The 57034-nt window shown below is 70.0% G+C and carries 53 protein-coding genes (2 of these 53 cut by a window edge); 41 read left to right on the plus strand and 12 right to left on the minus strand.

Annotated features, from left to right (window positions below; translation table 11 throughout):
* Positions 1-903: the 5' portion of a glutamate--cysteine ligase gene (locus ACEXQC_RS13470; RefSeq protein ID WP_374823118.1), read on the minus strand. It extends 234 nt beyond the left edge of the window; the window shows 903 of its 1137 coding nt (coding positions 1-903); the start codon lies at positions 901-903; its stop codon lies beyond the left edge, outside the window.
* Between the two features lie 174 nt (positions 904-1077).
* Between ACEXQC_RS13470 and rpsP the strand changes: the two genes are divergently transcribed.
* The 5 genes from rpsP to trmD all read left to right on the plus strand — a co-directional run bounded on the left by rpsP (position 1078) and on the right by trmD (position 4057).
* Positions 1078-1524: a 30S ribosomal protein S16 gene (rpsP, locus tag ACEXQC_RS13475; protein ID WP_374823121.1), complete on the plus strand. Its 447-nt coding sequence runs from the start codon at positions 1078-1080 to the stop codon at positions 1522-1524.
* Positions 1525-1526: 2 nt separating this feature from the next.
* Positions 1527-1763 (plus strand): RNA-binding protein, encoded by a 237-nt coding sequence (locus ACEXQC_RS13480; RefSeq protein WP_374823124.1) that lies wholly within the window; start codon positions 1527-1529, stop codon positions 1761-1763.
* On the plus strand, positions 1756-2352 hold the full coding sequence (gene rimM, locus ACEXQC_RS13485) for a ribosome maturation factor RimM (RefSeq protein WP_374823661.1): 597 nt from the start codon (positions 1756-1758) through the stop codon (positions 2350-2352). Before ACEXQC_RS13480 ends, rimM begins: the two co-directional genes overlap by 8 nt.
* Before the next feature lie 83 nt (positions 2353-2435).
* The gene (locus ACEXQC_RS13490; protein WP_374823126.1) at positions 2436-3353 is read left to right on the plus strand and encodes an endonuclease domain-containing protein; all 918 of its coding nucleotides are present in this window, start codon (positions 2436-2438) and stop codon (positions 3351-3353) included.
* A 2-nt stretch (positions 3354-3355) separates the two neighbouring features.
* Positions 3356-4057 (plus strand): tRNA (guanosine(37)-N1)-methyltransferase TrmD, encoded by a 702-nt coding sequence (trmD, locus tag ACEXQC_RS13495; protein ID WP_374823129.1) that lies wholly within the window; start codon positions 3356-3358, stop codon positions 4055-4057.
* A gap of 29 nt (positions 4058-4086) precedes the next feature.
* Here trmD and map read toward each other — a convergent pair whose 3' ends face one another.
* On the minus strand, positions 4087-4857 hold the full coding sequence (gene map, locus ACEXQC_RS13500) for a type I methionyl aminopeptidase (protein WP_374823132.1): 771 nt from the start codon (positions 4855-4857) through the stop codon (positions 4087-4089).
* Between the two features lie 105 nt (positions 4858-4962).
* Between map and ACEXQC_RS13505 the strand changes: the two genes are divergently transcribed.
* The 10 genes from ACEXQC_RS13505 (at position 4963) to ACEXQC_RS13550 (ending at position 13782) form a co-directional block, all read left to right on the plus strand.
* Positions 4963-5463, plus strand: coding sequence for an MFS transporter (locus ACEXQC_RS13505; protein WP_374823136.1), 501 nt, complete (start codon positions 4963-4965; stop codon positions 5461-5463).
* A 169-nt stretch (positions 5464-5632) separates the two neighbouring features.
* Complete coding sequence (gene rplS, locus ACEXQC_RS13510) at positions 5633-5980, plus strand: 50S ribosomal protein L19 (RefSeq protein ID WP_374823138.1); 348 nt, start codon at positions 5633-5635, stop codon at positions 5978-5980.
* An 87-nt stretch (positions 5981-6067) separates the two neighbouring features.
* Positions 6068-6889: a signal peptidase I gene (gene lepB / locus ACEXQC_RS13515; protein WP_374823141.1), complete on the plus strand. Its 822-nt coding sequence runs from the start codon at positions 6068-6070 to the stop codon at positions 6887-6889.
* Entirely contained in the window at positions 6889-7626 is a 738-nt protein-coding gene (rnhB, locus tag ACEXQC_RS13520; protein ID WP_374823144.1) for a ribonuclease HII, read from the plus strand. The genes lepB and rnhB overlap by 1 nt, the downstream gene beginning before the upstream one ends.
* 12 nt (positions 7627-7638) lie before the next feature.
* Entirely contained in the window at positions 7639-7962 is a 324-nt protein-coding gene (locus ACEXQC_RS13525) for a DUF2469 domain-containing protein (protein ID WP_291043932.1), read from the plus strand.
* 132 nt (positions 7963-8094) lie between these two features.
* On the plus strand, positions 8095-8460 hold the full coding sequence (locus ACEXQC_RS13530) for a YraN family protein (RefSeq protein ID WP_374823148.1): 366 nt from the start codon (positions 8095-8097) through the stop codon (positions 8458-8460).
* Complete coding sequence (locus ACEXQC_RS13535) at positions 8457-9989, plus strand: YifB family Mg chelatase-like AAA ATPase (RefSeq protein WP_374823151.1); 1533 nt, start codon at positions 8457-8459, stop codon at positions 9987-9989. The genes ACEXQC_RS13530 and ACEXQC_RS13535 overlap by 4 nt, the downstream gene beginning before the upstream one ends.
* Complete coding sequence (gene dprA / locus ACEXQC_RS13540; protein ID WP_374823154.1) at positions 9986-11719, plus strand: DNA-processing protein DprA; 1734 nt, start codon at positions 9986-9988, stop codon at positions 11717-11719. The genes ACEXQC_RS13535 and dprA overlap by 4 nt, the downstream gene beginning before the upstream one ends.
* A 102-nt stretch (positions 11720-11821) precedes the next feature.
* Positions 11822-12733: a phosphodiesterase gene (locus ACEXQC_RS13545; RefSeq protein ID WP_374823157.1), complete on the plus strand. Its 912-nt coding sequence runs from the start codon at positions 11822-11824 to the stop codon at positions 12731-12733.
* A 107-nt stretch (positions 12734-12840) separates the two neighbouring features.
* Positions 12841-13782: a tyrosine recombinase XerC gene (locus ACEXQC_RS13550; protein ID WP_374823160.1), complete on the plus strand. Its 942-nt coding sequence runs from the start codon at positions 12841-12843 to the stop codon at positions 13780-13782.
* Here the strand turns inward: ACEXQC_RS13550 and ACEXQC_RS13555 are convergent.
* The 3 genes from ACEXQC_RS13555 to ACEXQC_RS13565 all read right to left on the minus strand — a co-directional run bounded on the left by ACEXQC_RS13555 (position 13730) and on the right by ACEXQC_RS13565 (position 17305).
* Positions 13730-14440 carry a murein hydrolase activator EnvC family protein gene (locus tag ACEXQC_RS13555; RefSeq protein ID WP_374823163.1) on the minus strand — a complete coding sequence of 237 codons (711 nt, stop codon included), beginning with the start codon at positions 14438-14440 and terminating at the stop codon, positions 13730-13732. The genes ACEXQC_RS13550 and ACEXQC_RS13555 overlap by 53 nt on opposite strands.
* Before the next feature lie 148 nt (positions 14441-14588).
* Positions 14589-15590 (minus strand): SIS domain-containing protein, encoded by a 1002-nt coding sequence (locus tag ACEXQC_RS13560; protein ID WP_374823165.1) that lies wholly within the window; start codon positions 15588-15590, stop codon positions 14589-14591.
* Positions 15560-17305 carry a hypothetical protein gene (locus ACEXQC_RS13565; protein WP_374823168.1) on the minus strand — a complete coding sequence of 582 codons (1746 nt, stop codon included), beginning with the start codon at positions 17303-17305 and terminating at the stop codon, positions 15560-15562. The genes ACEXQC_RS13560 and ACEXQC_RS13565 overlap by 31 nt, the downstream gene beginning before the upstream one ends.
* 167 nt (positions 17306-17472) lie before the next feature.
* On the opposite strand from ACEXQC_RS13565, the gene ACEXQC_RS13570 reads away from it, so the two are divergent.
* Genes ACEXQC_RS13570 through ACEXQC_RS13585 form a run of 4 tightly spaced genes read left to right on the plus strand, consistent with a single transcriptional unit; the run spans position 17473 to position 21486 of the window.
* Positions 17473-18564 (plus strand): polyamine ABC transporter substrate-binding protein, encoded by a 1092-nt coding sequence (locus tag ACEXQC_RS13570; RefSeq protein WP_374823176.1) that lies wholly within the window; start codon positions 17473-17475, stop codon positions 18562-18564.
* A gap of 33 nt (positions 18565-18597) precedes the next feature.
* Positions 18598-19551: an ABC transporter permease gene (locus ACEXQC_RS13575; RefSeq protein ID WP_374823179.1), complete on the plus strand. Its 954-nt coding sequence runs from the start codon at positions 18598-18600 to the stop codon at positions 19549-19551.
* On the plus strand, positions 19544-20314 hold the full coding sequence (locus ACEXQC_RS13580; RefSeq protein WP_374823182.1) for an ABC transporter permease: 771 nt from the start codon (positions 19544-19546) through the stop codon (positions 20312-20314). The genes ACEXQC_RS13575 and ACEXQC_RS13580 overlap by 8 nt, the downstream gene beginning before the upstream one ends.
* On the plus strand, positions 20311-21486 hold the full coding sequence (locus ACEXQC_RS13585) for an ABC transporter ATP-binding protein (RefSeq protein WP_374823185.1): 1176 nt from the start codon (positions 20311-20313) through the stop codon (positions 21484-21486). The genes ACEXQC_RS13580 and ACEXQC_RS13585 overlap by 4 nt, the downstream gene beginning before the upstream one ends.
* On the opposite strand, the gene ACEXQC_RS13590 is transcribed toward ACEXQC_RS13585, so the two are convergent.
* Positions 21471-22076: a TetR/AcrR family transcriptional regulator gene (locus tag ACEXQC_RS13590; protein ID WP_374823188.1), complete on the minus strand. Its 606-nt coding sequence runs from the start codon at positions 22074-22076 to the stop codon at positions 21471-21473. The two genes, ACEXQC_RS13585 and ACEXQC_RS13590, sit on opposite strands and share 16 nt — an antisense overlap.
* Positions 22077-22225: 149 nt before the next feature.
* On the opposite strand from ACEXQC_RS13590, the gene ACEXQC_RS13595 reads away from it, so the two are divergent.
* The 15 genes from ACEXQC_RS13595 to ACEXQC_RS13665 all read left to right on the plus strand — a co-directional run bounded on the left by ACEXQC_RS13595 (position 22226) and on the right by ACEXQC_RS13665 (position 37322).
* The gene (locus tag ACEXQC_RS13595; RefSeq protein WP_374823191.1) at positions 22226-23539 is read left to right on the plus strand and encodes a glycosyltransferase; all 1314 of its coding nucleotides are present in this window, start codon (positions 22226-22228) and stop codon (positions 23537-23539) included.
* Entirely contained in the window at positions 23536-24960 is a 1425-nt protein-coding gene (locus ACEXQC_RS13600; protein WP_374823194.1) for an NAD(P)/FAD-dependent oxidoreductase, read from the plus strand. The genes ACEXQC_RS13595 and ACEXQC_RS13600 overlap by 4 nt, the downstream gene beginning before the upstream one ends.
* Positions 24961-25000: 40 nt before the next feature.
* The gene (locus ACEXQC_RS13605) at positions 25001-26458 is read left to right on the plus strand and encodes an aminobutyraldehyde dehydrogenase (RefSeq protein WP_374823197.1); all 1458 of its coding nucleotides are present in this window, start codon (positions 25001-25003) and stop codon (positions 26456-26458) included.
* A gap of 73 nt (positions 26459-26531) precedes the next feature.
* On the plus strand, positions 26532-28046 hold the full coding sequence (locus ACEXQC_RS13610) for a sugar porter family MFS transporter (protein ID WP_374823200.1): 1515 nt from the start codon (positions 26532-26534) through the stop codon (positions 28044-28046).
* 188 nt (positions 28047-28234) lie between these two features.
* Positions 28235-29260 carry a 30S ribosomal protein S2 gene (rpsB, locus tag ACEXQC_RS13615; RefSeq protein WP_374823203.1) on the plus strand — a complete coding sequence of 342 codons (1026 nt, stop codon included), beginning with the start codon at positions 28235-28237 and terminating at the stop codon, positions 29258-29260.
* Between the two features lie 96 nt (positions 29261-29356).
* The gene (gene tsf / locus ACEXQC_RS13620; protein WP_374823207.1) at positions 29357-30184 is read left to right on the plus strand and encodes a translation elongation factor Ts; all 828 of its coding nucleotides are present in this window, start codon (positions 29357-29359) and stop codon (positions 30182-30184) included.
* A gap of 93 nt (positions 30185-30277) precedes the next feature.
* On the plus strand, positions 30278-31000 hold the full coding sequence (pyrH, locus tag ACEXQC_RS13625; RefSeq protein ID WP_374823210.1) for a UMP kinase: 723 nt from the start codon (positions 30278-30280) through the stop codon (positions 30998-31000).
* 51 nt (positions 31001-31051) lie between these two features.
* Positions 31052-31606, plus strand: coding sequence for a ribosome recycling factor (frr, locus tag ACEXQC_RS13630; RefSeq protein ID WP_374823213.1), 555 nt, complete (start codon positions 31052-31054; stop codon positions 31604-31606).
* Between the two features lie 16 nt (positions 31607-31622).
* Complete coding sequence (locus tag ACEXQC_RS13635) at positions 31623-32573, plus strand: phosphatidate cytidylyltransferase (RefSeq protein WP_374823216.1); 951 nt, start codon at positions 31623-31625, stop codon at positions 32571-32573.
* A 4-nt stretch (positions 32574-32577) separates the two neighbouring features.
* On the plus strand, positions 32578-33135 hold the full coding sequence (locus ACEXQC_RS13640; RefSeq protein ID WP_374823219.1) for a DivIVA domain-containing protein: 558 nt from the start codon (positions 32578-32580) through the stop codon (positions 33133-33135).
* Between the two features lie 73 nt (positions 33136-33208).
* Positions 33209-33844 (plus strand): aggregation-promoting factor C-terminal-like domain-containing protein, encoded by a 636-nt coding sequence (locus ACEXQC_RS13645; protein ID WP_374823222.1) that lies wholly within the window; start codon positions 33209-33211, stop codon positions 33842-33844.
* Between the two features lie 4 nt (positions 33845-33848).
* Positions 33849-34508, plus strand: a complete 660-nt coding sequence (locus ACEXQC_RS13650) for an aggregation-promoting factor C-terminal-like domain-containing protein (protein ID WP_374823225.1) — start codon at positions 33849-33851, stop codon at positions 34506-34508.
* 49 nt (positions 34509-34557) lie between these two features.
* Positions 34558-36219 carry a cation:proton antiporter gene (locus tag ACEXQC_RS13655; protein ID WP_374823227.1) on the plus strand — a complete coding sequence of 554 codons (1662 nt, stop codon included), beginning with the start codon at positions 34558-34560 and terminating at the stop codon, positions 36217-36219.
* Between the two features lie 75 nt (positions 36220-36294).
* Positions 36295-36597 (plus strand): Rv1322 family protein, encoded by a 303-nt coding sequence (locus ACEXQC_RS13660; protein ID WP_374823230.1) that lies wholly within the window; start codon positions 36295-36297, stop codon positions 36595-36597.
* Positions 36598-36602: 5 nt separating this feature from the next.
* Positions 36603-37322, plus strand: a complete 720-nt coding sequence (locus ACEXQC_RS13665) for an alpha/beta hydrolase (RefSeq protein ID WP_374823234.1) — start codon at positions 36603-36605, stop codon at positions 37320-37322.
* Positions 37323-37356: 34 nt separating this feature from the next.
* Here ACEXQC_RS13665 and ACEXQC_RS13670 read toward each other — a convergent pair whose 3' ends face one another.
* Positions 37357-38412, minus strand: coding sequence for an AI-2E family transporter (locus ACEXQC_RS13670; RefSeq protein WP_374823237.1), 1056 nt, complete (start codon positions 38410-38412; stop codon positions 37357-37359).
* 129 nt (positions 38413-38541) lie between these two features.
* On the opposite strand from ACEXQC_RS13670, the gene ACEXQC_RS13675 reads away from it, so the two are divergent.
* Positions 38542-40356, plus strand: a complete 1815-nt coding sequence (locus tag ACEXQC_RS13675; RefSeq protein WP_374823240.1) for a DUF8094 domain-containing protein — start codon at positions 38542-38544, stop codon at positions 40354-40356.
* Positions 40353-41363, plus strand: coding sequence for a tetratricopeptide repeat protein (locus tag ACEXQC_RS13680; protein WP_374823243.1), 1011 nt, complete (start codon positions 40353-40355; stop codon positions 41361-41363). Before ACEXQC_RS13675 ends, ACEXQC_RS13680 begins: the two co-directional genes overlap by 4 nt.
* Before the next feature lie 228 nt (positions 41364-41591).
* On the opposite strand, the gene glgB is transcribed toward ACEXQC_RS13680, so the two are convergent.
* Together glgB and ACEXQC_RS13690 are read right to left on the minus strand one after the other, a co-directional pair.
* Entirely contained in the window at positions 41592-43820 is a 2229-nt protein-coding gene (gene glgB / locus ACEXQC_RS13685) for a 1,4-alpha-glucan branching protein GlgB (RefSeq protein ID WP_374823246.1), read from the minus strand.
* Complete coding sequence (locus ACEXQC_RS13690; RefSeq protein WP_374823249.1) at positions 43820-45928, minus strand: alpha-1,4-glucan--maltose-1-phosphate maltosyltransferase; 2109 nt, start codon at positions 45926-45928, stop codon at positions 43820-43822. Before ACEXQC_RS13690 ends, glgB begins: the two co-directional genes overlap by 1 nt.
* Positions 45929-46129: 201 nt before the next feature.
* Here ACEXQC_RS13690 and glgP point away from each other — a divergent pair, with 201 nt between their 5' ends.
* A complete protein-coding gene (gene glgP, locus ACEXQC_RS13695; protein ID WP_374823252.1) occupies positions 46130-48691 on the plus strand; it encodes an alpha-glucan family phosphorylase in 2562 nt (853 codons plus the stop codon).
* On the opposite strand, the gene ACEXQC_RS13700 is transcribed toward glgP, so the two are convergent.
* On the minus strand, positions 48672-49334 hold the full coding sequence (locus tag ACEXQC_RS13700; protein WP_374823254.1) for a TetR/AcrR family transcriptional regulator: 663 nt from the start codon (positions 49332-49334) through the stop codon (positions 48672-48674). The two genes, glgP and ACEXQC_RS13700, sit on opposite strands and share 20 nt — an antisense overlap.
* A gap of 74 nt (positions 49335-49408) precedes the next feature.
* On the opposite strand from ACEXQC_RS13700, the gene ACEXQC_RS13705 reads away from it, so the two are divergent.
* Positions 49409-50833 (plus strand): DHA2 family efflux MFS transporter permease subunit, encoded by a 1425-nt coding sequence (locus tag ACEXQC_RS13705; protein WP_374823257.1) that lies wholly within the window; start codon positions 49409-49411, stop codon positions 50831-50833.
* On the opposite strand, the gene glgX is transcribed toward ACEXQC_RS13705, so the two are convergent.
* Positions 50818-52878 carry a glycogen debranching protein GlgX gene (glgX, locus tag ACEXQC_RS13710; RefSeq protein WP_374823260.1) on the minus strand — a complete coding sequence of 687 codons (2061 nt, stop codon included), beginning with the start codon at positions 52876-52878 and terminating at the stop codon, positions 50818-50820. The two genes, ACEXQC_RS13705 and glgX, sit on opposite strands and share 16 nt — an antisense overlap.
* Positions 52879-52939: 61 nt before the next feature.
* Here glgX and ACEXQC_RS13715 point away from each other — a divergent pair, with 61 nt between their 5' ends.
* Complete coding sequence (locus tag ACEXQC_RS13715; protein WP_374823263.1) at positions 52940-54211, plus strand: cysteine desulfurase family protein; 1272 nt, start codon at positions 52940-52942, stop codon at positions 54209-54211.
* A 40-nt stretch (positions 54212-54251) separates the two neighbouring features.
* Here the strand turns inward: ACEXQC_RS13715 and ACEXQC_RS13720 are convergent, their stop codons facing one another.
* Positions 54252-55229, minus strand: coding sequence for an endonuclease/exonuclease/phosphatase family protein (locus tag ACEXQC_RS13720; RefSeq protein ID WP_374823266.1), 978 nt, complete (start codon positions 55227-55229; stop codon positions 54252-54254).
* A 98-nt stretch (positions 55230-55327) separates the two neighbouring features.
* Between ACEXQC_RS13720 and mnmA the strand changes: the two genes are divergently transcribed.
* Positions 55328-56449 carry a tRNA 2-thiouridine(34) synthase MnmA gene (gene mnmA, locus ACEXQC_RS13725; RefSeq protein WP_374823269.1) on the plus strand — a complete coding sequence of 374 codons (1122 nt, stop codon included), beginning with the start codon at positions 55328-55330 and terminating at the stop codon, positions 56447-56449.
* Positions 56449-57034, plus strand: the 5' end (the start) of a protein-coding gene (ligA, locus tag ACEXQC_RS13730) for an NAD-dependent DNA ligase LigA (protein WP_374823272.1). Its footprint extends 1838 nt past the window's final position; 586 of the gene's 2424 nt are visible here — the first part of the coding sequence; it begins with the start codon at positions 56449-56451; its stop codon lies off the right edge, out of view. The genes mnmA and ligA overlap by 1 nt, the downstream gene beginning before the upstream one ends.

The raw sequence follows: 57034 nt of genomic DNA on the forward strand, positions 1-57034 counted from the left end.
GAGGATGATCTCGGCCTCCATGCCGTACCTCGCCGCCCGCCACTTGTTCTCGCGCACGAACCACGGCTGCATCGTGGGCAGCTCCTCGCCGGCGTCGAGCCGCTCGGACATGTCGTCGACGAGGCACTGGATGAGCGCAGCGACCGCGCCGATCTCCTCGGGGCTCGACAGGCCGTCGCACGCGCGCATCTCCACGGTGCCCCACTGGGGGCTCGGGCGGATGTCCCACCGCACCTCCGTGTGATCGCTGATCACGCCGGTCTTGAGGAGGTCGTCGACGTACTCCTCGTAGTTCGCCCAGCTGCCGAACTGGTAGGGCAGGCCGGCGGTGGGCAGCTGCTGGAACATGAGCGCCCTGTTGCTCGCGTATCCCGTGTTCACGCCGCCCCAGAACGGGCTCGACGCACTCAGCGCCTGCAGGTGCGGGTAGTAGTTGAGCAGCGAGTTCACGATGGGCAGTGCCTTCTCGCGGTCGTCGATGCCGACGTGCACGTGGATGCCCCAGATCATCATGTTGCGACCCCACCACTGGGTGCGGTCGATGAGCTTGTGGTAGCGCTCCTTGTCGGTGACGGTCTGCTCGAACCACTGGCCGAAGGGGTGGGATCCGGCGCACATGAGCTCCACGTCGAGCGGATCGGTGATGGCCCGCACCTCGGCGAGCTGCCCCTGGAGGTCGGCCACGGCGTCGGCCACGCGGTGGTGCACACGGGTCACGAGCTCGACGGTGTTGAGCAGCAGCTCGCCCGTGATCTGCGCGTGAGGCGAGCCGTCGGACCCCGAGAGAGCCTCGAGCACCTCGGCCGCCACCGACACCAGATCACCCGAGCTCTGCTCCACCAGAGCGACCTCCCACTCGATCCCGAGGGTGGAGCGCTCCGAGTCGGTGAACCTGATCTCCATGCACTGCCTTCCAGAATTACCGCTTCGAGCGTGTTGTCTGTCAGAATAGCCAGTCGAGTCTGTTCTCGCCCGACCCTCTAATCTGGCGGGCAGATTCCCCTAGAGCTTTTGCCGAGTGTGCCCCCACGCTCACGGCTGTCAGTTCGCCCACCGAATACATCACACAGGAGAATTGTGGCTGTCAAAATCCGTCTGAAGCGCCTCGGCAAGATCCGTGCGCCCTACTACCGCATCGTCGTCGCCGACTCGCGCACCAAGCGCGACGGTCGCGTGATCGAGGAGATCGGTCAGTACCACCCCACCGAGGAGCCCTCGGTCATCAAGGTCGACTCCGACCGCGCCCAGTACTGGCTCTCCGTCGGCGCGCAGCCGACCGAGCAGGTCGCCGCGCTGCTCAAGCTCACGGGCGACTGGGGCAAGTTCAAGGGCGACAAGGACGCCGTGTCGACCGTGCGCGTCAAGGCCGAGAAGGAAGCCTTCGTGGCCGACGAGAAGAAGAAGCCGGTGCTCAAGCCCAAGGCAGAGCCGAAGGCCGCTCCCGTCGAGGCACCCGCGGAGGCTTCGGCCGACGCTGAGGCCACCGACGCTCCGGCTGCCGACGACGCCGCGGACAAGGCCTGACCTTGCTCGCTCCGGCTCTCGAGCACCTCGTCAAGGGCATCGTCGACAATCCTGACGACGTCCACGTCGTGACGAAGAGCTCCCCGCGCGGCGAGGTCCTCGAGGTTCGTGTGAACCCCGACGATCTCGGTCGCGTGATCGGTCGTTCGGGTCGCACCGCCAAGGCGCTGCGCACCCTCGTGGCCGCGCTGGCCGATGGCAAGCGCGTGCGTGTAGACGTGGTGGACACCGATTACTGAGAACAAGAAGACCCAGTTGCGAGTGGGTCGCCTCACGAAGGCCCACGGCCTCAAGGGTGCGATCAAGCTGGAGCTGTTCACCGACGACCCGGAACGACGCTTCGTTCCGGGCGCGGTGTTCAGCCTCCAGGTCCCGACCAGCTCGCCGTGGCACGGCAAGACGCTGGAGCTCTCCGAACTGCGGTGGTACAACAGCCACCCGGTCGGCTTCTTCGCGGGTGTCTCCGACCGCTCGGCGGCCGAGGCGCTCGTGAAGGCGATCCTCTGGATCGACCTCGAGGCCGGTGACGACACCTCCGATGAGGAGGACGCCTGGTACGACCACCAGCTCGTGGGGCTCCGTGTGGAGCGCGACGGGGTGCAGGTCGGAACGGTCAAGCTCGTCGAGCACTTCCCCGCGCAGGACCTGCTGATCGTCAAGACCGACGCGGGCGAGGTGATGGTGCCCTTCGTGAAGGAGATCGTGCCGTCGGTCGACCTCGCGGCGGGCATCGTGACGGTCACGCCCCCGGCGGGCCTCTTCGAGGAGCTCCCCGACGACCCGGACGAGCCGACCGCGCCCGCGGAGCCCGAAACTCCCGGTAAGTAACAGAATGCGAGGGACCGACGTCATATACGGCGTCGGTCCCTCGCATTTCTGTACTTATCGGGACGCATGCCACAATACCGAGCATGTCTCACGTCCGTGACCACCTGAGCACCCACGGTGGAGTCGCCTCGACGGCCAGCCTCGCCCTAGCGGGCTTCCCCGCGGCGATCATCGACGAAGAGGTCCGCCGCGGCTCGATCCTCCGCCTGCGTCGGGGGTGGGTCGCCCTTCCCGACGCCCCGACCGACGTGGTCCAGGCGGTCCGAGTCGGCGGCCGCCTCAGCTGTCTGTCCGTGCTGAAGCGCGAGAACGTGTGGTGCCAGCGGGATTCGCGCCTGCACATCCGCGTCCCGTCGAACGCCCAGAAACTCTCGTCGCCGCACGACCGCCGCATCCCCCTCGGCCGACCCGAGCGCTTCGGCATCGCCCTCCACCGTTCGCACCGCGCCACCCTCGCCGAGCCCGACGGTCCCGTCGACACCTTCACCTGGGCGCTCCTGCACTCCATCACGTGCCAGCCCCGCGACGACGCGATCGTCACCCTCGACTCCGCGCTCCACTCCGGCCGCATCACCCGCGTCGAGCTCGAGTTCCTCGCCGAGTACCTGCCCGCCAAGTTCCGCGCCTACCTCGAGCTCACCGACCCGAATGCCGCCTCCGGTCTCGAGACGAAGGCGCGGCTCGGCCTGCACAGCTGCAACATCCCGTACCGCTCCCAGGTGCAGATCCCCGGCGCTGGCCGCGTCGACATCCTCATCGGCGACCGCCTCGTGCTCGAGGTCGACGGCCGCGAGTGGCACTCGGGCGCCACCGCCTACGCGCGTGATCGCGGCCGCGACCTCGCGCTCGTCGAGACCGGTTACCTCGTGCTGCGCCTCAGCTTCGACCAGGTGATGGGGGAGTGGCCGCGGGTGATCGCGGTCATCCGGGCGCTCGTCGGCCGGCAGGAGCACCGCTGGTCGGCCCGCCACGTGAAGGAGGGGCTCGCCGTTAGGCTCTGAGGATGCGCATCGATGTCGTCACGATCTTCCCCGAGTTCTTCGACGTGCTCGACATCTCCCTCCTCGGCAGGGCCCGCCAGACGGGCATCCTCGAGGTGGCGGCGCACAACCTCCGGGAGTTCACGCACGACCGTCACCGCACGGTCGACGACACCCCCTACGGAGGCGGCGCCGGCATGGTGATGAAGCCGGAGCCCTGGGGTGAGGCGCTCGACAGCATCCTCGAGGCGCCAGGGACGAGCTCCGAGGCGCCGGTCGTCATCTTCCCCTCGCCCGCGGGCACGGTCTTCACGCAGAAGATGGCGCGCGAGCTCGCCCAGCGCGAGCACCTCGTGTTCGGCTGCGGCCGCTACGAGGGCATCGATCAGCGGGTGTTCGACCATACCGCCGCCCGCGCCGAGGTGCGTCTCGTGAGCATCGGCGACTACGTGCTCAACGGCGGCGAGGTCGCCGTGATGGCCATGATCGAGGCGATCGGACGGCTCATCCCCGGGGTCGTCGGCAACCCCGAGAGCCTCGTGGAGGAGTCGCACGAGGACGGCCTGCTCGAGTACCCGAGCTACACCAAGCCCGCGGTCTGGCGCGAGCTCGAGGTGCCGCCGATCCTCCTGAGCGGCAACCACAAGGCCATCGACACCTGGCGCCGCGACCAGCAGCTCGAGCGCACGCGCCGGGTGCGGCCCGACCTGCTGCCGCCGGAGTAGCTCAGCCCCGAGCGGTCAGCCCCGGGCGGTCAGCCCCGGGCGGTGAGGATCAGCGGCCCGTCCTCCGTGATCGCCACGGTGTGCTCCATGTGCGCGCCCACCGATCCGTCGGCCGATCGCAGCGTCCAGCCGTCCTTGTCGGTGTAGATCTTGTCGGTGGTCTCGAGGAACCACGGCTCGATCGCGATCACGAGCCCCGCCCGCAGCGGCAGTCCGCGCCCGGCGCGACCCTGGTTCGGCACGTGCGGGTCGCCGTGCATCGTGCGGCCCACGCCGTGACCGCCGAAGTCGGTGTTGATGCCGTAGCCGGCCGCGCTGGCGACCTCCCCGATGGCTGCGGAGATGTCGCCGAGGCGTCCCCCCGGCTGAGCGGCCGCGATGCCGGCGGCGAGAGCGGCGGTCGTGACCTCGATGATGCGGGTGTCCTCCGCCGAGCGCGGCGTGCCCACGATCACGGTGAGCGCCGAGTCCGCGACCCAGCCGTCGACGGAGGCGGCGAAGTCGAGGCTCAGCACGTCGCCGTCACGCAGCGCGTAGTCGTGGGGGAGACCGTGCAGCACGGCGTCGTTGACGCTCGTGCACAGCACCTTGCCGAAGGGCGAGGCACCGAACGAGGGGTGGTAGTCGATGTAGCACGACTCAGCGCCGCGGGCCTTGATCATGTCGTGCGCGATCTTGTCGAGCTTCAGCAGGTTGACCCCCACGGCGGCGCGTGAGGCCAGTTCGGTCAGCACCGACGCCACGAAGGCGCCCGCCGGCCGCATCTGCTCGATCTCGGCCGGGGTCTTGAGCTCGATCATCCTGAATCCCTTTCACGCACGGCGGGCGCACGGTGACGGCACCCATGAAGACCCTATACACCCGAGTCACAGGCAACATGCGGAGAGCCTCAATACTCTGGAGGGGTGCTGATCCGTCGTGCGTTCTTCTACTGGCAGTTTCCTGCCGCGGTCATCCTGCCCGCGTGGATCCTCGTCGGCTGGGGCGTCTTCGCGGCGACCGGGTGGCAGATCATCGGCCTGATCGTGGGCGTCATGATGCTCACGGTCGGCATGCTCGCCACCGCCGGCCTCATCTTCGCGCGCAAAGACGTGCGGGCCGCGAAAGCCGTCTCGTGGCTCGACGTCGCACTGCTCGTGGTGCTGCAGGGCCTCGTGATCGCGGTCGGCTTCTTCACCCCCGCCACGGCCATCCTCGGCACGCTCTCGATCGTGGCGCTCATCGCGCTGTTCTGGTCGAGCGTGCTGCAGCTGGTCGTCGAGACCCGCAAGCGGGTGCGCTCGGCGATCGCGGGATTCGAGGAGCAGGCGACCCGCATCCAGAACCCTCAGCGGCCGGCGCGGATCGACGGCGAGTACATCGTGATCGAGACCACGGGCGACGCCCGCACCCCTCCGCGCATCTAGCGGACCGTCGCACGCGAGGCTCCTTTGCGGGGTAGGACGCATCTGTGACATAATTACCCCTTGTGCCACGGCCCGGCTCTGCCACAGGGGAGCCAGCGTTCATCGGGCACATCATCTTTTGACAACGAAGCCGTGCTCGACCTGTGGCGGGTACAGATTGCGAACAACCATGCATATCCTCGACTCAGTCGATGCGGCGTCGCTCCGCAGCGACATCCCCGACTTCCGTGCCGGCGACACCGTCAAGGTGCACGTGAACATCATCGAAGGTACGCGCTCGCGTATCCAGATCTTCCAGGGCGTCGTCATCGCTCGCAAGAACGAGGGCGTGCGCGAGACCTTCACGGTCCGCAAGGTCAGCTTCCAGGTCGGCGTCGAGCGCACGTTCCCCGTGCACTCCCCGGTCATCGACCACATCGAGATCGTGACCCGCGGCGACGTGCGCCGCGCCAAGCTGTACTACCTCCGCGCCCTCCGCGGCAAGAAGGCCAAGATCAAGGAGAAGCGCGACGCGTAGCCTCCGAATTCACCGCGTGCAGCGCAGGCGGTGAGGGCATTCCTGAGCTCCCGGCCACTACAGTGGTTCGGGAGCTCAGGCGGTTAAATGACAGACATCACAGCCCCCCATGACGGGGTGCCCTCATACGATCACGCCGAGGGCGAAGAGACCGCCGAACAGCGGCGTTCGAAGCGGCAGCGCAGCGCGTGGCTCTTCGCACGCGACCTGCTCATCATCTTCGTGGTGGCCCTGCTCGCCTCGGTGCTCATCAAGACGTTCCTCGTGCGGTCGTTCTACATCCCCTCCGGGTCGATGGAGAACACGCTGCAGGTCAACGACCGCATCCTCGTGAACCAGCTCGAGCCCGGCATCATCCCACTCGAGCGCGGCGACGTCGTGGTGTTCAAGGATCCGGGTGGCTGGCTCCCCGCCGTCGCCGAGCCGCAGAAGGCTCCGCTCGCAGCCGCCCTCGACTGGTTCCTCGAGGGAGTGGGTCTGGCCGCCGACGACGCCAACGACCACCTCATCAAGCGTGTCATCGGCCTGCCGGGCGACCACGTCGTGTGCTGCAACGCGCTCGGCCAGATGACCGTGAACGATGTGCCCCTCGACGAGGCCGCGTACCTGAAGCTCCCCGATGGCGTCTCCGCGGTCTCGCAGGACCCGTTCGACGTCGTCGTGCCCGAGGGTTCGCTCTGGGTGATGGGAGACAACCGCTACAACTCCGCCGACTCGCGCTTCAACCAGGATCAGCCGGGCCGCGGCTTCGTGCCCATCGACAACGTGGTGGGGCGTGCCGTGCTCGTGACCTGGCCTGTCGATCACTGGACCTGGCTCGACAACTTCGGCTCGGTCTTCACGTCGGTGCCGGATGCGACCGACGCGGTCGAGCCCGCCCCCGCGCCCACCACGTCGGGCGGCGAGTAGTGGCGGTCGCCGACCCCACTCTGCGGCTCGAGCGTGCGATCGTGCGGAAGGGTGCGCCCGGTGGCTCGGATGCCGCGGCTGGTGGTCTTGACGGCGCCGTGCCCGCCCACAGCGGGCTCGTGATCGGCTGCGACGAGGTGGGCCGCGGGGCGCTCGCCGGCCCGGTGGCCGTGGGGCTCTGCGTCATCGACGTCCGCCGCACCCGATCGGTGCCCGCCGGACTGCGCGACTCGAAGATGCTCTCCGAGCCCCGCCGCGAGGAACTCGCCCCGATCGCCGCCTCCTGGAGCCTCGCGAGCGCCGTGGGCTACGCCTCGGCCGAGGAGATCGACAGGCTCGGCATCAGTGCGTGCCTCGGGCTGGCGGGCAAGCGCGCGCTCACCGACCTGCACGCCGCGGGTGTGGATGTGATGGCCGCCACGATCATCCTCGATGGGCACTGGGACTGGCTGAGCCCTGCGCTCACGACGCCGCTCAGCATCCGCACCCAGGTCAAGGCCGACCGCGACTGCGCGTCGGTGGCGGCGGCATCCGTGATCTCGAAGGTGGCTAGGGACCGTCTGATGATCGGGCACGACCCGGCGCATCCGCACTACGGCTGGGTGCGCAACAAGGGCTATGCGAGCGAGCAGCACCGCGATGCGCTGCTCGAGCGCGGGGCGTCGGAGCTGCACCGGCACACCTGGCTCACCAAGCTCTTCGCCGACCCGTCCCGAGCCGACGAGTCTGCGGCTTAGACTGGAGCCACGATGGACGAGGACGAATTCGAAGACTACGACCGCGAGGTCGAGCTGGCGCTGTACCGCGAATACCGCGACGTCGTCTCGCAGTTCAAGTACGTGATCGAGACCGAGCGCCGCTTCTACCTCGCCAATGAGGTCGAGCTGGCCCGTCGCGACACCGAGCACGACTTCTACTTCGAGCTGACCATGACCGATGTGTGGGTGTGGGATGTCTACCGCTCCGACCGGTTCGTGAAGTCGGTGCGGGTGCTGACCTTCAAAGACGTGAACGTCGAGGAGCTCTCGAGCAAGGACTTCGAGCTGCCCAAGGAGCTCGCGCTCGACGAGTAGTCGTCGCTTCTGGCGCTAGGGCGCCTCTTTGCGGCTCCTCCACAGGCGGAGCGCTCTTCTCCTCTCTCCACAGATCTCCGCCCTGCGGCCCTTTGCGCTTCTCGCGCGCGCATCCTGGTCGCGGAGGCAGCTATGAAGGAGAAAGACGCCCTGGGGCGGCGCGGTGAGGGCATCGCGGCGGAGCATCTGGCGAACGCGGGGTTCCACATCGTGGAGCGCAACTGGCGGTGCCCGGTCGGTGAGATCGACATCGTGGCGCGCGACGGGCCCGAGCTCGTGGTGGTCGAGGTCAAGACGCGGTCGTCGGTGGCCTACGGGCATCCGTTCGAGGCCATCACGCCCGCCAAGCTCAAACGGCTGCACCTGCTCGCTGCGGCCTATCTCGCGGCGCATCCCGAGCTGCGGTCGGTGCGCACGCGCATCGACGTGCTCGGGGTCATCGCCCCCAGCCGCGGTGGTGCGGCGCCGAGCGTCGAGCATCTGCGGGAGGTGCAGTGATGGTGGCGCGCACGCTCTCGGTGGCGCTGCTCGGCATGTCGGGCGCTGTCGTGGAGGTCGAGGCGCACATCGCGGATGCGATCCCGGGCTTCCAGCTCATCGGGCTCCCGGATGCGGCGCTCTCCGACGCGAAGGACAGGGTGCGTGCCGCCGCGGCCAACGGCGGGAGCCCGCTGCCGGCGAAGAAGATCGTGGTCAACCTGTCGCCCGCGGCGCTGCCCAAGCACGGCTCCACCTACGACCTGGCGATCGCCGTCGCGGTGCTCGCGGCCGACGGGTGCATCGACCATGCGGCCATCGCCGACGTCGTGCACCTCGGTGAGCTGAGTCTCGATGGGCGGGTGCGACCCATGCAGGGAGTGCTGCCCGCCATCGTGGCCGCGCGTGCCGCCGGGCACCGGCGCTTCGTGGTGCCTCGGGGCAACGAGGTCGAAGCGCAGCTCGTGCCCGACGTCGAGGTCACCACCGTGGCGTCGCTGCGGGATGCGCTCATCCTGCACGGTGCCGCGCTCGAACCGCAGGAGCTCGAGCCGCTCGTACTCAAGGCCGCTCCCGCTCCCGAGCCGGTCGCCGGCGATCTCGCCGACGTCGTGGGCAATCCGGATGCGGTGGAGGCGCTCGTGGTGGCCGCGGCCGGTGCGCATCACCTGTTCCTCCTGGGGCCGCCCGGCGCGGGCAAGACCATGCTCGCGCATCGCCTGCCGGCGCTCCTGCCCGATCTCTCGCCGGAGGAGTCTCTCGTGGTGACGTCGCTCACCTCGCTCGCGGGTCGCACGCTCGACGGGCTCGTGGTGCGTCCGCCGCTCGAGAGCCCGCACCACACGTCGTCGGCGGCCGCGCTCGTGGGCGGGGGGTCGAAGATCATCCGTCCGGGTGCTGCTGCTCGTGCCGCGCACGGGGTGCTCTTCCTCGACGAGGCGCCCGAGTTCGCGGCGTCGGTGCTCGACGCCCTCCGGCAGCCGCTCGAGTCGGGAACGATCACGATCCACCGCGCGAGTGCCGTCGCGCACTTCCCCGGGCGCTTCCAGCTCGTGCTCGCGGCCAATCCGTGTCCGTGCGGGCAGCACGGCACCTCCGACATCGCCTGCGTGTGCACGTCGATCGCGCGGCGGAGGTATCTGGCGAGGCTCTCCGGGCCGTTGCTCGACCGGGTCGACCTGCAGCTGCGGGTCAACCGGGTCACGACGGCTGCGATCCGCCTGGCGGGGGAGCCCTCGCACGAGACCACGGCCTCTGCTCGACTGCGGGTGCAGGGGGCGCGCGAGGTGGCGGCGGCGAGGCTCGCGAACACGCCGTGGCGAACCAATGCGGAGGTGCCGGGGTCGTGGTTCCGGTCGGGGGCGCGGCGGTTGCCGGTGGCGGTCACTGCGCCCATCGACCGTGCTCTCGAACGCGGCACGCTCACGATGCGCGGCTACGACCGCGTGCTGCGTGTGGCGTGGACGTTGGCCGATCTCGACACGGCATCCGCGCCCTCCGCCGATCACATCGGGCGTGCGCTCTTCCTTCGCAAGTCGGTGTCGACATGAGGCTGCACAACTTAGACCGTGCGCGCGTCGAGGCGGCCGTGCGGGCGGTCACGGATCCGGCCGTGCGATCGCAGCTGCAGATGCACACCCCGTCCGAGCGCGAAGCGCCGGCCGATGCCGCAGAAAGATCTGAGCCCGCCGCCGTGGGGGATGTCGTCCTGGTCCCGCATCCCGGTGCGGAGACCGCACCTGAGGTCCCGGCAGCCGACGAGTCGATGGCGGCCGACCCATCGGGGTCGGCTTCATCGTCGCTCGACGGTGGAAGAGGCGTCTCCTCGGTGGAGGGATCGGCCGCGGGTGCCGGTTCGGCGGCGACTGCCGGATCGAAGGGGGTTCCGTCGTCGTTCGATGGTCGCGGTGACGTCTCGTCGGTGGAGGGATCGGCCGTGAGCGCCGGATCAGCGGCGGCGGCTACGTCATCCGGTCAAGCTGGCGGCGAGGCCTCGGCGTTGGCAGGGGTCGCCTCGGTGGCCGAGCGGTTCGCTCGGGCGGCGTGGTCGTGTCTCGTGGAGCCGGGGGACGTGGTCGCCGGGCTGCTCGTCGGCGAGTTCGGGGCGGATCGGGCGCTCTCGATGCTCCTCGAGCGGATGCCGCCCGACGCGTGGTCCGCCGCGTTGCCGCCCGACATCCGGGCCGAGCTGTCGACGGCGGAGATCGCGACGGCTCTGGAGCGGTGGAGGCCTCGCCTCTCGTCGACGATTGTGCTGAACGCGCTGACCGCTGCGGCCCACTGCGGCGCCCTCCTGGTCGTTCCCGGGGATCGCGGCTGGCCGGCGGGGCTCGACGACCTCGGGCCTCACGCGCCGCTGGCCCTCTGGGTGAGGGGCGATCTCGCGCACCTCGTCGATCCGTCCGGGGCGATCGCCCTCGTCGGATCGCGCGACGCCACGAGCTACGGCGACCACATGGCCATGGATCTGGCCGCCGGCCTCAGCGACCGCGGCTTCTCGATCGTCTCCGGTGCCGCCTACGGCATCGATGGCATGGCGCACCGAGCCGCCCTCGCGTCGGGCAGCGGCACCATCGCGTACCTGGCCGGGGGAGTCGACCGCCTCTACCCGAGTGGGCACAGCGACCTGCTGCGTCGGATCATCGCCTCGGGTGCCGTCGTGTCGGAGCTGCCGTGCGGAGCGGCGCCGACCCGGTGGCGCTTCCTCCAGCGCAACAGACTCATCGCGGCGACGGCGGGGGCGACGGTGGTGGTGGAGGCCGGGCATCGCTCCGGCTCGCTCAACACCGCTGGTCACGCTGCGGCGCTCGGTCGGCCGCTCGGTGCGGTTCCCGGGCCGGTCACGAGCGTCAACTCGGCCGGATGCCACCGCCTCCTGCGTGAGTACGACGCCGTGTGCGTGACGTCGGCGGAGGAGGTCGCCGAGCTGGTGAGGGGCCGGCCGACCCCTCAGCCGACGCTGCTCGATGGGGTGGATGGCGGTGCCGTCGAGTCAGCCGGGGTGGCGGACGCTTCGGGACGGACTTCCGCACCGATCGCCGATACAGCCGTGGCATCTTCGGCCGGAGCCGATGCCCAAGCCAGAGGTGGAGCGGCGCGAGGACGCGACTCCGGGCGGGCTGGGCGGGTGCTCGATGCGCTCAGCCGTCGGGCGGGGAGGAGTGTCGACGATCTGGCGCGGCGATCCGGGCTGTCGCCCAAGGAGGTCCAGGCGGTGCTGGGGGCCCTCGCCATCGAGGGCGCCGCGCGGGAGGCGCTGTCCGGGTGGCTGCGCTCGTGAGGCGCAGGCCGTCATCCCGCGTTCATCGGCCGTTCTCCTCGAGGCCGGTCGCCCGGAGGGCGGCGACCCGGCCGCGACGGTGGGTTCTGAGAGACTGGGGTCATGTCCCAGTACGGCGAGCCTCAGCACACGATCGTCCACATCAGTGACACGCACTTCCTCGCCGACAGGAAGCCGTTGCACGGCGCGATCGACACCGATGCCACCCTCACCCGAGCGCTCGCCCAGCTCGAGGAGTCCGGCATCAGGCCGGAGGCGCTCGTGTTCACGGGCGACATCGCCGATCTGGGGGAGGGTGACGCCTACCGGCGCATCCGGGCTCTCGTCGAACCGGCGGCGGCTCGACTGGGCGCCGAGGTGCTGTGGGTCATGGGCAACCACGACGACCGGGCGCGCCTGCGCACCGAGCTCCTCGACGAGCAGCCGATCACCGACCCGGTGGTGTCGAGCATCATGCTCGGCGGGCTGCGGATCATCGCCCTCGACACCACGGTGCCCGGCTACCACCACGGCGAACTCTCCGCGGAGCAGCTGCAGTGGCTGCGCGACGAACTCGCGCAGCCCGCCCCGCAGGGCACCATCGTGGCCCTTCACCACCCGCCCGTGCCGACCACGCTCCCGCTCATGCCCATCCTCGAGCTGCAGCGCCAGCACGAGCTCGAGGCCGTGCTCACCGGCACCGATGTGCGGGCCATCCTCGGTGGCCACCTGCACTACTCCACCACGAGCACCTTCGCGGGCATCCCCGTCTCGGTCGCCGCCGCTACCTGCTACACCATGGATGTCGCGGGTCCGAAGGGTGCGCTCCGGGGGCTCGGTGGTGGTCAGTCATTCTCGATCGTCGACGTCTACGACGACCGGGTCGTGCACTCGATCATCCCGATCGGTGAGTTCCCCATCGTCACGTCGTTCGACAGCACCTTCGTCGACCGCGTCTATGCCCTCCCCGACGCCGAGCGCCTCGACGCCTTCTCCCGCCAGGTCCCACCCATCTCCCCACCCCTCCCGTCCTGACGCCCGCCAGGCCCTGCCCTCCTGCCCGGGGCTCAGCCAGTGCTTGGAGTGCGGGTGGAGCCGCGCGGGAGGTGAGCCGGGTGCGGGGGAGGGGGCATGCTGGGGTGGTGAGGATTGCGGAGGCGCGGGACGAGTACGACCGGTATCTGCGGCTCGACCGGGGGTACTCCGGGCACACCGCTCGGTCGTACGGGGCCGATCTCGCCGATCTCGAGGCCTTCGCGGCCGAGCGCGGGGTGGAGGACGTCGACGGGCTCGATCTCGAGCTGTACCGGGACTGGCTGTGGGCCGCCTCTCAGCGGGAGCTCGCGAAGTCGACCCTCGCCCGACGATCGGCCAGCGCGAAGACCTTTTCAGCCTGGCTTCGGCGCACGGGCGTGATCGAGATCGATCCCGCTGTGCGACTCCGTGCACCGAAGCCGGATCGCAGTCTGCCGCGCGTGCTCTCCGACGACTCCATGAACGAGGTGCTCGACCTGCTCGAGACCGCTGCCGCTGAGGGGGACCCCATCGCGCTGCGGGACCGCGCCGTGGTTGAGCTGCTCTACGCATCTGCGCTGCGAGTGTCTGAGCTCGTGGGCATCGACATCGACGACCTGGACCTCGATCGGCAGACCGTGCGCGTAGTGGGCAAGGGATCGAAGGAGCGGGTCGTACCGTTCGGGATCCCGGCCCATCTCGCCATCACCGACTACCTGGCCCGCGCCCGCCCAGTGCTCGCCGAACGAGCCGCGACCGCCGCCGCGCCTGCGGTCGCTCGGGTCGCTCGGGCCGGGGCTCTGCTGCTGGGGGTGCGCGGGGGGCGGCTCGGCACGCGGTCGGTGTATCAGCTCGTGGCCCGCCTGCTCGAATCGGTGCCGGGGTCAGGGCCCGCGGGCCCGCATGCACTCCGGCACACGGCCGCGACGCACCTGCTCGACGGCGGCGCCGACCTTCGCGCCGTGCAGGAGCTGCTCGGCCATGCGAGCCTCGGCACCACCCAGATCTACACCCACGTCACGGCGGAACGCCTCCGCGCCACCTACAGCGCCGCCCACCCCCGAGCCTGACCGCTCGCCGCCTCCAGGCCGCGTCTGCGCCCCTGCCTGCGTGGAGCGAGGTGGTGGGTGGCCTGGATGGGCATGGTGGGGGCCCCTGCGGGGAGCGAGGTGGTGGGCGTGGTTCGCGCCGGGCGGGGAGTCGTGGGGTGGGGTTGAAGGGTGTGGCGGCGGTCGCTGATGGGAGGAGCACTGCGCGGGGGACTGTGCCCAGGAGGAGGCGGGGGTTGATGTAGTCGGCGTGGAGGCGGGCGCCGAGGTGGAGGCAGCGGGTGGCGCAGTGACCGCCGGTCGTCACGGTGCCGATGGGCTGACCGCGTGCCACCAGGTCACCGGCCGCCACGAGCGGCTGCACCGGCTCGAGCGTCGACCGCAGGCCGTCGGTGTGGTCGATGGAGATCAGCGGGCGGTCCACGACGGTGCCGGCGAACGCCACCACGCCGTCGGCCGGCGCCAGGACCGGCACCCCTGGAAGAGCGGCCAGGTCGAGCCCTCGATGGCCGGCGCCGTATCGGGTAGCGGGCGCTTGATACTCCGCGATCACCTCGCGGCGGCCCTCGATCGGCCATTCCCACTCGGTTCCAGCAGCCGACTCCCCAAGTGGTGTGGGTGCACCCGCCACCAGCGCGAGGACCAACCCGAGGGCCGACAGCGACGCGGTGAACATCATGCTCACAGGATGCGACTGCCCTCTGCCCGGCGCCGCGACCACGGGCGGATCGTGGAGAGCGGGTCGTTCGCCGTGCCTCTGTGCAGGACCTGTGCCGACAGGCGCGCGAATCTGCGTCACGCACGATGCGCAACGGCGCGCGCCGGGTTCAGGTGAGGCTCGGGCTCCAGGCGTAGGTCGGGTCGGCCTCGTGCCAGGACGCCGCGAGGAGCTCACCCACGAGCGTCTCCACGATGAGTGCGACCTCGGGGCGATCGTCACCCGGATAGCGGATCGACAGCGCCGCCTCCGCCTCGAGGGGCGTCGGGCCCACCGTGACGAGCGTCGCCGAACGGCCGCGCATCCACTCGGCCGCCTGCTCGTCCCACGCGGAACCCGCGAAGAGCAGCGCCCGGTAGTCGAGCGTCTTGGAGAGGTAGACGTCGACGTGCGACCAGTCGCCCGTCTCGCTCGCATAGGCCGGCCGGCGCGGCACCTCGCGCATCATGAGCGACGACTGCTGCGCCGACGACAGCCGCTCCACCGCCGCCAGCACCCACGTGCCCTGCGGGCCGAGCAGGTGATGCGTGGCCTCGTCGATCCACGACGGCGCCGCCTCGAGGAGCGCCGCCGCCGACCGAGCGCACTCCCGAGCGAGCGCACTGACACGGGAGGCCCCCGCCAGGCCGAGGAGGGCCTCCAGCACCAGGAACGTGTGCCGGAACGTGCGGCACGACACCCCGCTCACCTCGTCGCCCGCCACGAGCGGCACCACGAGATCAGCCACCTGCGCGAGCCGCGACTCCGCACGGTTGGTGACCGCGATCAGCCGCCCCGCACCGCGATACCGCTCCACCGCGGCGAGCACCTCGGCACTTCCGCCCGTGGCCGAGACCGCCACGACCACCAGATCCTCCGCGGGCGCGGGCAGCGCCACGGCACTCGCGAGCTCCGACACGACCATCCGCCCCTCGACCCGCGCCCGACGCGCCACCACATCGGCCGCGTACGCACTCGAGCCCATACCGAGCACCAGCACCCGCGTGCCCGGCGCCGCGAGCAGCAGCTGCGCACGGCCGAGCGGCTCGAGTCCCACCTCGAAGGCATCGGCGAGGCGCTCGAGCGCCGCCGGGATCTCGTTCAGGTCGTCACGGAACCGGGCGGTGTCCACGGGCTCTCCTCGTCGTCGGCATCGGATGGGGGACTGTAGCGCGCACTCAACGCACCGTCGGGCGCGTACTCCCACCGAGGAAGATACCGTCGCGCATACAGCAGCTCACGCGCGAACTGCTCGACCTCGAGCGCTGCGATGACCCGCGGGTCGAGCATCTCGGCGACGATCGCCTCCGGAACCCCGCGACCCGCAGCACCCGCCGAAGCAGGTTCGGCAGCGCCCCCAGCAGTGCCGCCCGCAGCGTGGCCGGCAGTCTCGCGGGCTGCGTCGCCGTCAGAGCCGCCCGCAGCGTCGCCGTCAGCCTCGCCGGCACCGCCGCAGTCAGAGCCGCCCGCGGCGCCGCCGTCAGTCTCGCCGGCACCGCCGCCGTCAGTGTCACCGCTAGCGCCGCCGTCAGTCCCGCGGCCGACCCCCTCGCGGAGCCCCAGCGCGTACGCCGACTGCAGGGCCGCGCGCGCCGACTCCGCCCACCGCAGCACCCGCTCGTCGCGCCGCCCGAGCCGCTTCTGCACGACCGACCCAACGAGATCCACCGACACGAGCAGGTGGGCGAGGTCGACGGCCGCGACATCCGTGGCCGACGCGGCCGTCGAGGCATCCGGATGCTGCGGGTCGCCATCGAAGTCCACGATCGCATACCGGTGGACCCCGCCGACCGTGCTCCGCAGGAACTGCCCCACGTGCAGGTCGCCGTGCACCGGGAACCGTACGCCCCCCGCCGTGTCGGGCGCCGCAGCAACGATCTCCCGCAGTGCACCTTCCCGCCGCCGAAGCCTCGAGAGCGCCTCTCCGTCGAGCACCTCGAGCGCCTGATCGAGCCGACTCAGGATGCGCTCGCGCAACCCCCCCGCCGCCGCCTCGAGCCCGATCTCCGCTCCGAGAGCAGCCGCCCCTGGAAGAGCGGATGCCGTCCCGGGAAGAGCGGATGCCGTCCCGGGAAGAGCGGATGCCGCCCCGGCAGCCAGCACCAGGTGCAGCTCCGCGGTCATCCGCCCGAGCACCTCAGGCCACTCGGGCACCGGCACCGGCACCGAGCGCCCCGCTCCAGCTCCAGCTCCGGCCGCGGCAGCCACGGCAGCATCCGCAGCCACTCCCGCGGCGTCGACTGCAGCGCCGGCGGCGTCAGCAGCCACTCCCGCGGCATCCTCCGCGGCCAGCCACTCCAGCACATCCTCCACGGCCCACGTCCACCCATCGGCAGCCCCGGGCATCAACTCGGTCACGAGCGCCACCGCGGCGCACCCCAGCCCGGGCACCTCCCACTCGATGCGCCCGACCGGCCGCGGCGTCAGCTCGCTGCCGCCCGCCGCGAGCCGCTCCAGCTGCCCGATGGCACGCGACATCCCGCCCCACGACAGCGCCACCTTCACGATCCACGTCTCGTCGACCACCACGGCCCAGTTGGTCATGTCCACCCCGAGCGCCCGCTCGACCCCGGCGATCGACGGGATCGCGGGCACCTCAGCAACCGCGGGCACGGAGACCTCGGAGCCCCGGCCGAACCGCTCGACCTCCCACCGCCCCACGGCCGAGACGACACCGCCCGAGACACCGCCCGAGACACCCCCAGAACCCCCCAGCACAGCCCGCACCAGATCGGCCCCCACCCCGTCCCCGGCCACGGCAGCCGCCCCCGAAGCGGCGAGCACGCTCACGCGCCCACCTTCGTCGAGACGCACCGCCCCGTGCGTCGTCGTCAGCTCGATTGCCACACCCCCACCGTACTAATTCCTTGAACTCCAATTCGAACAACTATGTAAATTCCATGTCACAGCGCCAAGAAAGGCATTGTGATTCGTTGCTGGCTGATGCAACAATCGGCCAACCACATTCCGACCGGCCCACAAACACTGGAGGCACAGTGCGTATCCCGAAATCCGTGCGTTTCCCGAAATCCGCCGCGATCTTCGCCGGAGCAGCAGCCACGGCGCTCGCGCTGTCCTCCTGCGCCGGCACTTCGTCCGACACCATCGACCCCGAGGCCGACATCACCGAGCAGAGCCTCACGGTTAGCATCTGGGCCGACTACTACCCCGAGACCCTGGCCGAGGACTTCGAAGCCGCCACGGGAGTGCCCGTCACGATCGTCAACCACGCCACCAACGAGGAGGTCGTCGCCAAGCTCACCGCGAGCGCCGACCCCGGCATCGACGTGGCCTTCGTCTCGGGCCAGTACGCCCAGGCGCTCAACGAGGCCGGCCTGCTGCAGGAGCTCGACAAGAGCCTCATCCCCAACGAGGAGAACCTCTACCCCGAGGCCCTCGAGCTCGCCTACGACGAGGGCAACACCTTCTCCGAGCCCTACGCCTGGGGCACCACGGGCCTCTGCTACCGCCCCGACCTCACCGGTTTCGCCCCGACGTCGTGGGACGACCTGCTGAACCCCGTCCCCGAGCTCGAGGGCAAGACCACGATGCTCTCGACCGAGCGCTGGATGGCGCTGCCCGCCCTCAAGCTGCTCGGCGAATCGGTCAACTCCGAAGACCCCGCCGTGCTCGAGCAGGTCAAGGAGCAGATGCTCAAGACGAAGGACACGCTCCTCGCCTTCGACGACACCACCTTCTACAGCAAGCTCGTCTCGGGCGAGGCCGCCATGGTCGAGGCCTGGGACGGCTGGTGCAACTACGCCATCGCCGAAGACCCCACCATCGAGTTCGTGGTGCCCGAAGAGGGCAGCGACCTCTGGGTCGACACCATGACGGTGCTCAAGTCGTCGGAGAACAAGGAGGCCGCCATGGCCTTCGTCAACTACATCCTCGAGGCCGACGTGCAGTCCTACGTGGCGTCGAGCATCCTCTACGCCGTGCCCAACAAGGCCGCCGTCGAGTCGCTCGACCCCGCTCTCGTGGAGCAGTTCCCCAACCTCGCCGTCGACCCGGCTGAGCTCCTCAAGCAGGAGACCGTGGTCGACCTCGGCGACTTCAGCACCGAGTACACCCGTCTGGCCACCGAGATCATGGCCGCGGGCTGACGCCCGAGTCGAAGAGCTCCACGCCACTCCATCATGACCGCTCCCTCCCGCGCCGCCACCGGCGCCCGACCCCCCGCGCCCGCCGCTGCCCCACCAGCGGCGAAGCGCAGGGGGCCGGGCAGCCGGCTGGCGGCGCTCCCCTTCCTCGGCCCCGGCAGCCTCTACATCGTGCTCCTGGTGTTCGTGCCCGTGCTGCTCATCACCGCGTACTCGTTCTTCGAACGCGGCCGCTTCGGCGGCGTGGTGTGGACGCTCACCTTCGAGAACTTCGCGCGGCTCTTCGATCCGCTCTACCTCTCGGTGGTGGCGAACTCGCTCGGCATCGCGGCGGTCGTCACGGTGCTCGCGCTCGCCATCGGCTACCCCACGGCGCTCATGATCACGCGGTTGAGCCCGCGCTGGCGCACGATCGCCCTGATCGCGGTGCTGCTGCCGTTCTGGACCAACTTCCTCATCCGCACCTACGCCTGGATCCTGCTGCTCAACAACGCCGGCTGGCTCAACCAGGCGCTGCAGGCCATCGGCATCACGGATGAGCCCATCTCGATGCTCTACACACCGCAGGCCGTGGTGGTCGGGCTGCTCTACATGTACCTGCCGCTCATGATCCTGCCCCTCTACTCCTCCCTATCGAGTCAGGATCGCCAGCTCGGCGAGGCGGCCACGAACCTGGGGGCCAGCCCGTTCAGGGTCTTCCGGACCATCACCGTTCCGCTCTCGATCCCCGGCATCCTCACCGGCTGCGTCTTCGTGTTCGTGCCGGCGATGAGCAACTTCGTCATCCCGGAGCTCATCGGCGGCGGCAAGACGGTGCTCGTGGGCAACCTCATCCGCGACCAGTTCCTCAAGGCGCGCGACTGGCCGTTCGGCGCATCCCTGGCCCTCGTGCTCACGATCTCGCTGCTGATCCTCCTGCTGCTGCAGTCCCGCCTCTCGAAGCGCCTCACCGAGGGCCGTCGCGCCCGCAAGGAGGCCGCGGATGCCTAAGTCGCGCCTCATCCGCATCCCGTTCTGGCTCACGTTCGCGTTCCTCTACCTGCCGATCGTCGTGGTCGTCATCCTCTCGTTCAACGACTCGTCGAACCTCTTCGTGTGGCGCGGCTTCACGCTCGACTGGTACGCCGAGCTGTTCCAGGACCAGGCGATCGCCGAGGGGCTCGTCAACACCCTCATAGTGGCGACGGGGTCGACCCTCATCGCCACGGTATTCGGCACGCTCCTGGCGGTGGGCATCCAGCGCTACACGAGGGGCGGCCTCATCCGCGCGTTCGCGCTCACGCCGGCGCTGCTGCCCGACCTGCTGCTCGGCATCGGCATCCTGAGCCTGTTCTCGCTGCTCGGCTTCAGCCTGGGCCTGCACTCGGTGCTGCTCTCGCACGCGGCGTTCTCCATCGCGTTCGTGACGGCGATCGTGCTCGCACGTCTCGCCCACCTCGATCCGAGCCTCGAGGAGGCCTCGCGCGACCTCGGCGCAGGCCCCGTGCGCACCTTCGTGCGGGTCACCCTGCCGCAGCTCTCGCCAGGTATCGCGGCAGGCGCCCTGCTGAGCTTCACCCTCTCGATCGACGAGTTCGTGATCGCGTTCTTCACCGCGGCCCCGACCACGCCGACCCTCCCGATCGTCATCTACTCGATGGTGCGCTTCGGTGTCACCCCCGAGATCAACGCCCTCGCCACGGTCCTCCTCTTCGTCAGCGTCGTCGCCGTCCTCGGTGCACAGCGCCTCACCAAAGTCACGGATGCACTATGACCACCGACACCATCGGCCCCATCGGAACACCAGGCGCGACCGGCACGACCGGCACGGCCGGAACCACAGCCCTCGAGCCGCTCCTGCAGATCCGCGGTGTGAGCCACTCCTACGGTTCGGTCCGGGCCCTCGACGGCATCGACCTCACGATCGCCGACAACGAGTTCTTCGCCCTGCTCGGCCCGTCGGGCTGCGGCAAGACCACGCTGCTGCGCTCGATCGCGGGCTTCGAGCAGCCCGAGCAGGGTGAGGTGCTGCTCGACGGCGCCGACCTCACGCGGCTGCCCGCCCACAAGCGGCCGGTCAACATGATGTTCCAGTCGTACGCCCTCTTCCCGCACCTGAGCGTGGAGAAGAACGTGGCCTACGGCCTCGAGTCGGAGGGGCTGCCGAAGGCGGAGATCCGCACGCGCGTGGGCGAGACGATCGAGACCGTGGGGCTCGCGACCTTCGCCAAGCGGCGCCCCGCCCAGCTCTCGGGCGGCCAGCGCCAGCGTGTGGCCCTGGCCCGCGCCATCGTGAAGCGGCCGCGCCTGCTGCTGCTCGACGAGCCGCTCTCGGCGCTCGACCGCAAGGTGCGCGCCGATATGCAGCTCGAGCTCAAGCGGCTACAGCACGAGGTGGGGATGACCTTCGTGGTCGTCACCCACGACCAGGAGGAGGCCATGTCGATGGCCGACAGGGTCGCCGTGCTCAACGCCGGCGCTCTCGAGCAGCTCGACACCCCGGAGGGGCTCTACAACGCTCCGCGCACACGCTTCGTGGCCGATTTCATCGGCTCGTCCAACCTGTTCGACGGCACCGCCGTGGCGGGCGGCGTCGAGGTGCCCGGCCTTCGCACGCTGCAGGCCGAGCACGACCTCGCGGTGGGCACGGCGGCGACGCTCGTGGTGCGACCGGAGGACGTGAGCCTCGTGCCCGCCCGCACGGCCGACCTCGACGGCACGGTCATCGACACGTACTTCCTCGGCGGCAGCTCGACCGTCTCGGTCGCCGTGCCCGGCCGCGTGCAGCCGATCGGATGCACGGTGCACGCCACGAGCAGCGCCCGGCGCGGTGACATCGTGGGCCTCCGGATCGACCACTCGCGCTCCGTCGTGGTGATCGACGACCGGGTGCCGGCCGCAGATTCCGCAACTGGCGCCCCCGCAGCGGTTCAGGCCAGCGCGTGACCGGTGGACTGGCGGGCGTACTCCACGATGAGCGCGCGGGCTCCCTCGTGGTCGATCGTGGGATGGCGCGCCACCATGCGGTAGCCGTACGCGTCCTCGAGCGCCACGAGGTTGCGCGCGATGGCGAGCGACGACGCCGTGAGGGTGAAGATGCCGCGCGCGGAACCCTGCTCGAGCACGATCTGGTACATGCCCACCTGGCGGTCGTAGAGCGCCGTGAGCAGGGTGGCCATCACGGGGTTGCGACCGGCGGATCCGCCGAGCTCGCACAGCAGACGCACCTCGGGGTCGGCGGAGTCGGAGGGCAGACCGGAGTCGATGAGCTGCACGAGTCGCAGCACGGGGTCGTCGTCGAGGCTCTCGAGCATGCGCACACGATCCTCGTAGAACCGCTCCATGCCGGCCCGGTTGGCCTCCATGACGAGCTCGTCGATGTCGGGGTAGTAGTAGAGCACGGCACCGCTCGTGAGGCCGGCCTCCTCGGCCACGCGGTTGAGTCGCGCCCCATCCGGACCGTGCTGGGCGATGGTGCGCTGCGCCGCCGCCACGATCTCGCTGCGGCGCTGCTCCTGACGCTTGGGTCGTGCCACGGCCTGTCCTCTCACGCTGCATCCGTCGGCTCAGCCGGTTCTTTCGCCTCGCGTTCAATGCTACGGCTCAGAACCCCTGGAACACGCGCTGCAAGACACCGATTTTCTTTCAATTCCCACTCAAACAACGATCGTCCTGGAGCGTCATCATGAGCACCACGCAGTTCACCTTCCTCTTCATGCCCGAGAGCGCATACGGTCCCACCAACAACTGCATCGGCATCGGCAACGAGCTGCTGCGCCGCGGTCACCGTGTGGTCTTCGCCGCCGAGGCGTCGTGGGCGGGCAAGCTCTCGGCGCTGGGCTTCGAGGAGGACCTCGTGGAGCTCGCGCCGGCGGCCGAGCCCGACGACGGCAGCGAGGTGGAGGAGCCCGACGCCGGCGCGTTCTGGAAGGACTACATCCGCGAGATCTCACCGGAGTTCGCCAAGTCGACCGAGGCTCAGCTCGACACGGTCATCCGCCCCATCTGGGAGGAGCTCGTGGAGGGGGCGAAGTTCTGCGAACCCGCTCTCAAGGCGATCATCGAGCGCACACGCCCCGACGTGATCATCGAGGACAACGTGCTGCTCTTCCCCGCGCTCGCCACCGCCGGTGTGCCCTTCGTGCGCATCGTCTCGTGCAACCCTCTCGAGGTGCCCGGCCCCGGCGTCGCGCCGGCCTTCTCGGGCCTCGCAGCCCTCGACCACGACGGGCACGAGAGGTTCCGCGCCGAGTACGACCGCACGCACCGAGCGCTGTGGCAGGCCTTCGACGAGTTCGTGCAGCAGAACGGCGCAGCACCCCTGCCCGAGCTCGAGTTCCTGCCCGAGGGCGACCTCAACCTCTACGTCTATCCGCAGGAGCTCGACTACACCGAGGAGCGACCGCTGGGGGAGACCTGGCACCGGCTCGACTCCTCGGTGCGTGAGACGGATGCGCCCGCCGGAATTCCGGAGGCGTTCCTCGAGAGCGACCGCCCGCTCGTCTACTTCAGCCTGGGCTCGCTCGGCAGCGCCGACGTGTCGCTCATGCGCCGCGTCATCTCGGTGCTCGCCACGCTGCCCTACGACGTGATCGTCTCGAAGGGGCCCCTCCACGACGAGATCGAGCTCGCCGACAACATGTGGGGCGCCGAGTTCCTGCCGCAGACCTCGATCATCCCCGAGGTCGACCTCGTGATCACCCACGGCGGCAACAACACCGTCACAGAGGCCCTGCACTTCGGCAAGCCCATGATCCTGCTCCCGCTCTTCTGGGACCAGTACGACAACGCCCAGCGTGTGCACGAGAAGGGACTCGGCCGGCGGCTCCCCACCTACTCGTTCACCGACGAGGAGCTGGCGACGGCCCTCGACGAGCTGCTCTCCGACACCGCGCTCCGCACGCAGATCGCCAGGATCGGCGAGGACATCCGCGCCAGGGACGGCCTCCGCAAGGCAGCCGACCTCATCGAGGCCGCCGCCCTGAAGGAGCGGGCATGACCCTCACCGGATCCTCGCCCGCCGTCGCACGCTCCCTGGCCGACGCCAGGCCGACCGTCTTCTGGACCGATCAACCCGGCGCCCCCCAGCCCGGCGAGCCCCTCGCGGCCGACACCACCGCTGACCTCGTGGTGGTGGGCGGAGGCTTCACGGGCCTCTGGTCGGCGTGGCGCGCACTCGACCGCGATCCGTCGCTCGACGTGCTCGTGCTCGAGGCCCAGCACATCGGATTCGGCGCGAGCGGGCGCAACGGTGGGTTCATCGCCTCCTCGCTCACGCACGGTCTCGCCCACGGCAGCCACCTGTGGCCGCGCGACCTCGATGCGCTGCACGCCGAGGGCGAGCAGAACCTCGCCGACCTCGTGGCCCAGATCACGGCGGCGGGCATCGACTGCGATCTGCGGCAGAGCGGCAAGACCTCGATCGCGGTGGAGCCGTGGCAGGTCGATGCGCTCGGCGAGGCGGCGGAGCTCGCCCGTTCGTTCGGCGAGAGCGTGGAGCTGCAGGATGCCGCGACCGTGCAGGCCGACGTGCACTCGCCCACCTTCCTCGCGGGGCTCCGCGCCCACGGTGGCACGGCGATGGTCGACCCGGCCCGGCTGGCCTGGGGCATGGCGCGAGTGCTGAGAGAGCGGGGGGTGCGGATCGCCGAGGCGAGCCCGGTCTCCTCCCTCGCCAAAGCGAGTGGGGCATCCGGCGGCGTGCGGCTGACCGTCAACGGCCACACCGTGACCGCCCGCCAGGCGATCGTGGCGACGGCCGCCTACCCCTCTCCGCTCAAGCGCCTTCGCACCTGGATCATGCCCCTCTACGACCACGTGCTCATGACCGAGCCGCTCGATGCCGCGCAGCTGCAGTCGATCGGCTGGGCCGAGAGGCAGGGGCTCACGGATGCGGGCAACCAGTTCCACTACTTCCGTCTGACGGCCGACGACCGCATCCTCTGGGGCGGCTGGGACGCGCTCTACTACCGGGGCGGCCGGGTGAGCCCCTCGCTCGAGCAGAACGACTCCTCGCACGGGCTGCTCGCGACGCAGTTCTTCCAGACCTTCCCGCAGCTCGAGGGCCTGAGGTTCACCCACCGCTGGGCGGGCCCCATCGACTCCACCACGCGCTTCACGGCGGCCTACGGCACGGCCTTCGGGGGAGCCCTGGCCTACGCGGCAGGTCACACGGGGCTCGGTGTGGGAGCGGCGCGCTTCTCGGCCGACGTGGCCCTCGACCTGCTCGGGGGTGAGGCGACGTCTCGCACGCGCTACGAGATCGTGCGGAAGCGGCCCTTCCCCATTCCGCCCGAGCCGTTCCGCAACCCCATCGTGCAGTTCACGCGCTCGCGCATGATCTCGGCCGACGATCACGACGGGCGGCGGGGCCTGTGGCTGCGCACCCTCGACAGGTTCGGCCTCGGCTTCAACTCCTGAACACAGACGCTGACACAGAACAGAAACAGACAGGCACACCATGACCTCAGGCACCTTCATCTCGAACGAGTACCGCCCTGGCACCGGCGACACCGCCGTGCTCACCGACCCCGCCACGGGCAGGGCCGCGAGCGAGATCACCCAGTCGGGAGTGAGCGACGTCGACGACGCGGTCGCCGCCGCCAGGGGAGCGGCCTCCGCCTGGGCGGGTCAGACCCCGGGCGCCCGGGCGCGCGTGCTGCTCAAGCTCGCGGATGCGCTCGAGGAGCACGGCCCCGAGCTCGCCGAGATCGAGACCCGCGAATCCGGCAAGCCCTACCTCACCGGTCTCGACGGCGAGCTGCCCTTCGCCGCCGACAACCTGCGCTTCTTCGCCGGCGCCGCCCGCTCGCTCGACGGCACGGGCGCCGGGGTCTTCAGCGAGGGCTTCACCTCGGTGCTCACACGCCGGCCGGTCGGCGTGGTCGCCGGCATCACGCCGTGGAACTTCCCGCTCATCATGGCGGTCTGGAAGGCCGGCCCCGCGCTCGCCGCGGGCAACTCGGTCATCCTCAAGCCCGCGCCTCCCACCCCGGGCACCACCCTGCGCCTCGCCGAGCTCGCGGCCGAGTGCGGACTCCCCGCCGGTGTGCTCAACGTGGTGACGGGCCGGGCCGACGTGGGCGGAGCCCTCGCGGGCCACGTGGGGGTCGACATGGTGAGCGTCACCGGATCGACCACCACAGGCAAGGCGGTCATGCGCGGTGCCGTCGACGGCGTCAAGCGCGTGCACCTCGAGCTCGGTGGCAAGGCCCCCGCCCTCGTCTTCGCCGACGCCGACATCGCCCCGATGGCGCGTGCGCTCGCCCTCGGCTCCACGTACAACACGGGCCAGGACTGCACGGCCGCCACGCGTGTCTACATCCAGCGCGAGCGCTTCGACGACGCGGTCGCCGCCCTCCGCGAAGCGCTGCAGGGCATCTCGGTGGGAGACCCGATGGACTCCGCCACGGATGTCGGCCCGCTCATCTCGTTCGAGCACCGCGACCGCGTGCACGGCTTCGTCACGCGCGCCGTCTCCGAGGGCGCCGAGGTGCTCGCGGGGGGTGCTCCGCTCGACCGCGAGGGCGCCTACTACCCGCCCACGCTCGTGGTCGGGGCGCCGCAGCACTCCGAGATCGTGCAGGGCGAGGTCTTCGGGCCCGTGCTCGTGGCACTGCCCTTCGACGACGAGGAGGATGCGATCCGCCTCGCCAACGACAGCGCCTACGGTCTCGCGTCGTCGGTCTGGACCAACGACGTCGCTCGCGCCATCCGGGTCAGCCACCAGCTCGACGTGGGGGTGACCTGGGTCAACGACCACCTGCCGATCGCGTCGGAGGCGCCGCACGGAGGAGTGAAGGGCTCGGGCTTCGGCAAGGACATGAGCATCGAGCCGCTGCTCGACTACTCCGTCACGAGGCACCTCATGATCCGTCACGCCGCGCCACCCGAGACGAGTGGCTACCGCCCCGCGTAGAGGCGTGCCAGGATCGGTCTAGCGGGGTGCCACCGGGCAGCAACCTACCGGCCCCGCACTAGGGAGCACGGACATGGCCGAGAAGAGCAGCACCTCAGCAGCAGACCACGCGATCACCGGCAAGCTGCGGCGGAAGGTCATCGCCCTCTCGGTGGCGGCGGCCCTCGGCGGCTTCCTCTTCGGCTTCGACTCCTCGGTCATCAACGGCGCGGTCAAGGCCATCGACGAGGACTTCGCCCTCGGCGACCTGCCCCTGCTCTCGGGCTTCGTGGTGGCCTGCGCCCTCTTGGGCTGCGCGATCGGCGCCTACTTCGCGGGGCGCATCGCCGACCGCATCGGCCGCATCCCGGTGATGCTCATCGGTGCGGGCCTCTTCCTCATCTCGTCGATCGGATCGGGTTTCGCCTTCGCGGTCTGGGACCTGATCCTGTGGCGCGTCATCGGCGGTCTCGGCATCGGCATCGCGAGCGTGATCGCCCCCGCCTACATCGCGGAGATCGCCCCGAAGGCCGTGCGCGGTGCCCTCGCGAGCCTGCAGCAGCTGGCCATCACGCTCGGCATCTTCGCCGCCCTGCTCTCCGACACCCTCCTGCAGGGGGCGGCCGGCGGCGCCAACGAGCCGCTCTGGTTCGGGCAGGACGCCTGGCGCTGGATGTTCATCGTCTGCGCCATCCCCGCCATCATCTACGGGCTGCTCGCCTGGCGACTGCCGGAATCCCCGCGCTACCTCGTGGGCAAGAACCGTCGCGACGACGCGCGGGCCGTGCTCGCGAGCGTGACCCCCGCCGCCGAGGTCGACCCGGCCCTCGAGGACATCGAGCGCTCGCTCCGCGAGGACAAGGAGAACGCCCGCACCGCGAGCCTGCGCGGCAAGCTCTTCGGTCTGCTCCCGGTGGTCTGGGTCGGCATCCTGCTCTCGATGTTCCAGCAGCTCGTGGGCATCAACGTGATCTTCTACTACTCCACGAGCCTCTGGAGCTCGGTGGGCTTCGACACCACCAACAGCGGCACGTCGTTCACCATCTCCGTCGTGACGAGCATCATCAACGTGGCCGTGACCTTCGTGGCCATCTTCTTCGTCGACAAGATCGGTCGCCGCCCCCTGCTGCTCACGGGCTCCGCCGGCATGGTGGTCTCGCTCGGCCTCATGGCCGTGGCGTTCTCGCAGTCGGTGCTCGTCGACGGCGCCCCGCAGCTGCCGGGCGCGTGGGGTCCGCTCGCCCTCGTGGGCGCCAACCTCTTCGTGGTGTTCTTCGGGGCCACCTGGGGCCCGATCGTCTGGGTGCTGCTCGGTGAGATCTTCCCCAACCGCATCCGCGGCAAGGCGCTCGGTGTGGCAGCGGCCGCGCAGTGGCTCACGAACTTCGCCATCACCGAGACCTTCCCGGCGCTCTCGAGCTTCTCGCTCGCCTTCACCTACGGCCTCTACACGTTCTTCGCCCTGCTGAGCTTCGTGTTCGTGTTCTTCGCGGTGCCCGAGACCAAGGGCCGCTCGCTCGAGAGCATGGACGACCTCAAGGTCGAGCGCGGCAGGAACAAGTCGGCTGCGGCCACCGCCTCCGGCTCAGCCCCGTCGTCGCGCCGCTGAATGGTATGATTCTCGGAGCACCCCGCATGTCGGGGTGACTACGCGTGCCCAATCGGCAGTCCGCATTCAATCGGTCCCTTCGCAAGAACGGGTCGGATGCGCGCCGGGCACCAGGATTCGCGGCCACCGTCGCGAAGAGAAACCGAGAATGGCGTGCGCATCCGCGCGCCGAGAACAGGAGAACGGCCATGGCCGTCGTCACCATCCGCCAGCTGCTCGACAGCGGCGTGCACTTCGGGCACCAGACCCGCCGTTGGAACCCGAAGATGAAGCGCTTCATCTTCACCGAGCGTTCCGGCATCTACATCATCGACCTGCAGCAGTCGCTCGGCTACATCGACAAGGCCTACGACTTCGTCAAGGAGACGGTCGCCCACGGCGGCACCGTGCTCTTCGTCGGCACCAAGAAGCAGGCGCAGGAGTCCATCGCCGAGCAGGCGACCCGCGTGGGCCAGCCCTACGTCAACCAGCGCTGGCTCGGTGGCCTCCTCACCAACTTCCAGACCGTCTCCAAGCGCCTCGCGCGCATGAAGGAGCTGGAAGAGCTCGACTTCGAGGACACCGCGAAGAGCGGCTTCACGAAGAAGGAGCTCCTTATCAAGAAGCGCGAGCTCGACAAGCTGCACAAGTCGCTCGGCGGAATCCGCAACCTCACCAAGACGCCCAGCGCGCTGTGGGTCGTGGACACCAAGAAGGAGCACCTCGCGATCGACGAGGCCAAGAAGCTCGGCATCCCCGTGATCGGTATCCTCGACACCAACTGCGACCCCGACGAGGTCACCTACCCGATCCCGGGCAACGACGACGCCATCCGCTCCGTCGCCCTGCTCACCCGCATCGTGGCCGACGCCGCCGCCGAGGGCCTCATCCAGCGCCACCAGAAGCCGACCGAGGGCGACGCCCCGGCCGAGCCGCTGGCCGAGTGGGAGCGCGAGCTGCTCCAGGCCTCCGAGACCCCCGCCGCCGAAGACGAGAAGATCGAGGCCGTCGACGGCCTCGTCTCGGGCACCGCTGACACCGAGGCCGTTGCCGAGGTCGTCGCCGCCGAGGTCCCCGTCGAGGAGAACGACGCCGACGCCGCAGCGCAGGCCGACCTCGCCGAGATCACCGACGAGTCGCTCGTGGTCGAGCACCACGTCGAGTCGGACGCCGAGACCGAGGCGAAGATCGAGGCCGAGGCCACCGACGCCGAGAAGACCCCCGCCGCCGAGTAGTCGAGACGGCCGGGCGGCGCGAGTCGCCCGGCCCGATCCGCCCCTCTGCAGGTGCAGAGCGGGCACAGGAATCAATCTCAAGGAGTCTGTAGCAACATGGCAAATATCAGCCTGGCCGACGTGAAGGCGCTGCGCGAGCAGCTCGGCACCGGAATGGTCGACACCAAGAACGCCCTCGTCGAGGCCGATGGCGACATGGAGAAGGCCGTCGAGATCCTCCGCCTCAAGGGTGCGAAGGGCAACGCGAAGCGTGCCGACCGCTCCACGAGCGAGGGCCTCGTCGCCGCCAAGCAGGGCGACGGCGCTGCGACCCTCATCGAGCTCGCCTGCGAGACCGACTTCGTGGCCAAGGGCGACAAGTTCATCGCCCTCGCCGACGTCGTGCTCGAGGCGTCGTTCGCCGCGGGTGCCACCACCGTCGAGGAGGCGCTCGCCGCCCCCGCCGGCGGCAAGACCGTCGCCGACGTCATCAACGACGAGGCCGCCATCCTGGGCGAGAAGATCGAGCTCCGTCGTCTCACCCGCCTCACCGGCGACTCGTTCGAGGTCTACCTGCACAAGACCTCGAAGGACCTGCCCCCGCAGGTCGGCGTGGTCGTGGCCTACACCGGTTCCGACGCCGAGACCGCTCGCTCCATTGCGCAGCACATCTCGTTCGCCGACCCGCAGTACCTCTCTCGCGACGACGTCCCCACCGACGCCGTCGAGAAGGAGCGCGCCATCGTCACCGAGATCTCGAAGAACGAGGGCAAGCCCGAAGCGGCTCTGCCCAAGATCGTCGAGGGTCGCGTGACGGCCTTCTTCAAGCAGGTCGCCCTGCTCGAGCAGGACTACGCGAAGGACAACAAGCTCTCCGTCGCCAAGGTGCTGGCGGATGCCGGCATCCAGGTGACCGGCTTCGCCCGCTTCAAGGTCGGCGCGTAACCAGAACACCTTCGGAAACGGGCTCGGGTCGTCAGACTCGGGCCCGTTTTCTCTGTAGCCTGAACGAGGGATCGACGAGAGGACACGTGACGGATGTCAGAGCCGGAAACGAAGCGCAGGGTACTACTCAAACTCTCCGGTGAAGCGTTCGGCGGTGGTTCGCTCGGGGTCAACCCCGACGTCGTCTCCGGGCTCGCCCGTGAGATCGCCGAGGCGGCGCAGGACGTGGAGGTCGCGATCGTGGTGGGCGGCGGCAACTTCTTCCGCGGCGCCGAGCTGTCGCTCCGCGGCATGGACCGCGGGCGCGCCGACTACATGGGCATGCTGGGCACCGTCATGAACGCCCTCGCCCTTCAGGACTTCCTCGAGCAGGCGGGCGCCGAGACCCGCGTGCAGTCGGCCATCTCGATGACGCAGGTCGCCGAGCCCTACATCCCGCGCCGCGCCATCAGGCACCTCGAGAAGGGCCGTGTGGTCATCTTCGGTGCGGGAGCGGGCCTTCCCTACTTCTCGACCGACACGGTCTCCGCGCAGCGCGCCCTCGAGATCCACGCCGACGAGGTGCTCGTGGCCAAGAACGGCGTCGACGGCGTGTACTCCGCCGATCCGCGCGTGGTGCCCGATGCCGTGAAGCTCGACACCCTCACCTACAACGACGCGCTCGTGCAGGGCCTCAAGGTGGTCGACTCCACCGCGTTCAGCCTGTGCATGGACAACGGCATGCCCATGCACGTCTTCGGCATGGAGCCGGCAGGCAACGTGGCGAAGGCGATCAGGGGCGAGCGCATCGGCACCCTGGTGGCCAACAGCCACTGAGGCTGCGGCCTGACTACACTTGACACGTCCGATCCACTGAAGGAGTTCCCCGTGATCGCCGATGTACTCTCCGACGCCACCGCGCGCATGAACAAGGCCGTCGAGGTCGCGAAAGACGACTTCGCCACCGTGCGCACGGGCCGGGCGAACCCCGCCATGTTCCAGAAGATCATGGTGCCCTACTACGGCACCCCGACACCGCTGGAGCAGCTCGCCTCGCTGCAGAACCAGGAGGCGCGCACGCTCATCGTCACGCCCTACGACAAGAGCGCTCTGCGCGACATCGAGCAGGCCATCCGCGATGTGCCCAACCTCGGCGCCAACCCCACGAACGACGGCAACCTCGTGCGTGTGACCTTGCCCGCCCTCACCGAGGAGCGCCGCAAGGAGTACGTCAAGCTCGTGCGCACCAAGGCCGAAGACGGCAAGGTCGCCGTGCGCAACATCCGCCGCAAGGCCAAGGACGACCTCGACGCGCTCAAGAGCGAGGTCGGAGACGACGAGGTGGCGCGCAGCGAGAAGGAGCTCGAGCAGGTCACCAAGAGCCACGTCGACGCGATCGACGACGCCCTGAAGCGCAAAGAAGCGGAGCTGCTCGAGGTCTGACCTCGACCGCCTCATCATGAGCGATCCCGACCCCACGCGGAGCGTGCCTCCGCGGCGTCCCCGTCCGCTCACCCGAGCCGACATCCAGGCGCAGGTGAAGGCCCGCAAGTCGCAGTTCGACGAGGCCAACGAGAAGATCACCGCCCGCAGCGGTCGCAACCTCGTCTCGGCCATCGCCATCGGTGTGGGGCTCGCCCTGCTCATGGTGGTGAGCCTCGTGGTGATCAAAGAGATCTTCATGGTGCTCGCCGCCGTGGTGATCGCGTTCGCCACCCTCGAGCTCGCCTCGGCGCTCAAGCACGCCGACATCCGGGTGCCGCGCATCCCCACGGTGATCGCGGGCGTCGCCATGGTGCCCGCCGCCTACTACTGGGGGGCGGAGGGCCAGTGGCTCGTCGCCCTCGGCGGCATGCTCTTCGTGGCGCTGTGGCGGGCCGTGACGTGGGTGGCGACCTCACCGCGCCCCGGCTACCGCGGCCTGCTGCGCGACCTCGGGGCCGGCACGTTCGTGCAGGTCTACGTCTCGTTCCTCGCCTCCACCTCGGTGCTGCTGCTCTCGAAAGACGGCGGGCAGTGGTGGGTTCTCGCCTTCATCGTGGTCGTGGTGCTCACGGATGTCGGGGCCTACGCCTCCGGGCTCAACTTCGGCAAGCATCCGATGGCCCCCAAGATCAGCCCCAAGAAGACGTGGGAGGGCCTCGCCGGAGCGGCCATCGTGTCGCTCATCGGCGGTGTGCTGCTGGCCATCTTCATGCTCGGGCAGCCCTGGTGGTTCGGCCTCGTGTTCGCGGCGATCATCGTGTTCACCGCCACGGTCGGCGATCTCTCCGAGTCGCTCCTCAAGCGCGACATCGGGGTCAAGGACATGAGCACGTGGCTGCCGGGCCACGGCGGTCTGCTCGACAGGCTCGACTCGATGCTCCCCTCGGCCGCCGCCGCGTACATTCTCTGGGTGCTGGCACAATAGAGCCGTGAGCGTACCTTTCCCCCGCACCCGCAGCTCCGTTCTCGGTTACGACGTGAACGAGGTCGACGACTTCCTCCGCAAGGCGAGGCAGGCCTACGACGAGCGCGACGCCGCGGATGAGAACTTCGTGCTCACGAGCGACTTGGTGCGGCACACGGCCTTCACGATGCAGAAGGGCGGCTACTACGCCCCCGCCGTCGACGCCGCGCTGGAGCGGCTCGAAGACGCCTTCGCGCTGCGGGAGCGCGACCGGGCCTACCAGGAGGCGGGCGACGAGGCCTGGTACGCGGATGCCCGCAAGCGCGCCGGAGAGATCGTGCTGCGGCTCGAACGCCCCGACGGCCAGCGGTTCACCAAGGCGGGCTTCCTGCGGGTGGGCTACCACGTGAAGGACGTCGACGCGTTCTGCGTGGCGCTCGTGGAGTACTTCCGCTCGGGGGCCGACGTGACGCCCGCCGACGTGCGCACCGCCGTGTTCCGCTCGCGCCGCGGCGGCTACGACGAGGCGCAGGTCGACGCCGTGCTCGATGCGGTCGTCGACGTCATGCTCGCCGTGCGCTGAGCACCCGCCCGACGGCCATCCGGGCGGATTGCCTGGGGAGTTGACAGCCGGATGGGCTAAAATCGGTGGAATCGTGTCAAAGCACCCCGCAAACCGCCCCACGCCGGGCCGCCTCGCTCTTCAGCTGGTCGGCCTCGTCGCTGTGGCCGCCTCCGCCTTCGTGGTGGTCGTGGCCCCGAACGTGGGTGCCGCGGCTCCGGCCTCCGCCTCGTTCGAAGGCGACTTCGCCGAGAGCGACCTCGCGGTGCAGGAGCTCGACGTGAGCGGCTCGCTCGCGGCCACGGTGTTCCGCGACACGTACTCGATCACCGAGGCGCCGAAGCCCGTGATCGTCGAGACCAAGACCCCCACGCCCGCGAGCGACTCCGAGTCGGGCTGCCCCGATCCCAACGCCTCGGTGGCCGACCCGGCGGGCGCTCAGGCGGTGGCCGCGGGCCTCGCCGCCGAGCGCGGCTGGACGGGAGCGCAGTTCGACGCGCTCATCGCCCTCTGGAGCCGCGAGTCCGGCTGGCGCGTCAACGCGCTCAACAGCTCGAGCTGCGCCTACGGCATCCCGCAGGCACTCCCCGGCAACAAGATGTCGTCGGCCGGCGCCGACTGGCTCACCAACCCCGCCACGCAGATCACCTGGGGTCTCAACTACATCCAGGGGCGCTACGGTGACCCGGCCTCCGCTCTCGCCCACTCCGACGCGAACCACTGGTACTGATCCCATGTCGATGACCAAGAACTCCACCAACCCCGTCGTGCGCACCGGTCTGCAGGTGGTCGCGTTCTCGGTGGCCGTGGGCTTCATGCTGCTCTTCGCCGTCGACCCCAAGGTCGGCGCCGTGGCCAATGCCTCCGAGTCGTTCGCGCCCGAGATCTCCGCAGCGGCGGAGTCGGCGCAGGCCCTCGACATCGCGGGCGGCACCTCCCAGTCGGTCACGCGAGACTCGTACACGATCACCGCCCCGCCCCCTCCTCCGCCCGCTCCCGTGCCCGTGGCGGCGCCGATCGCGACCGGCATCGGCGGTGGAGAAGCAGCAGCCTCCGGCTCGTGCTCCTCGAACGTGGTGCCGACCCCGGGCCCTCCCGCCCCCGGCAGCATCCAGGACATCGCCTACCAGGCCATGGCCGGCTACGGCTGGAACGAGCAGGAGTACTACTACCTGCTGGCGCTCTGGAACCGCGAGTCCGGCTGGAACCCCGCGGCGCACAACGCCTCCTCGGGTGCTCACGGCATCCCGCAGGCTCTGCCCGGCGAGAAGATGGGCCCGGGCTGGGAGTCCGACCCGCACGTGCAGATCGGCTGGGGTCTCCAGTACATCGCGGGGCGCTACAGCTCCCCGTGCGAGGCCTGGGCGACCTCGGAGAACCAGGGCTGGTACTGACCTGATCCAGCGGATCGGGTGCCACCACCTCGTTCACTAGGCTGAGCGCATGAGGCTCGAGATCGTCGCCGTGATCTGTCTGATCATCATCGTCGGGGTCTCGGCCTTCTCACCGAAGCTGCGGCTCGCGACGCCGATCGTGCTGGTCGTCATCGGCATCGGGATCTCGATCATCCCGGGTGTGCCTCCCGTGCACGTGCCGTCCGAGCTCATTCTCGCGGGGGTGCTGCCGCCGCTGCTCTACTCCTCGGCCATCAACCTGCCGCTCGTCGACTTCCGCAAGAACGTCGGCGCCATCTCGGTGCTCTCGGTGCTGCTCGTGATCGTGAGCGCCCTCGTCACGGGCTGGCTGCTGTACACGATCCTGCCCGACCTCAACCTGGCGGCCGCCATCGCCCTCGGTGCCGTGATCAGCCCCACGGATGCGGTGGCCGCCACCTCGATCGGCAAGCGGCTCGGCCTGCCGCCTCGGCTCATCGCCGTGCTCGAGGGCGAGAGCCTCGTGAACGACGCCTCGGCCCTCGTGCTGCTGCGCACCGCCATCGCCGCCTCCGCCGGCAGCATCGCGCTGGGAGGCGTGGGGGGAGTGGTGCTCGACTTCGCCTACTCCTCGGTGCTCGCCATCGTCGTGGGTCTCGTGATCGGCTTCGTGACGGTCTTCTTCCGCGCGAGGCTGCACGACTCCGTGCTGACCACCGCGATCTCGTTCGTGATCCCGTTCCTCGCCTACATCCCGGCCGAGGCCATCGGCGCCTCCGGCGTGCTGAGCGTGGTGGTGGCGGGGCTCTACACGGGCCACATGGGGGCGAGGCACTTCTCCGCGTCGACCCGCATCAGTGAACGGCTCAACTGGCGCACCATCCAGTTCCTGCTCGAGAACGGCGTGTTCCTGCTCATGGGGCTCGAGCTCAAGGACATCTTCCTGCTCGCGGTCGACGGCAGTGACGCCGACAACCTCAACGCGCCCGAGGCGATCGCGCTCGGAGTGCTCGCCGCGCTGGCGCTGTTCGTCATCCGCTTCGCGTTCGTGGGCCCGCTCCTGGCCATCCAGCGCGCCAGGGTGAAGAGGAGGCTCGACGCCGCGGCCACGGGGCCCCGCACCGCGGCCGACGACGCCGCGCTCGAGGAGGAGACGGGGTGGCGGGGCGGGCTCGTGCTCACCTGGGCCGGCATGCGCGGCGTCGTCACGGTCGCCGCAGCCCAGTCGCTGCCGGAGGCGACGCCCTACCGCAACCAGCTCATCCTCATCGCCTTCACGGTCTCGATCGTCACCCTCGTGCTGCAGGGCGGCACGCTGCCCTGGATCATCAGGGCCACGAAGCTCAAGGGCATCGACGAGACGGCCGACCACGCCGAGTTCGCCACCCTCGTCGACGAGCTGCGCGGGGCAGGGCTCCGTGTGCTCGAGTCGCCCTCGCTGAGCCTGCCGGGCGGCGAGGAGGTCGACGAGATCGTGGTCGAGCGCGTGCGCACGGATGCGGTGCTCCGCAGCGAGTCGGCCTGGGAGCGCGCCCGCTCGGCCGACGACCAGAGCGAGCCGCACCGCCAGTACCGGGTGCTGCGGCTGGAGGTGCTGAGGGCCGAGCGCGCGGCACTGCTGGATGCGCGCGGGCGCGGCGAGTACTCCTCCCGCATCCTCGTGCGCGCCCAGCTCATGCTCGACCAGGAGGAGTCGAGGCTGCAGCAGACCGACGGCTCCGATCCGCACTGAGCGGCATCCAGCTGAGCGGCATCCAGCTGAGCAGCACCCAGCTCGGCGTCACCCGGGCGCTCGTAGACTGAGGGGATGCCCCGCAGCAACCGCCCCCGACGCCCAGGCGGCGGCGCGGGCGACGACGACGAGGGCGACCTCTCGCACCTCATGGCCGGCTGGCGGCGCACCGAGAGTCGGCAGGGCCGTGCCTGGAACGTGCAGCCCGTCTCGGCCGCGAGCGCCGTGAAGGCCTACGCCTGCCCCGGCTGCAGCGTGCCGATCGCGCCGGGCACCGCCCACCTCGTGACCTGGCGCGCCGACGGCGTGATGGGCGACGCGAGCGACCTCGCCGCCCGCCGCCACTGGCACACCCACTGCTGGAGAATCGGAGCCTGACCACCATGACGACCCACGAGATCCGCAGCTCCACCGAGCTGCCCGCGCGGCGCGAGGACATCGAGCTGCGCACCGACGACGGCCTCACCCTCGTGGGTGAGCTCGCCACACCGCTCTCCGGCGACCCGGTGGCCACGCTCGTGACGCTGCATCCGCTGCCCACCCACGGCGGCTTCATGGACTCGCACGTGCTGCGCAAGGCCGCCGCCCGGCTGCCCGCCCTCGCCGACCTGGCCGTGCTGCGGTTCAACCTGCGCGGCGTGGAGTCGCCCCGCGGCACGAGCGAGGGCACCTTCGACGGGGGAGAGGCCGAGCGATTCGACGTGAAGGCCGCCATGGACTTCGTGGCCGAGCAGGGGCTGCCGAACCCGTGGATCGTGGGCTGGTCGTTCGGCACCGAGCTCGCGCTCAAGTACGCGGCCGAGTACCCCATCGAGGGCGCGATCCTGCTCTCGCCACCGCTGCACCGCGCGAGCGCCGAGGAGGTGGCCGCGTGGGCGGGCAACGGCAAGACCCTCGTGGCGATCGTGCCGGAGCTCGACGACTACCTGCGACCCGAGGAGGCCCGCGAGCGCTTCGCCTCGGTTCCCGACATCGAGCTCGTGGCCGTGGAGGGCGGCAAGCACCTCTGGGTGGGGGAGCAGCAGGTGCGGCGGGTGCTCGACGAGATCGTGGCGCGCGTCAACGCACCGGCCTACCCGCTGCCGACCACGTACGAGGCGTAAGGGGCCGGCAGGCCGGCCGAGCGCTCGCGGCCCGTCAGCGCTCGTTCTGGATGGGGATGACGACCTGCTTGATGATGAGCAGGAACGACGCCGCGATCGGGATGGCGATGAGAGCGCCGAGCACACCCAGCAGGGTGCCGCCCGCGAGAGCGGCGATCACCACGATCGAGCCGGGCACCGCGACGGCGCGGTTCATGATCTTGGGGCTCAGCAGGTACGCCTCGACCTGCATGTAGACGATGTAGTAGATCGCCGCCACGAGCGCGGTGAGGGGCGAGCCGAGACCCGGGATGAGGCAGACGAGCACGATGATCGTCGAGCCGGAGATGGTGCCCACGAGTGGGATGAGCGACAGCATGCCGGCGAGGAAGGCGAGCACCGCCGAGAACGGCGCCTGGATGATGCTCAGGAAGATGAAGCTCAGCACGCCGTTGCAGAGCGCGAGGGTGATCTGCCCCACCACGTAGCGACCGACCGCGCCGGTGACCTGCTCGCTGAGATCGGCGAAGCGCTCGCGCTTGGAGGCGGGCACCAGACGGTAGACCGCGCGCTTCATGCCGTTCAGGGAGGCCGTGAAGTACAGGGTGAGGATGAGCACGATGATGACGCCGAAGACGCCGCTCGCGATGCCGATGCCCACCTGGAGCGCGCCGCCCGCGAGAGCCGTGACGTTGCTCGCGTCGTTGAAGAAGGTGATGACGGCGTTGTAGACCTCTTCGACGTCGATGAATCCGCCGAGCTGCTCGGTGAGGTTCGTGCGCCACTGCCGGTCGAGCAGCTGATTGATGAGGGTGGGGAAGAGATCGACCAGCTGGGAGGTCTGCTCCACGATGATCGGCACCACAGCGAAGACCAGGCCTGTGAACACGCCCAGAACCGCGACGAGCACGGTGACGATCGCGAGCCACCGCGGCCAGCGCTTGCGCTCGAGCCAGGAGATGATCGGATCGAGCCCCAGGGCGATGAAGATGGCCACGCCGATGTAGGTGAGGATGGTGGCGAGAGAGGCCACGGCCCCCAGGATCAGTAGGCCTGCGCCGACTCCGAGTGTGGCCACGAGGCCGAGGGTGAAGGCGTTCTGGATCTTCAACGGCGGCTCCCTCGACAGGCTCCCGGGCGGGCGTTGCTCAATACTAGGGGTGCACGACGCCTGGACGTACCCTGAGTGAGGCGCCCCGCTCCATCGGCTATCTTTTAATGTCTTTTGTCAGGAGTATTTTTGCGCTTCATCTTCGCCATCTTCGCCTTCATCATCGCAACCGCGCTGATCGGCGCCGGTGTCGCGCAACGAACCGTGTTCCTCCCTCCGAGCTCTGTGACCTCCTCGGTGCAGCTCGAGAGCGGTTCGCCCTACGTCATGATCGACTCGTCGACCCTGCTCACCCACGAGGGCACGCAGACCCTCGTGCTCTCGGGCAGCGACACCGTCTTCGCCGCCTACGGGCGCACCTCGGATGTCGAGGCCTGGCTCGAGGGCTCGAAGTACGACACCATCGGCTACGACGAGGAGACCGGAGAGCTCGACTCCGCCACCGTGGAGGCCGACCCCGAGGGCGCCGAGAACGTGGCGAGCGGATCGGCCGACCCGGCCGGGAGCGACCTCTGGCTCGAGCAGTACCAGACGGACGACGCGATGTACCGCACCCTCAACCTGCCTGCGGGCTACTCGGTGATCGTGGCCTCCGACGGCACGCAGCCGGCACCCACGACCGTGCGCCTCTCCTGGCCCATCCCCAACGCCACGCCGTGGGTCGGCCCGCTGCTCGTGGCCGGCGTCGTCTTCCTGCTCGCAGGCCTCGTGCTGCTCGTGCTCGGGCTGCTCGACATGCGGCGCTCGCAGCGGCCTCGCCGCAAGCCCCCCGCACAGCTGGGAGGCAAGCGCTCGAGGCGGTCGCGCCCCGAGGCCCTCGAGGCGGGCTCCTCGCGCGGTCGGCGGTCGATCGCGCCGATGATCGCCGCGCCGGTGGCTCTCGTGTCGGTGCTCGCGCTCGGCGGCTGCTCCTCCGACTACTGGCCGCAGGCCGCCCCCGAGACCGTCTCGAGCGATGCCGCCGCCACGGCGACGCCCACGCCGGAGCCCACCGCCACTCCTGGGGCGGATGCGCAGCCCACCGAGGTCGTCGACGAAGACGCGCCCACTCCCGCCGTGACCGAGGCCCAGCTCGAGGCGATCGTCTCGACCATCTCCACGGTGACCGCCGAGGCCGACGCCGCATCGAACTCCGAGCTGCTCTCCTCCCGCTTCTCCGGGCCGGCCCTCGAGCTGCGCTCGGCCACCTACGGCATCCGCGCGGCCTACCCCGAGTACCCGGCGCCGCAGGCCATCCCGGCCGGGCCGCTGCAGGTGGTGCTGCCTCAGGCGAGCTCGGTGTGGCCCAAGACCGTGTTCACGATCGTGCAAGGCACCGACACGGCCGTGCCGCCCGTCGCCCTCATGCTCGTGCAGGACACACCGCGCGCGAACTACAAGGTCTACTACGAGATCACGCTCGAGCCCGACACGAGCCTGCCCCCCGTGGCGGCGGCGAGCGTGGGGACCACCCGGCTCGCTCCCGACACCAAGCTGCTGCAGATGACTCCCGACGAGCTCAAGACGGCGTACGCCGACATCCTCGTGGCGGGCGACGCCAGCCAGTACATCGACCAGATCGACGCGGAGGGCGACACCCTGCGCACGCAGGTCGGCGCCCAGTACAAGGCCGACAAGAAGGCCGGGTTCTCCGACACGGCCTCGATCGACTTCGCCCAGGTGCCGGCGGACGGGCAGAACATCGCTCTCGCCACGAGCGCCTCCGGCGCTCTCGTGGCCATCGAGCTCAAGGAGTCGGAGACGGTCAAGCCGATCGAGTCCGGCGCCACGGTGAGCACGCAGGGAGCGGTGAAGGCCCTCTCCGGCATCGACGAGACCGCCAAGGGCACCGAGGCCGTCTACGATTACCAGCTGCTGTTCTACATCCCGCCCTCGGGTGACACCTCGAAGGCCGAGCTGCTCGGCTTCGCCCAGGGCCTCGTGAGCGCTAAGGAGCTTCCGTGACCATGCCCCCGCCCCCCGCCGGCGCCCTTCGCGGAGCCGTCGACCTCTCCTCCCTCGTGAACCGGGCCAACTCGCCCGCACCCGCCGGTGCCTCGGGTGCTCCGGGCGTGACGGCGGGCCCGGGTGCGCCCGGCGCGGCCGGCGCTCCGGCGGGGTCGCCTGCGGGCACGCTGCCGTCGCTCGTGCTCGAGGGCACCGACGCCAACTTCACGGGCTTCATCGAGCTCTCGAACACGGTGCCCGTGATCGTGGACCTCAAGGCCGACTGGGCCGAGGCCAGCAAGGAGCTCACGGGGCTGCTCACCAAGCTCGTGCTCGCCTACGCCGGGCGCCTCGCGCTCGTGGGTGTGGAGGCTCAGGAGAACCCGCAGCTGGCTCAGGCCTTCCAGGCGCAGTCGGTGCCCACGGTCGCCGCCCTCGTGGGCGGGCGCCCCGTCTCGCTGTTCCAGGGCACCTACCCCGAGGACGAGCTCAAGGCCGTGCTCGAGCAGGTGCTGCAGCTCGCCGCTCAGAACGGCGTGACCGGCACGGTCTCGGTGGCGGGCGGCGACGTCGACGCCGTCGGCGCAGAGGCCGAGCCCGTGGATGACCCGCTGCCCCCGCACCACGCGGAGGCCTACGAGGCCATCGCCGAGGGCGACTACGCGAGGGCGATCCTCGAGTACCAGACCGCCATCGCGCAGAACCCCAGGGACACGCTGGCCGTGGCCGGCCTCGCCCAGGTGCAGCTGCTGGCCCGCCTGCAGGACAAGTCGCTCGACGAGATCCGCGGTGCCGCAGCGGCGGCCCCCGACGACCTCGACGCGCAGCTGCTCGTCGCAGACCTCGACCTCTCGGGCGGCCACATCGACGACGCCTTCACGCGCCTGCTCGACCTCTTCCCCACCCAGGACCAGCAGGGCAAGGACGCCATCCGCACCCGCCTCCTCGAGCACTTCGAGGTCGTGGGCACAGACGACCCGCGAGTGACGGCGGCCCGCCGCCGCCTCGCGGCCCTGCTGTATTAGCTGGTGCGCCGGTCCCTACCCGGCGCATGCGGCATGTTCGCGTGCGGTCGCTGGCGCGGCACCGCGCTCACCTTGGGTCGTCGGGTACGGCCCATTGCGTGGTGACTTCCGCGGTGGTTCGAAAGCCGCTGGCCGCGCCCGGATGACCCGATGCGCCGGCGAGGCCGCGTCAGCGATCTCACCGAAGCATGTCGCCTGCGCCGGGCAGGGACCGGCGCAGCAAAGAAATCAGAGCTTGCGGGGCTTGAGGAAGAGGGCTGCCAGCGGCGGGAGCGTCAGTTCCACCGACGCCGGGCGGCCCGACCAGGGGACGTACTCCGCCTCGACCGTGCCGTAGTTGCCCACGCCCGAACCGCCGTACTCGACCGCGTCGGTGTTGACGAGCTCGTCCCAGCGACCGCCGAAGGGCAGGCCCACGCGGTACGGGCCCACCGGGGCGCCGGAGAAGTTCATCAGGATCGCGATGGGGTTGCCTTCCGCGTCCCAGCGGAGGAACGACACGAGGTTCTGCGACGACGATCCGCCGTCGATCCACTCGAAGCCCGAGGGCTCGTTGTCGAGGGCCCACAGCGCGGGGTTCTCGGTGTAGACGCGGTTGAGGTGCCCCACGAGCGCGAGCAGCTGCTGGTGCACGGGCTGGTCGAGGATCCACCAGTCGAGACCGCGCTCCTCGCTCCACTCGGAGGGCTGCCCGAACTCCTGGCCCATGAAGAGCAGCTGCTTGCCGGGGTGCGCCCACATGAAGCCGAGGTACGCCCGCAGGTTGGCGAGCTTCTGCCAGTGGTCGCCCGGCATCTTGCTGAGCAGCGATCCCTTGCCGTGCACGACCTCGTCGTGCGAGATCGGCAGCAGGAAGTTCTCACTGAAGGCGTAGATGAACGAGAACGTGATCTGGCCGTGGTGGTGGCTGCGGTTGATCGGATCCTCCTCGATGTACTCGAGGGTGTCGTGCATCCAGCCCATGTTCCACTTCATGCCGAACCCGAGCCCACCGCGGTTCGTGGCGTGCGTGACGCCCGGCCATGAAGTGGACTCCTCGGCGATCATCACGATGCCGGGGAACGTACGGTAGGCGGTCGCGTTGACCTCCTGCAGCATGCTGATGGCCTCGAGGTTCTCCCGCCCGCCGTACTGGTTGGGCAGCCACTCGCCGTCTTTCCGCGAGTAGTCGAGGTAGAGCATGCTCGCCACGGCATCCACCCGGAGACCGTCGATGTGGAACTCCTCGAACCAGTAGAGCGCGTTCGCCACGAGGAAGTTGCGCACCTGGCTGTTGCCGAAGTCGAACACGAGGGTGCCCCAGTCGGGCTGCTCGCCGCGGCGCGGGTCGGAGTGCTCGTAGAGCGGCTCGCCGTCGAAGCGGGCCAGTGCCCACTCGTCCTTCGGGAAGTGGCCCGGCACCCAGTCCACGAGCACACCGATGCCGGCCTGGTGCAGCCGGTCGATGAGGTAGCGCAGGTCGTCGGGCGATCCGAAGCGCGAGGAGGGGGCGTAGTACGAGGTGACCTGGTAGCCCCACGAGCCGCCGAACGGGTGCTCGGCGAGCGGCATGAACTCCACGTGCGTGAACCCGAGGTTCTGCAGGTACGGGATGAGCTCGTCGGCTAGCGAACGGTAGTCGAGGCCGAGCTTCCACGAGCCCACGTGCATCTCGTAGACGCTCATGGGCTGGGTGTGCGGGTCGATGGCCGCGCGACGGGCCATCCACTCGTCGTCCTGCCACGTGTACGACGTGGTCTCGATGCGGGAGGCGGTGAGGGGAGGCACCTCCGTGGAGCGCGCCATGGGGTCGGCGCGGGAGACCCACTGGTCGTACTGCGTGAGGATCTCGTACTTGTAGGTGCTCCCGGCGTCGAGGGCGGGAATGAAGATCTCCCACACACCGGTGCCGCCGAGGCTGCGCATGGAGTGGCGCACGCCGTCCCAGCCGTTGAACTCGCCGATGACGCGCACGGCCTTGGCGTGCGGAGCCCACACGGCGAAAGCGGTGCCCGAGGTGATCGCGTCGACGCCCTGCTTCTCCTCCACACGAGCACCGAGCACCTGCCACAGCTTCTCGTGCCTGCCCTCGCCGATCAGGTGCAGGTCGAGCTCGCCGAGGGTGGGGGAGAAGCGGTACGGGTCGTCGGCCGTCCAGATGCCGTCGTCGTCGTAGCGCGCCTCGATCACGTAGTCGCTCGCACCGGTGAGCGTGTAGCCCTGCCAGATGCCGGCGTGCAGGTGCGCGAGCTCCACGCGGGCGCCGTTGGCGAGCACCGCCGTGACCTCGAGGGCGAGCGGGCGCAGCGTGCGGATGACGGCGACCGGATCGGAGACACCGTCGGCCGCCACGAGGTGCAGACCGAGCACGCCGTGCGGGTCGTAGTGGCTGCCCGTGGCGATGCGGTCGAGCACCTCGGTGGAGAGGGTGGGGAGGACGAGGGCGGAGGAGCCCTCGGAGCTGACGGGGGCTGGCATCAGGATGCGCCTTCTTCTGTCTCGGGGAGCACGTCGGCAGCGGGGGCCGAGATGTGCAGGATGTGGGCGGGCTGCGTGAACGCATCGAGCCGCACGTAGTTGTGGGCGGACCACTCCCAGTGGTTCCCCGAGAGCAGGTCGGTCGCCCCGAACACCGCGTCGGGCTCGAGCCCGAACTCGGTGAGGTCGAGGTGCACGGTGGTCTCGCGCACCGAGTGCGGATCGACGTTCACGACCACGATGATCGTGTCGTCGACGCCGTCGGGCGAGAACTCCGCCGCGAGGTGCTTGGAGTACACCACGATGGAGTCGTCGTCCGAGCCGTGCAGCCGCAGGTTGCGCAGCTGGCCGAGGGCCGGGTGGGTGCGACGGATCGCGTTCAAGCGCGTGATGTCGCTCGCGATCGAGCGGCCCGCCGCCTCGGCGGCCAGGAAGTCGCGCGGCTTGTACTCGTACTTCTCGTTGTCGAGGTTCTCCTCGGCGCCCGGCCGTGCCACGTTCTCGATGAGCTCGTAGCCCGAGTAGACACCCCACGTGGGGGCTCCCGTCGCGGCCAGCACGGCACGGATGCGGTAGGCGGGCATGCCGCCGAACTGCAGGTACTCGGTGAGGATGTCGGGCGTGTTGACGAACAGGTTGGGGCGGAAGAACGCGTCGGTCTCCTGCGAGATGGAGGCGAAGAACTCCTCGATCTCGGTCTTGGTGTTGCGCCACGTGAAGTAGCTGTAGGACTGCTGGAAGCCCACCTTGGCGAGGCCCTGCATGGCCGCGGGCCGGGTGAAGGCCTCGGCGAGGAACACGACCTCGGGGTGCGCGGCGTTGACCTCGTGGATGACCCACTCCCAGAAGTCGAGCGGCTTGGTGTGCGGGTTGTCGACCCGGAAGATCGAGACGCCCCTGGCGATCCAGAACTCGAGCAGCCTGAGCGCCTCGGCCCGGATGCCCACGGGGTCGTTGTCGAAGTTGATCGGGTAGATGTCCTGGTACTTCTTCGGCGGGTTCTCGGCGTAGGCGATGGTGCCGTCGGGCAGCGTGGTGAACCACTCCGGATGCGCGGTGACCCACGGGTGGTCGGGCGAGGCCTGCAGCGCGAAGTCGAGCGCGACCTCGAGGCCGACCTCCTTCGCGGCCTGCACGAAGGCGTCGAAGTCGTCGAGCGTGCCGAGATCGGGGTGCACGGCGTCGTGGCCGCCGGCCGCGCCTCCGATGGCCCACGGCGAGCCGGGGTCGCCCGGCTGGGGGTCGAGCGTGTTGTTGCGACCCTTGCGGTAGGCCTCGCCGATGGGGTGGATCGGCGGCAGGTAGAGCACGTCGAAGCCCATGTCGGCGACATCGGGCAGTCGCTCGGCGGCCGTGCGGAAGGTGCCGCTCTTCCAGGTGCCGTCTTCGAGCTGCTCGGCGCCGATGGAGCGGGGGAAGAACTCGTACCAGCTGCCGGAGCCCGCGAGGGTGCGCTCGACCTTCAGGGGGTGCCAGGCGGAGTGCGTCACGAGGCTCTCGGCGGGGCGCACGTGCAGCGCATCCGTGACGCTCTGCTGGTAGGCGCTCGCGAGACGCTCGGTCTGCGGGCCGGCGGTCTCGCCGAGCGTGGCGGCGACCTCCGCGAAGAGGGCGCGATCGGCCTCTGGCCGCTCCGTCTCGCCGGCGAGACGGGTGAAGAGCTGCGCGCCGAGCGCGAACATGAGCTCCACGTCGATGCCCGCGGCGATCTTGACGCTCGCATTGTGCTCCCACGTGGCGTAGTCGTCGGAGTACGCGCGGATGCGGAAGCGCCACGAGCCCTCCGAGGTGACCTGGGCGAGGCAGCGCCACTCGTCGTCCCAGCTCGCCGTGCGGGTGAGCGGGCGGTCGACGACCGTGCCGTCGGGCCCCTCGAGCTCGAGGTGAGCACCCACGGCGTCGTGGCCCTCGCGGAACACGGTGGCACCGAACGGCAGCACCTCTCCCACGAAGCCCTTGGCGGGCCAGCGGCCGCCCTCCACCTGGGGGAAGACGCCCACGATGGGGATGCGGCCCATCTGCGGTTGGAAGGCCGCAGGTGCCGCTGGTGCCTCGGAGGCGGGGGGTGCTGGGGGTGCCGCGGGGGCGGTGGGCTCGGCGGAGCTCACGGTCGGAGTGTCGGATGCGGGCGCGGGGGCCGGAGCCGCCTGTGCCGCTGCTGGTCGTTTGCGCGTAGCTGCCACACGTCAGACCCTACCGACAAAGGGTGAGGCTGCAACGGGTGTTCACCCGGGTGTTCACGACCGCGGAACCCGACTGCCCTAGGCTGGCCGAGTCATCAGGACCCCGCTCGAGAAAGAGTTCCCCGCGTGAAGGCGATTCGCAGGTTCACCGTCCGTTCCGTGCTCCCCGAGTCGCTCTCGGCTCTCGGAGAACTCGCCGCCAACCTGCGCTGGGCGTGGCACGAACCGACTCGGCAGATCTTCGCCCACATCTCTCCCGACGACTGGCGCGCGACGCTCGGCGATCCGGTCGCCCTGCTCGGAGCCGTGCGCCCCGAGCGGCTGTCGCAGCTCGCCGACGACCCCGGCTTCGTGGCCTGGGCCAACAGCCTCCGCGACGACCTGCACTCCTACCTCCGCGAGCCCCGCTGGTACCAGGGTCTCGAGGGGCCTCGGCCCCGCTCGATCGGCTACTTCTCGCCCGAGTTCGGCATCGCCGCCGCGCTGCCTCAGTACTCGGGAGGCCTCGGCATCCTCGCCGGCGACCACCTCAAGGCCGCCTCCGACCTCGGTGTGCCCATCATCGGGGTGGGGCTCTTCTACCGCTCCGGCTACTTCTCGCAGGCCATCTCGCGCGACGGCTGGCAGGAGGAGAGCTACCCCGTGCTCGACCCGGACGGCCTCCCGCTCTCGGTGCTGCGCCTCGCCGACGGCACCCCTGCCCAGATCGTGCTGGCCCTGCCGGGGGATCGCGCGCTCTACGCCCGCATCTGGCAGGCCCAGGTGGGGCGGGTGCGTCTGCTCATGCTCGACACCGACATCCCCGACAACGACGACGACCTGCGCAGCGTGACCGACCGTCTCTACGGCGGCGGCGGCGAGCACCGGCTGCTGCAGGAGCTGCTGCTCGGCATCGGCGGTGTGCGCGCCCTCGAGGTCGTCTCGGAGCTCACGGATCAGCCGATGCCTGAGGTCTACCACACCAACGAGGGGCACGCCGGGTTCCAGGGCCTCGAGCGCATCTCGCACCTCATCGGCGGCGGGCTCTCGTTCGACCAGGCCCTCGAGGTGGTGCGCGCAGGCACCGTCTTCACCACCCACACGCCCGTGCCCGCCGGCATCGACCGGTTCGAGCGCTCGCTCGTGGAGCGCTACTTCTCCACCGACATGCTGCCGGGGCTCGAGGTGGGCAACGTGCTCGCGCTCGGGGCCGAGGACTACGAGGGCGGCTCGCCCGACGTGTTCAACATGGCCGTCATGGGCCTCCGCCTCGGTCAGCGCGCCAACGGTGTCTCGGTGCTGCACGGCGAGGTGAGCCGGGGCATGTTCGCCGGGCTCTGGCCCGGATTCGATCGTGCCGACGTGCCGATCACCTCGGTGACGAACGGTGTTCACGCGCCCACCTGGACCGATCCGCTGCTGCAGGAGCTCTCCCGCACCAAGCTCGGCACGGGCGACACCACGGCCGCGGACTGGCGCTCCGAGGCCGTGAGCGACGCCGACCTCTGGGCCGTGCGCGGCGACATGCGCCGCCAGCTCGTGCACGACGCCAGGCGCCGGGTCACCGAGGCGTGGCGCGAGCAGAACCCCGACTCGATCCCGCCGGCCTGGTACCAGAACCTGCTCGACCCGCAGGTGCTCACCATCGGCTTCGCGCGGCGCGTGCCCACCTACAAGCGGCTCACGCTCATGCTGCACGACCCCGTGCGGCTCAAGTCGATCCTGCTCGACCCGCAGCGGCCCATCCAGTTCGTGGTGGCCGGCAAGTCGCATCCGGCCGACGAGGAGGGCAAGCGGCTCATCCAGAAGTTCGTGCAGTTCGCCTCCGACCCCGAGGTACGGCACCGCATCGTGTTCCTGCCGAACTACGACATCGGCATGGCGCAGCTGCTCTACCCGGGCACCGACGTGTGGCTCAACAACCCGCTGCGGCCGCTCGAGGCGTGCGGCACCTCCGGCATGAAGGCGGCGCTCAACGGCGGGCTCAACCTCTCGATCCTCGACGGCTGGTGGAACGAGTACTTCGACGGCGAGAACGGCTGGGCCATCCCCACCGCCGACTCGGCGGGCGACGCCGACGAGCGCGACGCCCTCGAGGCGGAGTCGCTCTACGACCTGCTCGAGAACCAGGTGGCCCCGCGGTTCTACGATCGCGACGCCGACGGCATCCCCACGCACTGGCTGCAGTCCATCCGGCACACCCTCGCCACGCTCTCGCCCGAGCTCAGCGCCGAGCGGATGGTGCGCGAGTACGTCTCGCGGCTCTACATCCCGGCGGCCGAGGCCGAGCGCGCCATGACGGTCGACGACCACGAGGCCGCGCGGGAGCTCTCCGAGTGGAAGCACCGGGTGGCGGAGTCCTGGCACGGAGTGGCCGTGGTGCACGTGGAGTCCGGCGGGCTCGACGACACGCCCCAGGTGGGCGACGTGCTGCACGTGCGCGCCCACGTGCAGCTGGGCGGGCTCGCTCCCTCCGACGTGGCCGTCGAGGTGGTCTACGGGCACGCGGTGCACGGCGACGACATCTCGGAGTCGTCGACGGTGGAGCTGTCGACGCGCCCCACCACCGACGGTTCGAGCGACCTCGTGTACGCGGGCACCGTGGAGCTCGCGCGCTCGGGATCGTTCGGCTACACCGTGCGGGTGGTGCCGAAGAACCCGCACCTGGCCTCACCGGCCGAGCTCGGCCTCATCGCCGTGGCGCACTAGGAGCCGCCCTCGGCGGGTGGGCGGCCCTGATGACGTCGAGTTTCTCGGGGAAGACGGTCTGCATGAGCTCGCGCACAGCGGGGTCGTCGTCGTAGTCGTCGAGCATGCGCACCCCGAGCACGACGTTCGAGAGCATGCCGCCTGCGAGGAAGGCCGACGCCTCGTCGGGTGACATGCCGGCCTCCTCGCGCAGCAGGTGGTACACGTCGAGGAAGCCGTAGCGCGCGGCGGGGCCGATCACGGGATCGGAGCCGAGCGCGAAGGCGTGCATGAGGCACAGCAGGAGGCCGCGGTCGGCCGTGAGGGCGAAGTAGGCGAGCCCCAGCCGGCGGGCCATCGGCACCTCAGGATCTCCGGCGATCGCCTCGCGGAAGGCCTCCATGAGCTTGAGCAGCGCCCGGTGGAGCACGTCGAGGAACAGCTGCTCCTTGGTGCCGAACATGCGCACCACGTAGGGCTGGCTCACGCCGGCGGCGCGGGCGACCGCGTCTGTCGTGGTGCCGCTGTAGCCGGCGTCTCCGAACACGGTGGTGGCCGCGTCGAGCACGAGGGCGCGACGGTCCTCGGAGGACATCCTCGTCTTCTTCTCGGTCACGGGCTCGGTCACGGGCTCGGCCACGGTGTCGTTCGCGTCGTCGGTCACGCTTGACAGGGTATCAGCCGATTACTTATGGTGGCTAAGTAATCATCCGATTACCTCTTTCGACTGGAGAACGCATGCGCAAGGTCCCCGTCTGGCTCGCCATCGTGGCGGCGAGCGTGCCGATGTTCATGGCCACGCTCGACAACCTCGTGGTCACGAGCGCCCTGCCCGTTCTCGGTGAGGAGCTCGACGCGAGCATCGAGCAGCTGCAGTGGTTCATCAACGCCTACACGCTGAGCTTCGCCACCTTCATGCTGCTCGCCGTGGCGCTCGGCGACCGGCTGGGACGGCGCAGCGTGTTCCTGGCGGGCATCGCTGTGTTCACAGCCGCCTCCGCGCTGTGCGCCCTGGCCGTGGAGCCGTGGATGCTCATCGCGGCGAGGGCCGTGCAGGGCTTCGGGGCCGCCGCCCTCATGCCGCTCTCGCTGACCCTCCTCGTGGGTTCGGTGAGTGCGAAGGCGAGGCCGCTGGCCATCGGCATCTGGGGCGGCATCTCCGGTCTCGGTGTGGCGCTCGGCCCGCTCATCGGCGGCGCCGTGATCGAGGGGTGGACCTGGGAGGCGATCTTCTGGCTCAACGTGCCCGTGGGCATCCTGAGCGTGCCGCTCGTGCTGCTCGCCCTGCCGAACTCCTTCGGATCGAGGCTGCGGGCCGACGTGCTCGGCGTGGTGCTCGCGGGCGGCGGCGTGCTCGGTCTCGTCTATGGGATCGTGCGCGGCAACGACGCGGGGTGGGGGAGCCTCGAGGTGGTGGGTGCGCTGCTCGTGGGGGCGGTGCTGCTCGGCTCGTTCGTGCTGTGGGAGCGGCGGGTGGCGAACCCGCTGCTGCCGCTCAGGCTGTTCCGCGACCGCAGCTTCTCGGTCGCCAACGTGGTGGGGCTCACCTTCAGCTTCGGCATCTTCGGATCGATCTTCATCCTCATCCAGTACCTGCAGATCGTGGGAGGGGCGACGCCTCTCGAGGCCGGCATCATGACGATGCCGTGGACGCTCGCCCCCATGGTGGTGGCGCCGCTCGCCGGATTCATCGCACCTCGCGTGGGCACCAGGCTGCTCATCGTGGTGGGGCTGGTGCTGCAGGCGGTCGGTGTCGGCTGGCTCGCCGTGACCATGTCGGCCACGCTCGACTACCCGCTGCTGGTGCCGGCGTTCGTGTTCGCCGGGGTGGGCATGGGGCTCGTGTTCGCACCCTCCTCCACAGCGGTGCTCGCCCACATGGCGCCGGAGGACAACGCGAAGGCCTCCGGCACCAACTCCACGCTGCGCGAGATCGGGGTGGCCCTCGGCATCGCCGTGCTCACCGCGGTGTTCACGGGCGCGGGCGGCTTGTTCACGCCCACGGGCTACGTCGACGCCGCCGTGCCGGCCATCGCCGTGGGCGCCGCGGCGCTGCTGCTGGCGGCCATCGTGGCCCTCGCCCTCCCGGCCGGCCGAGCCCTCACGTCAGCGGGCACCGATCCGTCCGCGACGCCCGAGCCGGTGCTTCAGACAGCTCGGTAGAGCTGCAGAGAAGCCGCTTGCACCTGGACCTCGGCGCCGGGTGCGAAGCGGGGGAGCGGCTCGTCGTGGTGGTGCACGGGCGGGGAGTCGTCTCCGGAGTCCCACAGCAACTCGTAGGCGGTGACGTCGTCGTGCAGCGGCAGGGTGACGGTCACGGCCTCCTCCACGCCGTGGATGACGGTGAGGATGCGGTTGAACGGCTCCTGCTCGGGTGTGGAGGCGGCCACGTACTGCAGGGTGCGGTTCTCGGGCGAGTTCCACTCGGCCACCGACATCGACTCGCCGTGGGCGTCGTACCAGTCCATCTGGCTGGCGCCTGGCGTGCGCTCGCCGAACACCCCGAAGCGCAGCGGGCGCAGAGCGGGGTTCTCCCGCCGCACGCGCAGCAGGTGCTGCGTGGTGCGCCAGAGGTCCTTCTGCCACGTGCGCCTGTCCCAGCTGATCCAGGTGAGCTCGGAGTCGTGGCAGTAGGCGTTGTTGTTGCCCTTCTGACTGCGGCCGAACTCGTCGCCCGCCGTGATCATGGGCACTCCCGCCGAGAGCAGCAGCGTGCCCATGAGGTTGCGCATGGCGCGGCGCCGCGACTGCTCGAGCGGGCGGCTCGTGGTGGGGCCCTCGATGCCGTGGTTGTACGACATGTTGTTGTCGGTGCCGTCGCGGTTCGCCTCGCCGTTGCCCACGTTGTGCTTGACGTTGTAGGCCGTGAGGTCGGCGAGGGTGAAGCCGTCGTGCGCGGTCACGAAGTTCACGCTCGCGAGCGGGCCGCGGGACTGCGCGAAGGTGCTCGACGAACCGGCGATGCGGGTGGCGAGCATCCCCACGCCGTCGCCCGGGTTGCCGTTCTCGCGGATCGACTTGATGTCGCGCAGCCAGAACTTGCGCATCCGGTCGCGGAAGCGGTCGTTCCACTCCGACCAGCCCGAGGGGAAGTTGCCGGTCTGCCAGCCGCCCATGCCCACGTCCCACGGCTCGGCGATCATCTTCACGCCCTGCAGCTCGGGGACGTCGACGATGCCCTTGATGAGCGGATGCTCGTGGTCGTAGTAGTGGTCGGCGTTCCGCCCGAGGGTGGCGGCGAGATCGAAGCGGAAGCCGTCGATCTGCACGTCGTTGGCCCAGTACTTGAGCGAGTCGAGGATGAGGCGCGAGACCGCGGGGGTGGAGGTGTCGATGGAGTTGCCGCAGCCGGTCACGTCGATGTAGTCGCCGCGCGAGGTCTGCCGGTAGTAGGAGGAGTTGTCGATGCCGCGGAAGCTCGTGGTCGGGCCCATCCGCCCCTCTTCGGCGGTGTGGTTGTAGACCACGTCGAGGATGACCTCGAGGCCGGCCTCGTGCAGGAGCTTCACCATGCCCTTGAACTCGCGCAGGATGGCGCTCGGCCCCTCGGCCTGCGCGGCCCTCGAGGCGTAGAGGTTGTGCGGGGCGAAGAAGCCGAGCGTGTTGTAGCCCCAGTAGTTGGTGAGGCCCTGCTTCTGCAGCCGCTGCTCGGAGACGAACGCGTGCACGGGGAGGAGCTCGACCGCGGTGACCCCGAGGCTCTTGAGGTAGCCGATGCTCGTCTCGTGGGCGAGGCCAGCGTAGGTGCCGCGGAGATGCTCGGGGATGCGGTTGTTGATCTTGGAGAGGCCCTTCACGTGGGCCTCGTAGATGACTGTGCGATCGAGGGGGGTGTGCGGCTTCTCGACGCCGTTCCAGTTGAACTCCTCGTCGACCACCACGCTCCGCCACTGCTCGCGGCCCGAGCGCACGAGCCCTCTCGCGTAGGGGTCGAGGAGGTTGAGTGCGGGGTCGAAGGCATCCCGGGGGCCATCGGGGCCGTCGACCTTGAGCGTGTAGCGCCTCCCGGGGGCCAGGGAGCGCGTGCGGGCCGACCAGACGCCGTGCGCATCCCTCGTCATCGGCACCGTCTTGTAGACCCAGTTGGGGTCTTTGCGGTCGTAGAGGCAGAGGTCGATGCTCGTGGCGTTCTCCGACCACACGCGGAGCTCGCCGCCGTGCGATGTGAGGCGAACGCCGAGCCGAGCGAGGGGGTCGGCCGATGTCATGAGACATAGAGTAGTTGCAGCTCTTCTCCCCCCTGAAATCCGCTGGAATCCCGAGATCCGGATGCCTGTCTACCTCGATCACGCCGCCACCACGCCCCTCCTGCCCGAGGCGCGTTCGGCGTACATCGATGCGCTCTCGATCGTGGGCAATCCGTCGTCGATCCACTCGCAAGGGCAGCGCGCCAGGCGGCTGCTCGAGGAGTCGCGGGAGGCCGTTGCGGCGTCGCTCGGGGCGGAGCCGATCGAGGTCATCCTCACCTCGGGTGGCACCGAGTCGATCAACCTCGGGGTGAAGGGGCTCTACTGGGCGCGGCAGGCGGATGTGGCTCGGCCCGTCGTGCTGGTGCCCGGCGGGGAGCACCACGCCACGGTCGATGCCGTCGAGTGGCTGGCTCAGCACGAGGGCGCCGAGGTGGTGGAGCTGCCGGTCGATGCCCTGGGGAGGCTCGAACCCGCGGTGCTCACGGCGGCGCTCGCGCAGCACGGCGCATCCGTGGCCCTCGTGTCCCTTCTCTGGGCGAACAACGAAGTGGGCACGGTGCAGCCGGTCGCCGAGCTCGTGGCGGCTGCGGAGGCGTTCGAGGTGCCCGTGCACGTGGATGCCGTGGCGGCGTACGGGTACCTGCCGATCGACTTCCACGCGGTGGGGGCGGCGGCGCTCAGTGTGTCGGCGCACAAGATCGGCGGGCCGGTGGGGGTGGGGGCGCTCGTGCTGGCGCGGCGGAGCACGGTGGAGCCGCTCATCCACGGAGGCAGTCAGCAGCGCGTGCGCTCGGGCACGCAGGACGCGGCGGGGGCGGCGGCCTTCGCGGCGGCGGCGCGCCGCGTGACCGCGGAGTTCGCAGGCGCTGTCTCGACCGGGGGATCCGGCGCGGTGGCGGGCGCGGGCCTGGGCGCGGCCGCGGGCTCAGGCACGGTGTCGGTCGCGGGCTCCGGGTACCTCGCGGAGATCACGCGGCTGCGGGACCGCCTCGCGGCGGGCGTGCGCGAGGCGGTGCCCGAGGCGGTGCTGCGCGGCGATCCCTCCCCGGCGGGCCGGCTGCCGGGCAACGCGCACTTCACGTTCCCGGGCTGCGAGGGAGACTCGCTGCTGTTCCTGCTCGACATGGCGGGCTTCTCGGTCTCCACCGGATCCGCCTGCCAGGCCGGTGTGCCGGAGGTGTCGCACGTGCTGACGGCGATGGGGGTGCCGGATGACGAGGCCAGGGGAGCCCTCCGCTTCACCCTCGGACACGGCACCACGGCGGAGGAGGTCGACGCCCTCGTAGCCGCACTCCCGGCGGCCTACACCGCAGCCCGCAAGGCCGGCTTCGCCGCCCGCGTCGTCGTCTAGACGTCAGCAGGCAGGAGGTCAGCCGGCTGGAGGGCGGCGGCTAGAGGTTGAGGGTGGTGAGGACCGCGAGGTGGTCGGAGTCGCCCACGCGGAGGGTGGTGTTGGAGGTGACCTCCATGCCGCGCTGCAGCACGTGGTCGAGGCGCGTGACGGGGAAGGCGGCCGGCCAGGTGAAGCCCAATCCGCCCGCCGACTGGTTGGCCTCGTCGAGGGAGTCGAACAGGCCCGCCATCGAGCGGTCGGTCGAGGCCGCGTTGAAGTCGCCCATGAGCAGCAGTCGCTCGTTCTCGTCGCGCGGCGGGTAGTCGGCGAGGTTGGCGAGCATCTCGTCGCGCGCCGCGTGCTCGCCCGGGCGAGCAGAGGCCGCGTGCACCACATAGATGCTCACGAGGCCCGTGGGGGTCGCGAGGTCGGCCGCGATGCCGCGCTGCCACCCGAGGCCGAGGTCGAGGGCCTGCGCGTTCTCGATCGGGTACGAACTCCACACCCCGACGGTGCCGATGCCGTAGGTGTAGGGGTACGTGTCGCCGAGAATGGCCGCGACCTCCTCGCGCCCCGCGTCGTCCATCTCCTGCAAGGCGATCACCTGGGCGCCCGTGGCGGCGAGGATGCGAGCGGACTCGCCCGCGGTGCCGGAGTCGGCCTCCACGTTCTGGCTCGCCACCATGAGGGTGTCGGTCGCGACGGCGGGAGCGCTCCACGAGAGCGGCAGCAGGGCCGGCACGAACATCACGGCCCACACGACGGTCGGCACGAGCGTGGCGAGCACGGCACCCCGGCTGCGGCTGATGAGAGCCGCGATGAGCAGCACGGGGATGGCGAACCCGAACCACGGAAGCATCGACTCGACCACGAGGGCGAGCCCGAACAGCTCCGGCACGAGCACGTGCAGCCCCAGCACGAGGGCCAGCACGAGCGCGAGCACGCAGACGACGACGGCGAACCCCGTGCGTGGCGGGCGTCGCCGCCTCGGTGCGGATCGCCCTGCGCCACCCGGCGCCTGGAGGAGAGCTGACATCCAGCCCATTCTGCACGCCACGACTGGGCATTGCCCTCATCCGCGATGTGAATTCGGGGCCTCGGGCCGGTGTCGGAGGCCCGCCGTATGCTGGAGGCATGAAGGTTCTGGCAGCCATGAGCGGCGGCGTCGACTCGGCGGTCGCCGCAGCGCGCGCGGTCGAGGCCGGCCACGAGGTGGTGGGTGTGCACCTCGCACTCAGTCGCATGCCGGGCACCCTGCGCACAGGCAGTCGGGGCTGCTGCACCATCGAGGACTCCATGGATGCGCAGCGGGCGGCCGACACGATCGGCATCCCCTATTACGTGTGGGACTTCTCGGAGCGCTTCAAGGCCGACGTGGTCGACGACTTCATCGCCGAGTACACAGCGGGTCGCACTCCCAACCCCTGCATGCGCTGCAACGAGCGCATCAAGTTCGCCGCGCTGCTCGAGAAGGCGCTCGACCTCGGGTTCGACGCCGTCTGCACGGGCCACTACGCCACCATCGAGACGGATGCGCAGGGCAACCGCGAACTGCACCGCGCCGCCGCGTGGGCCAAAGACCAGTCCTACGTGCTGGGCGTGCTCACCGCCGAGCAGATCGACCACAGCCTGTTCCCGCTGGGCGCCACCCCCTCGAAGGCGGAGGTGCGCGCCGAGGCCGCTGCTCGCGGGTTCTCGGTGGCGAACAAGCCCGACAGCCACGACATCTGCTTCATCCCCGACGGCAACACGAGCGGCTGGCTGGCCGAGAAGGTCGGCACGGCGCAGGGTGACATCGTGGATCGCGAGGGCGCCGTCGTGGGCTCGCACGAGGGCGCGCACGCGTTCACGGTGGGTCAGCGCCGCGGCCTCAAGCTCGGCATGCCCGCCGACGACGGCAAGCCGCGCTTCGTGCTCGAAGTGCGCCCGAAGGAGAACACCGTCGTGGTCGGCCCGAAGGCGGCGCTCGACATCGCCGAGATCGCCGGCTCGAAGTTCACCTGGGCCGGTATGGCTCCCGAGCATCCGGAGCTCGGCTTCGAGTGCCAGGTGCAGATCAGGGCGCACGCCGATCCGGTCGACGCCGTGGCGGTCGTGCGGGCCGACTCCGCCCATCGGGAGGAGCTCGTGATCACACCGGAGAACCCCCTCAACGGAGTCGCCCCCGGCCAGACCGCCGTGGTCTACGTCGGCACCCGCGTTCTGGGCCAGTGCACCATCGACCGCACCGTGAGCGCTGTCCCCGTAGGAGTCTGATGTCCGACACGACCGCCCGGACCGAAGCCGAAGCGGAGGCCGAGCCCCTTCCCGACGAGACACCCGCCTCACTCGAGGCTGCGCGCGCCGAGGCCGAGCAGCTCACGACACGCATCCTCGAACTGCGCGACGAGTACTACGAGAAGAACGCCTCCACGGTCTCCGACGCCGAGTACGACGGTCTGGTGCGCCGTCTCGATGAGCTCGAGCGCACCCACCCCGAGCTCCAGTCGCACGACAGCCCCACCCAGACTGTCGGTGGTCGTGCCGAGACGACGATGTTCACTCCGGTCACGCACGCCGAGCGCATGCTCAGCCTCGACAACGTGTTCAGCGAGGAGGAGCTCGAGGAGTGGGCCGCCAAGGTGCAGCGGGATGCCGGCACGGGCGTCATCCGCTTCCTCAGTGAGCTCAAGATCGACGGCCTCGCCATCAACCTCCGCTACGAGAACGGCGTGCTCGTCACAGCTGCCACCCGCGGAGACGGGGTGGTGGGGGAGGACGTCACCGAGAACGTGCTGCAGATCGCCTCCATCCCCGAGCGCCTCGCCGGCACCGGTCATCCGCCCCTCGTGGAGGTGCGCG

This window comes from Herbiconiux liukaitaii, from assembly GCF_041927495.1.
GTDB lineage: Bacteria > Actinomycetota > Actinomycetes > Actinomycetales > Microbacteriaceae > Herbiconiux > Herbiconiux liukaitaii.

Excerpts from the sequence above, each read along its gene's own strand:
- ACEXQC_RS13605 (WP_374823197.1), top strand. The coding sequence starts at position 25,001 with ATGACCTCAGGCACCTTCATCTCGAACGAGTACCGCCCTGGCACCGGC.
- ACEXQC_RS13545 (WP_374823157.1), top strand. The coding sequence starts at position 11,822 with ATGTCCCAGTACGGCGAGCCTCAGCACACGATCGTCCACATCAGTGAC.
- glgX (WP_374823260.1), bottom strand. The coding sequence starts at position 52,878 with ATGACATCGGCCGACCCCCTCGCTCGGCTCGGCGTTCGCCTCACATCG.
- mnmA (WP_374823269.1), top strand. The coding sequence starts at position 55,328 with ATGAAGGTTCTGGCAGCCATGAGCGGCGGCGTCGACTCGGCGGTCGCC.
- ACEXQC_RS13720 (WP_374823266.1), bottom strand. The coding sequence starts at position 55,229 with ATGTCAGCTCTCCTCCAGGCGCCGGGTGGCGCAGGGCGATCCGCACCG.
- tsf (WP_374823207.1), top strand. The coding sequence starts at position 29,357 with ATGGCAAATATCAGCCTGGCCGACGTGAAGGCGCTGCGCGAGCAGCTC.
- trmD (WP_374823129.1), top strand. The coding sequence starts at position 3,356 with ATGCGCATCGATGTCGTCACGATCTTCCCCGAGTTCTTCGACGTGCTC.
- ACEXQC_RS13580 (WP_374823182.1), top strand. The coding sequence starts at position 19,544 with ATGCCTAAGTCGCGCCTCATCCGCATCCCGTTCTGGCTCACGTTCGCG.
- dprA (WP_374823154.1), top strand. The coding sequence starts at position 9,986 with ATGAGGCTGCACAACTTAGACCGTGCGCGCGTCGAGGCGGCCGTGCGG.
- ACEXQC_RS13655 (WP_374823227.1), top strand. The coding sequence starts at position 34,558 with ATGAGGCTCGAGATCGTCGCCGTGATCTGTCTGATCATCATCGTCGGG.
- ACEXQC_RS13555 (WP_374823163.1), bottom strand. The coding sequence starts at position 14,440 with ATGATGTTCACCGCGTCGCTGTCGGCCCTCGGGTTGGTCCTCGCGCTG.
- ACEXQC_RS13585 (WP_374823185.1), top strand. The coding sequence starts at position 20,311 with ATGACCACCGACACCATCGGCCCCATCGGAACACCAGGCGCGACCGGC.
- glgB (WP_374823246.1), bottom strand. The coding sequence starts at position 43,820 with ATGCCAGCCCCCGTCAGCTCCGAGGGCTCCTCCGCCCTCGTCCTCCCC.
- lepB (WP_374823141.1), top strand. The coding sequence starts at position 6,068 with ATGACAGACATCACAGCCCCCCATGACGGGGTGCCCTCATACGATCAC.
- rpsB (WP_374823203.1), top strand. The coding sequence starts at position 28,235 with ATGGCCGTCGTCACCATCCGCCAGCTGCTCGACAGCGGCGTGCACTTC.
- ACEXQC_RS13715 (WP_374823263.1), top strand. The coding sequence starts at position 52,940 with ATGCCTGTCTACCTCGATCACGCCGCCACCACGCCCCTCCTGCCCGAG.
- ACEXQC_RS13705 (WP_374823257.1), top strand. The coding sequence starts at position 49,409 with ATGCGCAAGGTCCCCGTCTGGCTCGCCATCGTGGCGGCGAGCGTGCCG.
- ACEXQC_RS13610 (WP_374823200.1), top strand. The coding sequence starts at position 26,532 with ATGGCCGAGAAGAGCAGCACCTCAGCAGCAGACCACGCGATCACCGGC.
- ACEXQC_RS13595 (WP_374823191.1), top strand. The coding sequence starts at position 22,226 with ATGAGCACCACGCAGTTCACCTTCCTCTTCATGCCCGAGAGCGCATAC.
- ACEXQC_RS13635 (WP_374823216.1), top strand. The coding sequence starts at position 31,623 with ATGAGCGATCCCGACCCCACGCGGAGCGTGCCTCCGCGGCGTCCCCGT.
- ACEXQC_RS13650 (WP_374823225.1), top strand. The coding sequence starts at position 33,849 with ATGTCGATGACCAAGAACTCCACCAACCCCGTCGTGCGCACCGGTCTG.
- pyrH (WP_374823210.1), top strand. The coding sequence starts at position 30,278 with ATGTCAGAGCCGGAAACGAAGCGCAGGGTACTACTCAAACTCTCCGGT.
- ACEXQC_RS13665 (WP_374823234.1), top strand. The coding sequence starts at position 36,603 with ATGACGACCCACGAGATCCGCAGCTCCACCGAGCTGCCCGCGCGGCGC.
- rplS (WP_374823138.1), top strand. The coding sequence starts at position 5,633 with ATGCATATCCTCGACTCAGTCGATGCGGCGTCGCTCCGCAGCGACATC.
- ACEXQC_RS13530 (WP_374823148.1), top strand. The coding sequence starts at position 8,095 with ATGAAGGAGAAAGACGCCCTGGGGCGGCGCGGTGAGGGCATCGCGGCG.
- ACEXQC_RS13525 (WP_291043932.1), top strand. The coding sequence starts at position 7,639 with ATGGACGAGGACGAATTCGAAGACTACGACCGCGAGGTCGAGCTGGCG.
- ACEXQC_RS13490 (WP_374823126.1), top strand. The coding sequence starts at position 2,436 with ATGTCTCACGTCCGTGACCACCTGAGCACCCACGGTGGAGTCGCCTCG.
- ACEXQC_RS13600 (WP_374823194.1), top strand. The coding sequence starts at position 23,536 with ATGACCCTCACCGGATCCTCGCCCGCCGTCGCACGCTCCCTGGCCGAC.
- map (WP_374823132.1), bottom strand. The coding sequence starts at position 4,857 with ATGATCGAGCTCAAGACCCCGGCCGAGATCGAGCAGATGCGGCCGGCG.
- ACEXQC_RS13660 (WP_374823230.1), top strand. The coding sequence starts at position 36,295 with ATGCCCCGCAGCAACCGCCCCCGACGCCCAGGCGGCGGCGCGGGCGAC.
- ACEXQC_RS13575 (WP_374823179.1), top strand. The coding sequence starts at position 18,598 with ATGACCGCTCCCTCCCGCGCCGCCACCGGCGCCCGACCCCCCGCGCCC.